This window comes from Streptomyces tuirus, assembly GCF_014701095.1.
Taxonomy (GTDB): domain Bacteria; phylum Actinomycetota; class Actinomycetes; order Streptomycetales; family Streptomycetaceae; genus Streptomyces; species Streptomyces tuirus.
On record NZ_AP023439.1, the window covers coordinates 6,963,488 to 7,019,822 of the forward strand.

General features: G+C 72.5%; 54 protein-coding genes (2 of these 54 cut by a window edge). 36 read left to right on the top strand and 18 right to left on the bottom strand.

All coding sequences use genetic code 11. From position 1 onward, the window contains the following. Positions 1-690: the 3' portion of a PP2C family protein-serine/threonine phosphatase gene (locus tag IGS69_RS31595; RefSeq protein WP_385863845.1), read on the top strand. Its footprint begins 429 nt before the window's first position; 690 of the gene's 1,119 nt are visible here — the last part of the coding sequence; the start codon falls outside the window, past its left edge; it ends in the stop codon at positions 688-690. 126 nt (positions 691-816) lie between these two features. Here the strand turns inward: IGS69_RS31595 and IGS69_RS31600 are convergent, their stop codons facing one another. After that, a complete protein-coding gene (locus tag IGS69_RS31600) occupies positions 817-1,917 on the bottom strand; it encodes an ABC transporter substrate-binding protein (RefSeq protein WP_232543689.1) in 1,101 nt (366 codons plus the stop codon). A 158-nt stretch (positions 1,918-2,075) separates the two neighbouring features. On the opposite strand from IGS69_RS31600, the gene IGS69_RS31605 reads away from it, so the two are divergent. Together IGS69_RS31605 and IGS69_RS31610 are read left to right on the top strand one after the other, a co-directional pair. Further along, entirely contained in the window at positions 2,076-2,723 is a 648-nt protein-coding gene (locus IGS69_RS31605) for a hypothetical protein (protein ID WP_190903873.1), read from the top strand. Next, positions 2,720-3,097 (top strand): peptidase inhibitor family I36 protein, encoded by a 378-nt coding sequence (locus IGS69_RS31610; protein WP_190903874.1) that lies wholly within the window; start codon positions 2,720-2,722, stop codon positions 3,095-3,097. Before IGS69_RS31605 ends, IGS69_RS31610 begins: the two co-directional genes overlap by 4 nt. Positions 3,098-3,359: 262 nt before the next feature. Here IGS69_RS31610 and IGS69_RS31615 read toward each other — a convergent pair whose 3' ends face one another. Then, positions 3,360-3,689, bottom strand: a complete 330-nt coding sequence (locus IGS69_RS31615; protein WP_190903875.1) for a helix-turn-helix transcriptional regulator — start codon at positions 3,687-3,689, stop codon at positions 3,360-3,362. A 107-nt stretch (positions 3,690-3,796) separates the two neighbouring features. Between IGS69_RS31615 and IGS69_RS31620 the strand changes: the two genes are divergently transcribed. The 4 genes from IGS69_RS31620 to IGS69_RS31635 all read left to right on the top strand — a co-directional run bounded on the left by IGS69_RS31620 (position 3,797) and on the right by IGS69_RS31635 (position 12,377). Continuing rightward, positions 3,797-4,201 (top strand): STAS domain-containing protein, encoded by a 405-nt coding sequence (locus tag IGS69_RS31620; RefSeq protein ID WP_190903876.1) that lies wholly within the window; start codon positions 3,797-3,799, stop codon positions 4,199-4,201. A gap of 285 nt (positions 4,202-4,486) precedes the next feature. After that, positions 4,487-8,758 carry a HAMP domain-containing protein gene (locus IGS69_RS31625; protein ID WP_190903877.1) on the top strand — a complete coding sequence of 1,424 codons (4,272 nt, stop codon included), beginning with the start codon at positions 4,487-4,489 and terminating at the stop codon, positions 8,756-8,758. 97 nt (positions 8,759-8,855) lie between these two features. Then, positions 8,856-11,402 (top strand): SpoIIE family protein phosphatase, encoded by a 2,547-nt coding sequence (locus IGS69_RS31630; RefSeq protein ID WP_385863851.1) that lies wholly within the window; start codon positions 8,856-8,858, stop codon positions 11,400-11,402. A gap of 237 nt (positions 11,403-11,639) precedes the next feature. Beyond that, positions 11,640-12,377: an SDR family oxidoreductase gene (locus IGS69_RS31635; RefSeq protein ID WP_190903878.1), complete on the top strand. Its 738-nt coding sequence runs from the start codon at positions 11,640-11,642 to the stop codon at positions 12,375-12,377. A gap of 9 nt (positions 12,378-12,386) precedes the next feature. Here IGS69_RS31635 and IGS69_RS31640 read toward each other — a convergent pair whose 3' ends face one another. Together IGS69_RS31640 and IGS69_RS31645 are read right to left on the bottom strand one after the other, a co-directional pair. Continuing rightward, positions 12,387-13,301: an RNA polymerase sigma-70 factor gene (locus IGS69_RS31640; protein ID WP_190903879.1), complete on the bottom strand. Its 915-nt coding sequence runs from the start codon at positions 13,299-13,301 to the stop codon at positions 12,387-12,389. 67 nt (positions 13,302-13,368) lie between these two features. After that, complete coding sequence (locus IGS69_RS31645; RefSeq protein ID WP_190903880.1) at positions 13,369-15,063, bottom strand: NAD-dependent malic enzyme; 1,695 nt, start codon at positions 15,061-15,063, stop codon at positions 13,369-13,371. Between the two features lie 227 nt (positions 15,064-15,290). Between IGS69_RS31645 and IGS69_RS31650 the strand changes: the two genes are divergently transcribed. The 9 genes from IGS69_RS31650 (at position 15,291) to hypA (ending at position 22,760) form a co-directional block, all read left to right on the top strand. Next, complete coding sequence (locus IGS69_RS31650; protein WP_190903881.1) at positions 15,291-15,749, top strand: DUF6069 family protein; 459 nt, start codon at positions 15,291-15,293, stop codon at positions 15,747-15,749. Between the two features lie 206 nt (positions 15,750-15,955). Beyond that, positions 15,956-17,836: a hypothetical protein gene (locus IGS69_RS34865; protein WP_232543690.1), complete on the top strand. Its 1,881-nt coding sequence runs from the start codon at positions 15,956-15,958 to the stop codon at positions 17,834-17,836. 1 nt (position 17,837) lies between these two features. Continuing rightward, entirely contained in the window at positions 17,838-18,929 is a 1,092-nt protein-coding gene (locus tag IGS69_RS31665) for an NADH-quinone oxidoreductase subunit B family protein (protein WP_190903882.1), read from the top strand. A gap of 61 nt (positions 18,930-18,990) precedes the next feature. Continuing rightward, positions 18,991-20,784: a nickel-dependent hydrogenase large subunit gene (locus IGS69_RS31670; RefSeq protein ID WP_190903883.1), complete on the top strand. Its 1,794-nt coding sequence runs from the start codon at positions 18,991-18,993 to the stop codon at positions 20,782-20,784. Continuing rightward, positions 20,777-21,328, top strand: a complete 552-nt coding sequence (locus IGS69_RS31675) for a NifU family protein (protein WP_190903884.1) — start codon at positions 20,777-20,779, stop codon at positions 21,326-21,328. Before IGS69_RS31670 ends, IGS69_RS31675 begins: the two co-directional genes overlap by 8 nt. Continuing rightward, positions 21,325-21,921: a DUF5947 family protein gene (locus tag IGS69_RS31680; RefSeq protein ID WP_190903885.1), complete on the top strand. Its 597-nt coding sequence runs from the start codon at positions 21,325-21,327 to the stop codon at positions 21,919-21,921. The genes IGS69_RS31675 and IGS69_RS31680 overlap by 4 nt, the downstream gene beginning before the upstream one ends. Positions 21,922-21,963: 42 nt before the next feature. Then, complete coding sequence (locus tag IGS69_RS31685; RefSeq protein ID WP_190903886.1) at positions 21,964-22,173, top strand: hypothetical protein; 210 nt, start codon at positions 21,964-21,966, stop codon at positions 22,171-22,173. Positions 22,174-22,207: 34 nt separating this feature from the next. Then, on the top strand, positions 22,208-22,402 hold the full coding sequence (locus tag IGS69_RS31690; protein ID WP_190904786.1) for a hypothetical protein: 195 nt from the start codon (positions 22,208-22,210) through the stop codon (positions 22,400-22,402). A gap of 7 nt (positions 22,403-22,409) precedes the next feature. Then, positions 22,410-22,760, top strand: a complete 351-nt coding sequence (gene hypA / locus IGS69_RS31695) for a hydrogenase maturation nickel metallochaperone HypA (protein WP_031111009.1) — start codon at positions 22,410-22,412, stop codon at positions 22,758-22,760. A gap of 55 nt (positions 22,761-22,815) precedes the next feature. On the opposite strand, the gene hypE is transcribed toward hypA, so the two are convergent. The 7 genes from hypE to IGS69_RS31730 are packed head-to-tail and all read right to left on the bottom strand — an operon-like array spanning position 22,816 to position 30,799. Next, complete coding sequence (gene hypE, locus IGS69_RS31700; protein WP_269783196.1) at positions 22,816-23,886, bottom strand: hydrogenase expression/formation protein HypE; 1,071 nt, start codon at positions 23,884-23,886, stop codon at positions 22,816-22,818. Beyond that, positions 23,879-25,021, bottom strand: coding sequence for a hydrogenase formation protein HypD (hypD, locus tag IGS69_RS31705; RefSeq protein ID WP_190903887.1), 1,143 nt, complete (start codon positions 25,019-25,021; stop codon positions 23,879-23,881). Before hypD ends, hypE begins: the two co-directional genes overlap by 8 nt. Next, on the bottom strand, positions 25,018-25,338 hold the full coding sequence (locus tag IGS69_RS31710) for a HypC/HybG/HupF family hydrogenase formation chaperone (RefSeq protein ID WP_190903888.1): 321 nt from the start codon (positions 25,336-25,338) through the stop codon (positions 25,018-25,020). The genes hypD and IGS69_RS31710 overlap by 4 nt, the downstream gene beginning before the upstream one ends. Before the next feature lie 3 nt (positions 25,339-25,341). Continuing rightward, positions 25,342-27,654: a carbamoyltransferase HypF gene (gene hypF, locus IGS69_RS31715; protein WP_190903889.1), complete on the bottom strand. Its 2,313-nt coding sequence runs from the start codon at positions 27,652-27,654 to the stop codon at positions 25,342-25,344. Then, a complete protein-coding gene (hypB, locus tag IGS69_RS31720; RefSeq protein WP_190903890.1) occupies positions 27,651-28,430 on the bottom strand; it encodes a hydrogenase nickel incorporation protein HypB in 780 nt (259 codons plus the stop codon). Before hypB ends, hypF begins: the two co-directional genes overlap by 4 nt. Before the next feature lie 39 nt (positions 28,431-28,469). Next, complete coding sequence (locus tag IGS69_RS31725; protein ID WP_190903891.1) at positions 28,470-29,057, bottom strand: hydrogenase maturation protease; 588 nt, start codon at positions 29,055-29,057, stop codon at positions 28,470-28,472. Continuing rightward, positions 29,054-30,799 (bottom strand): enoyl-CoA hydratase-related protein, encoded by a 1,746-nt coding sequence (locus IGS69_RS31730; RefSeq protein ID WP_190903892.1) that lies wholly within the window; start codon positions 30,797-30,799, stop codon positions 29,054-29,056. The genes IGS69_RS31725 and IGS69_RS31730 overlap by 4 nt, the downstream gene beginning before the upstream one ends. A gap of 416 nt (positions 30,800-31,215) precedes the next feature. Between IGS69_RS31730 and IGS69_RS31735 the strand changes: the two genes are divergently transcribed. Next, the gene (locus IGS69_RS31735; protein ID WP_190903893.1) at positions 31,216-31,974 is read left to right on the top strand and encodes an IclR family transcriptional regulator; all 759 of its coding nucleotides are present in this window, start codon (positions 31,216-31,218) and stop codon (positions 31,972-31,974) included. Positions 31,975-32,074: 100 nt separating this feature from the next. Beyond that, a complete protein-coding gene (locus IGS69_RS31740; RefSeq protein ID WP_190903894.1) occupies positions 32,075-33,298 on the top strand; it encodes a PP2C family protein-serine/threonine phosphatase in 1,224 nt (407 codons plus the stop codon). A 391-nt stretch (positions 33,299-33,689) separates the two neighbouring features. On the opposite strand, the gene paaK is transcribed toward IGS69_RS31740, so the two are convergent. Together paaK and paaI are read right to left on the bottom strand one after the other, a co-directional pair. Further along, positions 33,690-35,045 carry a phenylacetate--CoA ligase PaaK gene (gene paaK / locus IGS69_RS31745; RefSeq protein WP_190903895.1) on the bottom strand — a complete coding sequence of 452 codons (1,356 nt, stop codon included), beginning with the start codon at positions 35,043-35,045 and terminating at the stop codon, positions 33,690-33,692. Continuing rightward, positions 35,046-35,432, bottom strand: coding sequence for a hydroxyphenylacetyl-CoA thioesterase PaaI (paaI, locus tag IGS69_RS31750; protein WP_190904728.1), 387 nt, complete (start codon positions 35,430-35,432; stop codon positions 35,046-35,048). Positions 35,433-35,642: 210 nt separating this feature from the next. Here paaI and paaA point away from each other — a divergent pair, with 210 nt between their 5' ends. From paaA to paaE, 5 genes are read left to right on the top strand one after another with little or no spacing between them, the layout of a single operon-like run. After that, positions 35,643-36,629 (top strand): 1,2-phenylacetyl-CoA epoxidase subunit PaaA, encoded by a 987-nt coding sequence (gene paaA, locus IGS69_RS31755; protein WP_190903896.1) that lies wholly within the window; start codon positions 35,643-35,645, stop codon positions 36,627-36,629. Beyond that, positions 36,626-36,919, top strand: coding sequence for a 1,2-phenylacetyl-CoA epoxidase subunit PaaB (gene paaB, locus IGS69_RS31760; protein ID WP_030844556.1), 294 nt, complete (start codon positions 36,626-36,628; stop codon positions 36,917-36,919). Before paaA ends, paaB begins: the two co-directional genes overlap by 4 nt. Before the next feature lie 10 nt (positions 36,920-36,929). Beyond that, positions 36,930-37,757, top strand: a complete 828-nt coding sequence (gene paaC, locus IGS69_RS31765) for a 1,2-phenylacetyl-CoA epoxidase subunit PaaC (protein ID WP_190903897.1) — start codon at positions 36,930-36,932, stop codon at positions 37,755-37,757. Continuing rightward, positions 37,751-38,266 carry a 1,2-phenylacetyl-CoA epoxidase subunit PaaD gene (paaD, locus tag IGS69_RS31770; protein WP_189593846.1) on the top strand — a complete coding sequence of 172 codons (516 nt, stop codon included), beginning with the start codon at positions 37,751-37,753 and terminating at the stop codon, positions 38,264-38,266. The genes paaC and paaD overlap by 7 nt, the downstream gene beginning before the upstream one ends. After that, complete coding sequence (gene paaE / locus IGS69_RS31775) at positions 38,266-39,381, top strand: 1,2-phenylacetyl-CoA epoxidase subunit PaaE (RefSeq protein ID WP_232543691.1); 1,116 nt, start codon at positions 38,266-38,268, stop codon at positions 39,379-39,381. Before paaD ends, paaE begins: the two co-directional genes overlap by 1 nt. Here the strand turns inward: paaE and IGS69_RS31780 are convergent. The 4 genes from IGS69_RS31780 to IGS69_RS31795 form a co-directional block, all read right to left on the bottom strand. Further along, positions 39,318-40,562 (bottom strand): acyltransferase family protein, encoded by a 1,245-nt coding sequence (locus IGS69_RS31780; protein ID WP_232543692.1) that lies wholly within the window; start codon positions 40,560-40,562, stop codon positions 39,318-39,320. The two genes, paaE and IGS69_RS31780, sit on opposite strands and share 64 nt — an antisense overlap. Then, the gene (locus tag IGS69_RS31785) at positions 40,559-41,086 is read right to left on the bottom strand and encodes a hypothetical protein (protein ID WP_190903898.1); all 528 of its coding nucleotides are present in this window, start codon (positions 41,084-41,086) and stop codon (positions 40,559-40,561) included. Before IGS69_RS31785 ends, IGS69_RS31780 begins: the two co-directional genes overlap by 4 nt. Then, positions 41,083-41,688, bottom strand: a complete 606-nt coding sequence (locus IGS69_RS31790) for an RNA polymerase sigma factor (protein WP_190903899.1) — start codon at positions 41,686-41,688, stop codon at positions 41,083-41,085. Before IGS69_RS31790 ends, IGS69_RS31785 begins: the two co-directional genes overlap by 4 nt. Positions 41,689-41,752: 64 nt before the next feature. After that, positions 41,753-43,399 carry a PucR family transcriptional regulator gene (locus tag IGS69_RS31795; protein ID WP_190903900.1) on the bottom strand — a complete coding sequence of 549 codons (1,647 nt, stop codon included), beginning with the start codon at positions 43,397-43,399 and terminating at the stop codon, positions 41,753-41,755. A gap of 226 nt (positions 43,400-43,625) precedes the next feature. Between IGS69_RS31795 and IGS69_RS31800 the strand changes: the two genes are divergently transcribed. From IGS69_RS31800 to IGS69_RS31815, 4 genes are all read left to right on the top strand, one after another. Continuing rightward, a complete protein-coding gene (locus IGS69_RS31800) occupies positions 43,626-44,894 on the top strand; it encodes an aspartate aminotransferase family protein (protein ID WP_190903901.1) in 1,269 nt (422 codons plus the stop codon). Positions 44,895-45,038: 144 nt separating this feature from the next. Next, a complete protein-coding gene (locus IGS69_RS31805; RefSeq protein ID WP_190903902.1) occupies positions 45,039-46,478 on the top strand; it encodes an NAD-dependent succinate-semialdehyde dehydrogenase in 1,440 nt (479 codons plus the stop codon). Positions 46,479-46,565: 87 nt separating this feature from the next. Continuing rightward, a complete protein-coding gene (locus tag IGS69_RS31810) occupies positions 46,566-48,776 on the top strand; it encodes a heavy metal translocating P-type ATPase (RefSeq protein WP_232543693.1) in 2,211 nt (736 codons plus the stop codon). A gap of 353 nt (positions 48,777-49,129) precedes the next feature. Further along, a complete protein-coding gene (locus tag IGS69_RS31815; RefSeq protein WP_030844525.1) occupies positions 49,130-49,528 on the top strand; it encodes an SseB family protein in 399 nt (132 codons plus the stop codon). Here IGS69_RS31815 and IGS69_RS31820 read toward each other — a convergent pair. Beyond that, positions 49,525-49,950 carry a MarR family winged helix-turn-helix transcriptional regulator gene (locus IGS69_RS31820; protein WP_190903903.1) on the bottom strand — a complete coding sequence of 142 codons (426 nt, stop codon included), beginning with the start codon at positions 49,948-49,950 and terminating at the stop codon, positions 49,525-49,527. The two genes, IGS69_RS31815 and IGS69_RS31820, sit on opposite strands and share 4 nt — an antisense overlap. Before the next feature lie 359 nt (positions 49,951-50,309). Between IGS69_RS31820 and IGS69_RS31825 the strand changes: the two genes are divergently transcribed. The 9 genes from IGS69_RS31825 to IGS69_RS31865 form a co-directional block, all read left to right on the top strand. Further along, positions 50,310-50,567, top strand: coding sequence for an ArsR/SmtB family transcription factor (locus IGS69_RS31825; protein ID WP_190903904.1), 258 nt, complete (start codon positions 50,310-50,312; stop codon positions 50,565-50,567). 48 nt (positions 50,568-50,615) lie between these two features. Then, complete coding sequence (locus IGS69_RS31830; RefSeq protein WP_190903905.1) at positions 50,616-51,575, top strand: SMP-30/gluconolactonase/LRE family protein; 960 nt, start codon at positions 50,616-50,618, stop codon at positions 51,573-51,575. Between the two features lie 194 nt (positions 51,576-51,769). Continuing rightward, on the top strand, positions 51,770-52,225 hold the full coding sequence (gene crcB, locus IGS69_RS31835) for a fluoride efflux transporter CrcB (RefSeq protein ID WP_190903906.1): 456 nt from the start codon (positions 51,770-51,772) through the stop codon (positions 52,223-52,225). Continuing rightward, complete coding sequence (locus tag IGS69_RS31840; RefSeq protein ID WP_190903907.1) at positions 52,222-52,602, top strand: DUF190 domain-containing protein; 381 nt, start codon at positions 52,222-52,224, stop codon at positions 52,600-52,602. The genes crcB (IGS69_RS31835) and IGS69_RS31840 overlap by 4 nt, the downstream gene beginning before the upstream one ends. Beyond that, positions 52,599-52,946 carry a fluoride efflux transporter CrcB gene (crcB, locus tag IGS69_RS31845; RefSeq protein WP_190903908.1) on the top strand — a complete coding sequence of 116 codons (348 nt, stop codon included), beginning with the start codon at positions 52,599-52,601 and terminating at the stop codon, positions 52,944-52,946. The genes IGS69_RS31840 and crcB (IGS69_RS31845) overlap by 4 nt, the downstream gene beginning before the upstream one ends. 137 nt (positions 52,947-53,083) lie before the next feature. Then, positions 53,084-53,920, top strand: a complete 837-nt coding sequence (locus tag IGS69_RS31850; RefSeq protein ID WP_190903909.1) for an undecaprenyl-diphosphate phosphatase — start codon at positions 53,084-53,086, stop codon at positions 53,918-53,920. Between the two features lie 174 nt (positions 53,921-54,094). Next, positions 54,095-54,772 (top strand): FadR/GntR family transcriptional regulator, encoded by a 678-nt coding sequence (locus IGS69_RS31855; RefSeq protein ID WP_190904732.1) that lies wholly within the window; start codon positions 54,095-54,097, stop codon positions 54,770-54,772. Beyond that, a complete protein-coding gene (locus IGS69_RS31860; RefSeq protein WP_190903910.1) occupies positions 54,769-56,211 on the top strand; it encodes an amino acid permease in 1,443 nt (480 codons plus the stop codon). The genes IGS69_RS31855 and IGS69_RS31860 overlap by 4 nt, the downstream gene beginning before the upstream one ends. Positions 56,212-56,243: 32 nt before the next feature. Continuing rightward, positions 56,244-56,335 carry the beginning of an asparaginase gene (locus IGS69_RS31865; RefSeq protein ID WP_190904733.1) on the top strand. It continues 925 nt past the right edge of the window, so only the first 92 of its 1,017 coding nucleotides appear in the window; it begins with the start codon at positions 56,244-56,246; the stop codon falls past the right edge of the window.

A 56,335-nucleotide genomic window follows, 5' to 3' on the forward strand; every position in this document is an offset into this window, starting at 1 on the left:
GAGTCGCTGTATCTGGCCGCCCAGGAACAGGCCCGGATCGGTGGCGACTTCTACGAAGCGATCGGCACACCGCACGGGGTCCGGCTGCTCATGGGCGACGTACGGGGCAAGGGCCTGTCCGCGGTGGGGGTGGCCTCGGCGGTGATCAGCTGCTTCAGGGAGGCGGCCTACGACGAGCCCGACCTGCAGGGCATCGTCCACCGCCTGGAGACCACCGTGACGCGCCACAGCGCCGTGTTTCCCATCCAGGACCAGCCCGAGCACTTCGCCACCGCCCTCCTCGCCGAGATCCCGCACGACGGCGACCGCCTGCGCATTCTCAACTGCGGACATCCACCGCCGCTGATCGCGCACCGCGGGAAGGTCCGCGTGCTGGATCCCACCGTCCCCTCGCCGCCGCTCAACCTCGCGGCGCTCATCGGTGACCGCTACTGGGTCGACACGGTCGCCTTCGCCCCGGGCGACCGGTTGCTTCTCTACACGGACGGCGTATCGGAGGCCCGCGACCACGCCGGCCGGTTCTTTCCGCTGCCGGACTGGATGCAGCGGCAGGGCCTGCAGAAACCCCGCGTACTGCTCGACCGGCTGCACCGGGATCTGCTGCTCCACAGCGGCGGAATGCGCGACGACGACATCGCGGCCCTCGCGCTGAGGCGCTCCGACGTGGGGTTTTGGGAGTCGCCGACGTAGAAGGCGTAGAAACGCGCGCTAGTGACAGGTCCTTGAGTGCGTCCTCTAGCCTTCTGGGGAGCTCACGCCGAGGCCGCGACCCGCCCGAGCCGCCCGGACGCCCGGGAGGGCCAACCCCAGCGAGAGTCAGTCAGTGTGCAGGACCCGGAAGCGCCCGGGCTCCGACGGGTCCCGGTCCACGACCTGGATCGGCGCACCGGCCCACTGCCACACGCTGATGTCCGGCGTGTGCGAGAAGCGAATGCGCCCTCGGGTGCCGTCGACGGTGACGCGTGACCAGTCCACGGCCGGGCGCGCCCGGCCCGCACCCCCGGTCCGCAGCGCCTCGGCCAGGACCGCGACCGTGTCATAGCCCTCGAAGGCGACGAAGGAGGGCTCTTCGGCCAACCGCTCGCGCAGGGCCGCCCCGACGCGCACACCGAGGGGGCTGAGCCGCTCGGGCAGGTAGCGCAGGAACGGGATCGCGGCGCCCTCGTCGCCGAGCAGCGTCGCCCACTCGGCGAACTCCGGCTGCCCGGCCGGAGCGCCGATCATGACCTCGGCGAGGCGCCGGTCGCGGCGGACCGACCGGACGATCGGCACCGCCGGGTCCGGGTGGCCGACCAGGAGAAGGAGGGCCGTCGCGCGATGGCCCGCGAGTTCGTCGCACAGGGCCGCGGGGGCGAGAGCACGCGCGTCGAGTTCGACGACGGCGCCGCCGCGTGGAGCGACGTACTCCCGCAGAATCCGCGCCCCGGCCGCCCAGTAGACACTCGGTTCGGCCGCCACGGCGATCGGGCCCCGGCCCGCGCCGAGGAGGAAGTCCGCGTAGACCTGCCAGCCGCGGGTCTGCGGCGGCGAGAGACGCGCGACCCGGTCCGTCGGCTCCTCGGTGAGCGCGTCGAGGACCGCTGACGAGCAGAGGTAGGGCAGACCGAGCGCGTGCGCCCTGGCGGCGGCCGCGCGAGCGACCACGCTGTGATACTCGCCCGCCAGCGCCGCCACGCCCAGACCGGCCAGTTCCTCCACGGCCGCCTCGGCCCGCCGCGGATCGGCGGCGGTGTCCCGGACCACCAGCTCCACCGGCCTCCCGGCGACCCCGCCGGCGTCGTTGACCTCGCTGACGGCCAACTCCATCCCGGCGAGCAGGTGTTGGCCCGCCTGGGCCCAGCCGGGCCGGGTCAGCGGAGCGAGAGCGCCGATCAGGACGGATGCTCCTCCGGCCCGCTCCGCCGCGTACGCCGTCATGTCATCTCGCCGTGGGGGACCCGCCTGTTCGACCATGCAGGCCATTGCATCCATGCCCCCGCCGGCAGGCAACCGGATATCCGCACGCCGTGCCGTCTTCGTTCCTGGTCGAACGCCGTGTCCTGCGCAGGTTCTTGATCGTTCGGAGGGGCGTGGAGATGAGCGCTGCTTGGGCCCGCGTCGCGGGCGGGACGGTGGTGGCCGCCGTATTCACGGTGCTGCCGGCCGGAGGCTGTTCCGGGCCGCCGCGGCCGGTGCTTCCGGCGTCGGAGCCGGCGCGCAGCGAGCTGATCAAGGCCGCGCAACAGGTGCTGGTGGACCGGTGCATGACCGCCCGGGGCACCGCGGGGCAACCCGTCTCGCAGGAGGACGCGCTCTTCGGGACGGACCCGGCCGAACTGGAGGTCACCCTCGCCACCGGGTACACCGTCCGTACGCACACGGACGGTTGCCTGGCGCAGGCACACCGCCACCTCTACGGCGACCAGGCCCGCTGGTTCCGTGCCGAGGTCACCGTCAACAACCTGCGCCCTGAAGCGCGGGCCCGCCTCAGGGACGACCCGCGGTACCGGGCAGCGCTCGCGCGCCGGGCCGCCTGTCCCGACAAGGACACCTGCTGTGCGCGGGAGAGCGGACTGGACGACATGCGGGCCCGGCTGGAGCCCGCCCGGCTCGCCGAGGTCCGCGCCGCGCACCGTGAGGACATCGCCACGTACGACCAGTTGCGCGACCGCGCACTGCACCGCGCGGCCCGGCTGCTCGCCGGCCGGGCCACCCCCTCTCCGAAAGGTCCCGCCCCGTCATGACGAACAGCAGGCTGTTCCACGCCGTCGCAGCGGTGTTCCTCCTCTTCACCGGCGCTCTCACCACGGCCGGCACGGCAAGCGCCGCCGACTGCCCGAGCGGTGAGTTCTGCGTCTGGGAGAACGCCGACTTCTCCGGTCAGCGCGCCAACTGGTCCGGGGACGACGGCTGGTGGGAGGGCTGGATCGCGGACAAGGACTCCTCCTGGGCCAACCACGGGATCTCCGGGCCCGGAATCAAGGACCACGTCAAGGTCTACTCCAGTGCCGGGCAGGGCGGCCAGATGACGATCTGCCTCACCCCTGGCCAGGAGGTCGGCTACAACGGCGTGGCCCATGACCGGGGCGACTCCCACACCTGGGCCATGAGCTGCTGACACGCGGTACGCCCGAAGCCCCTGCCGGACGCACGGCCGGCAGGGGCTTCGCGGCTCGTCCGGGACCGACCGGCGCAGGCTGAGCGGTGCCTGACGCCCGGCTGCGCGGCGGGGGCGAGGGTCGGTTCCGTGACGGGGACGTCGCCGAGTGCCCGGTCCACCACCGCCGGCAGCGTCCGAACTGCCGAGGGCGCGGTACCGCATGCCTCGCCTCGCTTCCTCGCAGCGGGTCGTCAGCGGGCGGGCCCCGCCACCCCCTGCGTTACGGGGCGACGGGTTTCCTGGCGCGGTCGCTCTCGTCCTGGACGAGCAGGGAGAGCAGGGAGGCCACGGAGAGGCCGGCCTCGGCCGGGTGGCGCAGCACCTTGTCCGGCTCGATGCGGTACGTGTTCGTGCGCCCGTCCCGGGTGTGGGAGAGGTAACCGGCCTGCTCCAGATCGGAGATGATCCGCGAGACGGCACGTTCCGTCAGTCGGCAACGCGCGGCGATGTCGCGGATGCGGGCGTTCGGATTGTCGGCGATGGCCGCCAGTACACGCGCGTGGCTGGTGATGAACGTCCATCCGCTGTGGGACTCGGGCACTCCTACCATGCCCAGCATTTTAGGGGGCGCCATTGCCGGAACGTAGATACATGACATACTTTTCATGCAACAGATGACGTGCTCCCCTCGGGGAGAGCCAGAGAAGGAGCCCGAAGGTGCCCTGGGACAACGCCGGAGTGCCGGCGCTGACGCGTGACACCGGCGCCAAGCCGCTGCCGGAGCAGGCCACCGCGCACGCCCCCGAAGGGGCCGCGGTGCTGCAGTACGAATGGCTCGGGGCCTGGGTCGTCGTCGCCCGAGGCTCCTACGACATGGACTCGATCACGCCATTGTCGGACGCCCTGGGGGCCGCGGTCCGGACGTATCCGAAGGTGATCCTGGACGCCTCCGGCATCAAATTCGCGGACTCGACGCTGCTCAATCTGCTGATTCTCACGCACCAGGCGGGAACCCTGCGTGTGGTCGCGCCGTCGCTTCAGCTCCGGCGGCTGTGCGAGATCACCGGAGTCGACGGCATCCTGGAGACGCGGGCCTCGGTGGACGACGCCGCCGTCTCCTGAGCCGCCCTTCGCGGGGCAGGGCCGAAGCAGGGGCTTCACCGTCGAGCGGGGTGGTGTCACGGCCTGCCGGAAACGGCCGGTCAGGCGGCGTCCGCTGTTCGGCCGAGGATCACGGCTCCTGCTTTGTTCAGGGCTTGAAACGTGGGTTAACCTGCGGCGTATTTCCACATCGCATACACATCTGTGACCGTGGAAAAGCGTGCACGACAACCGGGCCGCACTTCGGCCCGGGGGGTTCCGAGTCCTCGGGTTTCGAGGGCTCTTGGGGAGCGGAACGAGGGTGCCATGACCAGCGACAGCACTGGGGTCGTCGATGCGGTGCCGGGCGACCAGGAATTGCGGCGGCTGCTGGCCGGCCTGACCGCCGTACGCGACGGGGACTTCGGTACCCGGCTGCCGGACGACGCCGACGGACTCATGGGCGACATCGCCACGGTCTTCAACGGCATGGTCGACCAGCTGTCCGTGTTCACCTCCGAAGTCACCCGGGTGGCCCGCGAGGTCGGTACCGAGGGCACGCTCGGCGGGCAGGCGGAGGTGCCGGGCGTCTCGGGCACCTGGGCCGATCTGACCGACTCGGTCAACGCCATGGCCGGCAACCTGACCACCCAGGTCCGCGACATCGCCCAGGTGGCCACGGCGGTTGCCAAGGGCGACCTCTCGCAGAAGATCGACGTGCCCGCCCGCGGCGAGATCCTCCAGCTGAAGGAGACCGTCAACACGATGGTCGACCAGCTGTCCGCGTTCGCCGACGAGGTCACCCGGGTCGCCCGCGAGGTCGGCAGTGAGGGACGGCTCGGCGGCCAGGCACAGGTGCCGGGCGTGGCCGGCGTCTGGCGCGATCTGACGGACTCCGTGAACCACATGGCGGGCAACCTCACCAGCCAGGTCCGCTCCATCGCCCAGGTGACCACGGCGGTCGCGGAGGGCGATCTCTCGCAGAAGATCACCGTGGACGCGCGGGGCGAGATCCTGGAGCTGAAGAGCACCATCAACACGATGGTCGACCAGCTCTCGGCGTTCGCCGACGAGGTCACCCGCGTCGCCCGCGAGGTCGGCACCGAAGGGCGCCTCGGCGGCCAGGCGGACGTCAAGGGCGTCAAGGGCACCTGGCGCGACCTCACCGACTCCGTGAACTTCATGGCCGGCAACCTCACCGGCCAGGTCCGCAACATCGCGCTGGTGGCCACGGCGGTTGCCAAGGGCGACCTGTCGCAGAAGATCACCGTGGACGCGCGGGGCGAGATCCTGGAGCTGAAGAGCACCATCAACACGATGGTCGACCAGCTCTCGGCGTTCGCCGACGAGGTCACCCGCGTCGCCCGCGAGGTCGGCACCGAGGGGCGCCTCGGCGGCCAGGCCCAGGTGCGCGGCGTGTCGGGCACCTGGAAGGACCTCACCGACAACGTCAACGTGATGGCCTCCAACCTCACCGGCCAGGTCCGCTCCATCGCCCAGGTCGCCACCGCGGTGGCGCGCGGCGACCTGTCGCAGCGGATCACCGTCGAGGCCGCCGGCGAGGTCGCCGCGCTGGCCGAGGTCATCAACACGATGGTCGACACGCTGTCGGCCTTCGCCGACGAGGTCACCCGTGTCGCCCGCGAGGTCGGCACCGAGGGACGCCTCGGCGGCCAGGCACACGTGCCGAACGTCGCCGGCACCTGGAAGGACCTCACCGACAACGTCAACTCCATGGCCAACAACCTCACCGGCCAGGTGCGCAACATCGCGCTGGTGACGACCGCGGTGGCCAGGGGCGACCTGTCGAAGAAGATCGACGTGGACGCCCGCGGCGAGATCCTCGAACTCAAGACGACGATCAACACGATGGTCGACCAGCTGTCCGCGTTCGCCGACGAGGTCACCCGGGTCGCCCGCGAGGTCGGCACCGAGGGACGCCTCGGCGGCCAGGCCGAGGTCGAGGGCGTCTCCGGCACCTGGAAGCGCCTGACGGAGAACGTCAACGAACTGGCGGGCAACCTGACCCGTCAGGTGAGGGCCATCGCCGAGGTCACCAGCGCCGTCGCCGAGGGCGACCTGACCCGGTCGATCAACGTGGAGGCGTCCGGCGAGGTCGCCGAGCTCAAGGACAACATCAACTCGATGGTGGAGTCCCTGCGCGAGACCACCCGGGCCAACCAGGAGCAGGACTGGCTCAAGACCAACCTCGCCCGGATCTCGAGCCTGATGCAGGGCCACCGCGACCTGCCCGTGGTCGCCGAGCTGATCATGGACGAACTCGTCCCGCTGGTGTCGGCCCAGTACGGGGCCTTCTACCTCGCCGAGGACGGCGACGACGGGCCCGAACTGCGGCTCGTCGGCTCCTACGGCTACCCCGAGGAGAGCAACCGTCCCTCCCGTATCGCCTTCGGCCGCACCCTGGTCGGCCAGGCCGCGCGCAGCCGGCGCACCATCGTCGTGGAAGAACTTCCGGACGGCTACGTCACCATCTCCTCGGGCCTCGGCCAGGTGGTGCCGACCGCGCTGGTGCTGCTGCCCATCGTCGTCGAGGGCCAGGTCCTCGGCGTCATCGAGCTGGCCTCGGTCACCCCCTTCACCCAGACCCACCGGGACTTCCTCGCCCAGCTGATGGAGACCATCGGCGTCAACGTCAACACCATCGTGGCCAATGCCCGCACCGACGAGCTGCTGGTCGAGTCCCAGCGCCTCACGGTCGAACTCCAGGCCCGCTCCACGGAGTTGCAGGTACAGCAGGAGGAACTGCAGCGCTCCAACGCGGAACTGGAGGAGAAGGCCTCGCTGCTGGTGGCGCAGAACCGGGACATCGAGGCGAAGAACCTGCAGATCGAGCAGGCCCGCCAGGAACTGGAGACCCGCGCCCAGCAGCTGTCGCTGGCCTCGAAGTACAAGTCGGAGTTCCTGGCCAACATGAGCCACGAACTGCGCACCCCGCTCAACAGCCTGCTCATCCTCGCCCAGTTGCTCGCGCAGAACCCGTCCCGCAACCTCACGCCCAAGCAGGTCGAGTACGCCCAGATCATCCACTCCGCCGGTTCGGACCTGCTGCAGCTCATCAACGACATCCTCGACCTGTCCAAGGTCGAGGCCGGAAAGATGGACGTCACGCCCGAGCGGGTGACGCTGCGCCAGCTCATCGAATACGTCGAGGCCACCTTCCGTCCCATGACGACGCAGAAGAGCCTGGAGTTCACGGTGACGACCGCCCCCGGCGCGCCCGCGGACGTGCTCACCGACGAGTCCCGGCTGCGCCAGGTGCTGCGCAACCTCCTGTCGAACGCCGTGAAGTTCACCGAGCAGGGCGGCGTGGAGCTGAGCATCGAACCCGCGGCGGACGACGAGGTGCCCGCTGGCGTGGTCCGGGGCGCCGCCGTGGTGGCCTTCCGCGTCAAGGACACCGGCATCGGCATCCCCGAGCAGCACCTGGAGACGATCTTCGGCGCGTTCCAGCAGGCGGACGGCACGACGAGCCGCAAGTACGGCGGAACGGGCCTCGGCCTGTCCATCACCCGTGAGATCGCCCAACTCCTCGGCGGCGCCGTGTCGGTGCACAGCACACCGGGCCAGGGCAGCACGTTCACGCTCTTCCTGCCCGTGGCCCGCCCCGACTTCGAGGAACTGCTCAGCCACGGCAGGCCCCTGGAGCGGGCCTCGGCCGAACCCGTGCCGCGGGGCCTGGCCGGTTCGGTGCCGGTGCCCCAGATCGGACCCGGCCCCCGGCCCCGGCGCCTGCTCGTCGTGGAGGAGCGCTCGCGCGGTCTGCTCACCCTCGTCGCGGAAAGCGTGGTCGCCGACCTGGCCCACGGCCGCGCCGACGGCGCTCAGCGGCCCGCGGTCGACATCATCACCGCCGTCGGCGCGCAGGAGGCGGCCGGCGCGCTGGCCTCCGAGCCGTGCCACTGCGTCGTCCTGGAACTGGGCATGCGCGACGACGAGGCGTCCCGCTTCCTGCGGGCCCTGGAAGGCGACTCGGCGCTGACGAGCGTGCCGGTGCTGGTGCACAGCAGCCACCCCGGGGACATGTCCCTGGACGAGACGCTGCGCTCCCGATCCGCCGAAGGCGCACTGGAGTTGCTGTCCAGCCTCGACGAACTGCGCGAGCGCATCGCCCTGCACCTGTCCGCCGAGGAACCCGGGGACGTGCTCTCCCTCGTGCGGACCGAAGGGCCGCAGCAGCTGACGCCGCCCTCCGTCGACGACGCGACGGCCGGCCGCACGGTCCTCGTCGTCGACGACGACGCGCGCAACCTCTTCGCGCTGAGCGGGATCCTGGAGATGCACGGCTTCCGTGTCCTGCACGCGGAGAACGGGCGCAGAGGCATCGAGACACTGATGAACAACCCGGACGTCGCCATCGTGCTGATGGACGTGATGATGCCCGAGATGGACGGCTACACCGCGACGGCCGAGATCCGCCGGATGCCGCAGTACGCCGACCTGCCCATCATCGCCGTCACGGCCAAGGCGATGCCGGGCGACCGGGACAAGAGCCTCGCCTCAGGGGCCAGCGACTACGTCACCAAGCCCGTCGACACACGCGACCTCATGGCCTGCGTCCGCCGCTGGCTGCCCGCATGAGGACACCGGCGCCCCGCCCCCGCACCAGTGGGCCGGGCGCCCCGCAGCGTCCGCCGTCCCGCGCCCCAGGGCACCCCAGCCGAGGAGCCTCCCCATCGTGAGCATGTCCGAGCAGCCGCGCGAACCGGGCCGCGGCGGTGAACCGCAGCACGACTCGGCCGCCGGTCCCCAGTCCGCTCCGCCGTCGGTGACCGCCGACGCGCCGCCCCTGAGCGCCGAAGGGGAACCGAAGACCACCGATGAGGACGGGCCGGCTTCCGAGGAGCCGTCGGAGTCCGAGGACGCCCCGCCCGCCGACCTCGAGAAGCTCTCCACCGCATCCCCGGTGGGCCGGCTCGCCGCCACCGTGGAGCGGCTCAGCCGGGAGGTGCGGGCCGCCCAGGCGGAGGCCGAGGGGCGGGCCCTGATCGAGCTCGCCAAGGGTGTCCTGGTCGAGCGGCTGAAGTGCGGACCCGCCCAGGCCGCCCGGCAGCTCGCCCAGCTGGCCGAGCAGGCCCAGGTCACCCCCCTGGAGTTCGCCGTCGACGTCATCAACCAGGCCGCCCGGGACCGCATGTCCGAGGTCACGGAGGCCTTCCTCGCCGCCACCCGGGCCGCCGACGAGGCGGAGACCGAGTCGGCCGCCGTACGCCTGCGCGCGGCGGAGAGCGGCGTACTGGCGGCGGACGACGCCCAGGCCGTCGCCGACGCCCTGCTGGAGCAGGCGCTGCGCCCTCTCGGCGCGGTGGCCGTGGCCATATGGGCGGCGGGCGCCGACGGTTCGCTCACCCTCGCGGGCAGCGCCGGTTTCTCACCGGCCGAGGCCGCGCGCTGGCGTTACGTCCCGCCGGACGTCGTGACCGTGGCGCGGCGGGGCCTCATCGAGCGCGAGGGGCATTGGATCAGCACCCTCGGCGCGACCGGGCTGCCCACCATCGGACTGCACCACCATCCGGACGGCGGCCGGGCCGCCCTGCCCGCCGGCACCGGAGGCCGCATCCACGGCGTACTGGAGATCGCCTGGCCGGAGCCCCTCGCCCCGCAGCCCCCGCAGATCGTCCGCCAGGTGGAGGCGCTGGCCGAACTGTGCGCCCACACACTGGAGATGCACACCCCGCTCCAGGGAGCGGCCCAGGACCCCCGCGTCCTGCCGGACGCCGCCGAGCTGATGGACCTGGCCGACGGACTGCACGACCCCGCCCTCGTCCTCGTGCCGCACCTCGACGGCGACGGGCAGCTGGCCGACTTCCGCATCCAGCACGTCAACAGCCGCTTCCTCGACCCGGCGGGCCGGCCGCGGGCGGTCGTGAACGGCGCCCTGCTCCTGGAGGCCTACCCCATGGCCGCCGGGGACAGCGAGCTGTTCCAGCGCGTCGAGCGGGTCTACGCCACCGGCGAGCCTTTCCGGGCCCGCCGGATGAACCTCACCGCCCTCGTCGACCAGGTACCCCTCTCGGCGGTCGCGGACATCAGCATCAGCCGCCACGGCATGTCCGTCCTCCTCATCTGGCGCATCGAGGACGAGACGGCGCGGCTGGCCAGCCTGCTCCAGCACGCCCAGCGGCTCGGCCGCATCGGCGGGTTCGAGGAGAACGTGCTCACCGGCGAGATCACCTGGAACGGGCAGCTCTTCGACCTCTACGGGCGCCCGCAGACGAGTACGCCAGTGCCCCTGGAGGAGCTGCCGGCCCATGCCCACCCGGACGACGGCGTCTCCATCCGCCGCTTCCTGCGCACGCTGCTGCACCACCAGCGGCCGGCTGCCGCCGCCTTCCGGCTCCAGCGGCCGGACGGGGTGACCCGGCACATCCGTATCGTCGCCGAACCGGTGCTGGACACCGACGACCGGCTGCTCCTGGTCCGCGGCGCCTGCCAGGACATCTCGGCCCAGCACTGGACCGAGGTGGCGCTCGCGGCCACCCGCGACCAGCTGGCGCACACCGAGCAGCAGGCCACCGAACGCAACCGGCTGACCCTGCAGTTGCAGCACGCCATCATGCCTCCCACTCAGGCACCGTTGCAGGTGTCCGGCCTCCAGGTCGCCGTCCGCTACCGGCCCGCGGAGACCGAGCAGCTGGTGGGCGGCGACTGGTACGACGCCGTCGTCCTGCCGTCCCGGAAGGTGCTGCTGTGCGTCGGGGACGTGGCCGGGCACGGCATCGAGGCCGCCACCAGCATGGTCGTCCTGCGCAACGCGCTGCGCGGCCTGGCCGTGACCGGCGCCGGGCCGGGCCAGCTGCTGTCCTGGCTCAACATCGTGGCGCACCATCTGACCGGCGCCGTCACCGCGACCGCGGTGTGCGGACTGTACGACCCGACCACGCGGACGTTGCGCTGGGCCCGGGCCGGGCACCTCCCGCCCGTCCTCGTCCGGGACACCGAAGCCGACCCCCTGCCCCTGGTCAAGGGCCTGCTGCTGGGAGCCGTCCCCGAGGTCGTCTACGAGGAGACCGAGCTGCAACTGGCCGCCGGCGACACCTTGTTGATGTACACGGACGGCCTGGTCGAACGCCGGGACCGGCCCGTGGAGGAGTCCCTGACCCACCTCCTGACCACCGCCCGTACGGCACCCAGCACGCTCGACCAGCAGCTGGACCGCCTGCTGACCTACAGCAAGTCGGACACGGACGACGACACGTGCATCGTGGGCATCCGGGTCGGGTGAGGGACGCCGCCGGCTCAGCCGCCCGTCATGGAGGTGTCATGGCAGCGCGGTCCGCCGCGGTCCAGCCGGGGGCGCCGGTCTCCGGCAGGGCGAGTGCGTCGAGAACGCTCACACCATCGACTGCACTCGGCCTGCCCGCGACCGTGCCGCAGGACTGAGCCCCCGGCCCGGCTGTCACAGATCCCGGCCCCGCCCTGTCTCTCTGGTGAGTCAGCAACTCAGCGAATGGAGACAGTGATGAAGATCGTGGTCATCGGCGGTACGGGCCTCATCGGCTCCCAGGTGTCCGCCCTCCTGCGCGAGGGCGGACACGAGGTGGTGCAGGCCGCCCCCTCCACGGGCGTCGACACCCTCACCGGCGAAGGACTGGAAGCCGCCCTCAAGGGCGCGGACGTGGTCGTGGACGTGTCGAACTCGCCGTCCTTCGACACCGAACCGGCCCTGGACTTCTTCACCCGCTCGGCCCGGAACCTGTTCGCCGCCGAGAAGGAGGCAGGCGTCCGCCACCACGTGGCGCTCTCGATCGTCGGCGTAGACGAGGTCCCGGGCTACGGGTACTACGAGGCCAAGGTCGCCCAGGAGAACGCCGTGCGCGGCAGCGGTGTGCCCTACAGCATCGTGCGCGCCGCCCAGTTCTTCGAGTTCCTCGCCCCCGTGCTGAACATGTCCACCGAGGGCACCGAGGTGCGGCTGCCGTCCACGCGTCTGCGCCCGATCGCCTCCGCCGACGTCGCCGCGGCCGTCGCCGAGGCCGCGCAGGGCGAGCCCTCGAACGGGATCCGCGGCATCGCGGGCCCCGAGGTGTACGGCCTCGACCGGCTCGGCGAGATCACCCTCGCGGTGCAGCCGGACGGCCGCACCGTCGTCACCGACGAGACCGCCGGGCTGTTCGCGGGCATGCCCGACGTGCTCACCGGCGACGAGAGCACCCACCTCGCGACCACCCGGTACGAGGAGTGGCTGAAGCGCAACTGATCCGGCGGGCTACGGGCGGCCGGTCACCCTGCGGGCCGACCGCTCGTACGCCCTCAGCTTCTCCGGAGCCAGCACCCAGTAGAGCCCGTCGATGCCGTCGGGGCCCACGGTGGCGCTCACCAGGGCGACGGCCGCCCCGTCCCGCACGAGCAGCAGGCTCGGCTGCCCGTTGGCCTCGACCACGCCGTACTCGGCGCCGGGGAAGAACTTGTGCGCGAAGGCGGTGACCCTGGCCACGCGCCCGGGCCCGACGAGCTCCAGCCGGGCCACGCCGCGCATGCCGTTGCCGTCGGCGTAGGCGACGACGTCGGCCGACAGGACACTCTCCAGCGCGGCGACGTCGCCTTCCCGCGCGGCGGCCACGAACGCGTCGAGCAGCCGCCGGTGCTGAGTCGTGTCGACCGGTTCCCGGCGCTCGGCGGACAGCCGCTTGCGCGCCCGGCTGACGATCTGCCGTGTGTTGGCCTGGCTCAGCTCCAGCATGCCCGCGATCTCGTCGTACGCGTAGTCGAACGCCTCGCGCAGCACGTACGCCGCCCGCTCCACCGGGTTCAGCCGCTCCAGGACCAGCAGCACGGCCAGCTCCAGCGCTTCGCCCCGCTCGGCGCCGACCTGCGGATCGACGGTGGTGTCCACGGGTTCCGGCAGCCACGGCCCCACATAGGCCTCGCGGCGCACCCGCGCCGACTGCGCCACGTTGATCGCCAGCCGGGTGGTGATCTTCGCCAGGAACGCGCCCTCGTCCAGCACGCTGCTCCGGTCGGTCCCCTGCCAGCGCACCCACACGTCCTGCACCACGTCCTCGGCCTCCGACACGCTGCCGAGGACGCGGTAGGCGATGCCGAACAGCCGCGGGCGCAGCCGCTCGAACGCGTCCGCCGCGGCGTTCAGCGCGTCGTCGGGGAGGGGCCGCTGCCGGTCCATGAGCCGATGCCTCCGAGGTGGACGGTCGTGTCGTTCGACAGTACGTCGCCCGAGCCCGGCACCGCTCCTAGCCCTCGTCCTCGTTCTCGTTCTCGTAGCGGGGCGTCCACTGCGCCCGGGCGACGGCCTCGCGCAACTCCTCCTCCGTGGCCTGCGGGGCCACCCCGTCCTCGACGGCGGCGAGGGCCGCGGCCAGGGCGATCTCGCGGGCGGACTCCCGCATCCCGGTCAGCGGCGGCAGCAGCGGCACGGGCACGTCGTCGCCGCCGGCCGCCCGGACCGCGCACCGGGCGACGGCCCGGGCGGCGGCCACCAGCATGCGGTCCGTGACCCGCGTGGCCCCGCTCGCGGTCACCGCGAGACCCATGGCCGGGAAGACGTACACGTTGTTCGACTGCGCCACCGGCACCTCGCGCCCGTCGACCGTCAGCGGCGGGAAGGGCGAGCCGGTGGCGATCAGCGCCCGCCCCTCGGTCCAGCGGGTGAGGTCGGCGGGCTCGGCCTCGGAGTGCGAGGTGGGGTTGGAGAGCGGGAAGACGACGGGCCGTTCGCAGGTCGACGCCATCTGCCGGACGATCTCCTCGGTGAACGCACCGTGCGCCGTCGACAGCCCGATGAGCGCCGTCGGCTCGACGCGGCGTACCACTTCGGCCAGGCCGGTGCCGTCCCAGTCGGCCACTTCCCTGTCGTCCCGCGCGAACGCCCGCTGCTGCGGCGTGAGTTCGGAACGCGAGGACACCAGCAGCCCGTCGATGTCGACGATCCAGAACCGGTCCGTAGCCTCGTCCTCCGTCAGGCCCTCGTCGACCATGGCGGTACGGATCATGTCGGCGACGCCGATCGCGGCCGACCCCGCGCCCAGGACCACCACGCGCTGCTCGGGCAGCGGGGTGCCGGCCACGTCCGCCGCGGTGGACAGGGCGCCGAGCGTGACGGCCGCGGTGCCCTGGATGTCGTCGTTGAACGTGAGCAGCCGGTCGCGGTAGCGGGCGAGGATCGGGTGGGCGTGCGCGGTGGCGAAGTCCTCCCACTGCAACAGCGTCCCGGGCAGTTCCGCCTCGACCGCGGAGACGAACGCCTCGATCATCTCGTCGTACTCGGCGCCGGTCAGCCGCCGGTCGCGCCGGCCCAGGTAGCGGGGGTTGTCGAGCAGGGTCTCGTTGTCGGTGCCGACGTCCAGCAGGATCGGCAGCGTGCGGGCGGGGTGGATGCCGCCGATCGCCGTGTAGAGGCTCAGCTTGCCGATGGGGATGCCCATGCCGCCGACGCCCTGGTCGCCCAGTCCGAGGATGCGCTGGCCGTCGGTGACGACGATGACGTCCACGTCGTGGTCCCGGTGCGGGCGGTTGCGCAGGATGTCCCGGAAGCGGTGCCGGTCCTCCCAGGTCAGGAACAGACCGCGCGGCCGCCGGTAGATCTCGCTGAACTTCTGGCAGGCCTCGCCCACCGTCGGCGTGTAGACGACGGGCAGCAGCTCCTCCAGGTACTCCGTGACCAGACGGTAGAAGAGGACCTCGTTGGTGTCCTGGAGCTGCCGCAGGTAGATGTGCCGGTTGAGGGGCTTGTCGTAGCCGTGGAACGCCTCGTAGGCACGGGCGACCTGCTCGTCCAGGGTCTCCACGGCGGGCGGCAGCAACCCGTCGATCCCCAGCTCCTCGCGTTCGCGCCGGCTGAAGGCGGTGCCCCGGTTGACCAGCGGGTCGGCCAGGGTCGTGACGGCGGGGCTGGTGGTGGGGCGGGGGTGATGCGTCGGCTGGTCCATGGGGTAACGCCTTCCCGTGACGCGCCGGTTCGTGCGGGTGACGTGTGCCATCCGGATGAACCACCGGCTCGGTGAACGATCCGGATGAACCACGGGCTCGGTGAACGATCCGCAATGCCACCGGCTCCGCGGAAACGTCCCCCGGGCACCGATGAGTTCCGTGCCGTCGTCCGGTCTACCTCTCCGTACACCCCACCGCGCCCCAACGCCCTTCAGGAGAGAGTGACATGAGTGTGACGACGCCTCAGACCCAGGCACAGCGGACCGAGTCCGGCCTTCTCTCCACACGCCCCGTGTGGCTGGTCGGCATTCTGGCCACCCTCGCAGGAGCCGTGGTGACGGAGGCGTTCGCGCTCGTCACGCGGGCGGCCGGTGTCCCGATGGAAGCGGCGAGTCCCGGGGCCACGGAAGCCGCGGAGATCCCGGTCGGCGGCTTCTTCGGCGGGGTGGTGTTCTGGTCGGTCGCCGGAATCGTCCTCGCGGTCGTCCTTGCCCGCTGGGCCAAGCGGCCCGCCCGCACCTTCACGGTGACCACCGTCGCGCTCACCGCGCTGTCCCTCGCCGGCCCGGCCGTCGCCCCGCACACCGCCACGTCCACCCAGATCGTCCTCGCCGCGTCCCATGTGGTGGCCGCCGCGGTCGTCGTCCCGCTGCTGGCGCGCAGGCTCTCCCACGTGCCGCGCTGAATCCGACCCTCCGCACCACCGACACGGGCCCGTCGCGCTTCGGCGCCGACGGGCCCGTCGCTGTGCCTGTCCGGTCGGGGCAGCCCGGCCACGGACTCAGGCCAGACCCGAACGGCCCAACCCGCTGCGCCGGAGGAGGCGACCGTGGATGACCGGTGTGACCGTGGTGGAAGGAATGCGCGTGCACATGGTGACGAGGAGGCGCGATGGCGGAGGCACTGGCCGAAGGCGGCACGAAGGGCGCTGCCACGAGCGGCGGCGCGGGCCCGTCCCCGGGCGTCTTCGAGCACCTCGGCGCCGTCGCCGAGGCCGTCCTCTACGAGGGCTACCTCCTCTACCCCTACCGCCGTTCCTCCGCCAAGAACCGCGTCCGCTGGCAGTTCGGCGTGCTGTTCCCCCGGGACTGGGTGGAGGCGGACGGCCCCGTCACCCCCGGTGTCTCCGGCTCCGCCGACTCCTGGTACCAGCAGACCGAGTGCCTGCTGCGGGTTTGGCAGCCGGACAGCGTCCGCGTACGCGTGCGGGTCCGCTACCTCCAGATGCAGCGCAAGCAGGTGGAAGAAGCGGGCCGGCCCGTCGCGTCGCTGCACGGCGACGACGGCACGGTGCATCTGACCTTCGACGAGGCCCTGCCGCGCGAGTGCGAGATCGAGGCCCCGCTCGACGAACTCCTCCGGGGCGCACGCACCGTCGCGGTGAGCGCCCCGGCGGGGGAGGACGTCGAGCCGCTGCCCGACGACGCCGGGCGGGTGGTGCGCAGCCGCGAGGAGATCCGGGCCGAGACGACCGTCACCGCCGAGCGGCTCTCCGAGGGCCTGTGCCGGATCCGCGTACGGACCACGAACACCGCGCCCGCACCGCCGCCGCGCACTCCGCGGGACGAGGCACTGCGCCGGGCCCTCATCGCCACCCACACCCTCATCGGCGGGGACGGGGTGGAGTTCGTCTCGCTGATCGATCCGCCGGCGGACGTGGAAGCTCTCGTGCGCGCGTGCCGCAACGAGTTCACCTTCCCCGTGCTCGGCGGCGAGGCCGGTGACACCGCACCCGTGCTGCTGTCCGCACCGATCATCCTGCCCGACCACCCCCAGGTCGCCCCCGAGAGCCCGGGCGACCTGCACGACGCCGCGGAGATCGACGAAATCCTCACGCTGCGCACGATGCTGCTGACCGACGAGGAGAAGCGCGAGGCGCGGGCCACGGACCCGCGGGCGGCGGCGATCCTCGACCGGGTCGACACCATGCCGCAGGAGATCTTCGAACGACTCCACGGAGCCGTCCGCTCCCTGACACCGGCACCCCCGACGGCGCCCCCGACGCGGGTCCCCCCGGCGGCGTCCGCCGACCCTCTCCGGCCACCGGCGACCCCCGCCGGCCCCGTCCCGACATGGGTCACCCCGACGGCGTCCGCCGACCCCGCCCGGCCTACGGCGACCCCGGCGGCGTCCGCCGTCCCCGCCCCGCCCTGGGCCGCCCCGACGCCGTCCGCCGACCCCGCCTGGCCTCCAGCGACCGCCGCCGCACCCGCCGGCCCCGTCCCGACGTGGGTCACCCCGGCGCCGTCCGCCGACCCCGCCCGGCCACCGGCGCCCCCCGCGGCCCCCGCCGGCCCCGTCCCGACATGGGCCACCCCCGCGCCGTCCCCCGACCCCGCCCCGCCCTGGGCCACCCCCGTGGCGTCCGCCGGCCGCCCCGCCTGGTGGCAGGAGGGGGCCGACGACGGTCTGTCCCCGGCCACCGACACCGTGCTCGTCGACGGCGTCGCGCTCGGCGGTGGCAGCCGCGTGCGGCTGCGACCCCGGGGGCGCGGCGCCGACGCACAGGACATGTTCCTGACCGGGCGGACCGCCGAGGTCGCCGCCGTCTTCCACGACGTGGACGGCAGCGTGCACCTCGCGGTCACCCTCGACGACGACCCCGCCGCCGAACTGAACAACTGGTACGGCCGCTTCCACTACTTCCGGCCCGACGAGCTCGAACCCCTCGAGCCCGCCGGATCGCCGGACGAGCCGTCGGCACCGGCTCCCGCCGCAGCTCCCGCGCGGCACATGACCGACTCCGAGACCCCCGCAGCGGAGGCCGAGTGACATGACCACCCACAGCAGCACAGCCGAAGTCAGCAAGGAACCCGATCGGGCCGAGGACCGGAAGGGCATCGACGAGATCACCATCCTCTGGATCTCCGAGGGCATGAGCTGCGACGGCGACACCGTCTCGCTCACCGCGGCCGACCAGCCCTCCATCGAGGACCTGGTGCTCGGGCTGATCCCGGGCCTGCCCAAGGTGAACCTGGTCAACAAGGTGCTCTCGCCCAGCCTGGGCGGCGAGGACTTCCTCGCCCCCTACCGGGCGGCCGTACGCGGTGAACTGGGCAGCCCGTTCATCCTCGTCATCGAGGGCTCGATCCCCAATCAGAACGTCATCGAGGGCGACGGCTACTGGACGTCCTTCGGCAACGACCCGGAGACCGGCGAGCCGCAGACCCTCAACTGGTGGATCGACCAACTGGCCCCCAAGGCCTGGGCGGTGGTCGCCGCCGGCACCTGCGCCACCTTCGGCGGCATCCACGCCATGTCCGGCAACCCGACGGGCTGCATGGGCCTCGCCGACTACCTGGGCTGGGACTACACCTCCCAGGCCGGCCTGCCGATCGTCAACGTGCCCGGCTGCCCGATCCAGCCCGAGAACTTCATGGAGACCCTCGTCTGGGTCCTCTACCACGCGGCCGGCTCCGCGCCCCCGCCGCCGCTGGACCACATGCTGCGCCCGCAGTGGCTGTTCGGGAAGACGGTCCACGAAGGCTGCGACCGCGGCTCGTACTACGAGCAGGCCGACTTCGCCAAGGACTACAACTCGCCCAAGTGCCTGGTCAAGACGGGCTGCTGGGGCCCGGTCGTCAACTGCAACGTGCCCAAGCGCGGCTGGATGGCCGGCATCGGCGGCTGCCCCAACGTCGGCGGCATCTGCATCGGCTGCACGATGCCCGGCTTCCCCGACGCCTTCATGCCGTTCATGGACGAGCCCCCCGGCGGCACCCTGTCGTCGCTGGCCATCAAGCCGTACGGCGCCGTCATCCGCAGGCTGCGCGGCATGACCAACGAGCTGGTCAACCACGAACCCAAGTGGCGCCACAACAAGCGCAAGCTGACCACCGGTTACGACCCGCACTGGCGCCCCTGATGAAGCCCACCGGGCACACCCCCCACCCCCACACCACCGACAACGAGGGGCAGTACCGCAGATGACGACCACCGAGGCCCGTGCCACGGACCGCAAGCCGCCACAGCTCGTGGACATGTCCTGGGATCCGATCACCCGGATCATCGGGAACCTGGGCATCTACACGAAGATCGACTTCGCCAACCGGGAAGTCGTCGAATGCCACAGCACCTCGTCGCTGTTCCGCGGCTACTCGGTGTTCATGAAGGGCAAGGACCCGCGCGACGCGGGCTTCATCACGTCCCGGATCTGCGGCATCTGCGGCGACAACCACACCACCTGCTCCGACTACGCCCAGCAGATGGCCTACGGCGTCAAGCCGCCCCCGCTGGCCGACTACATCGTCAACCTCGGCGAAGCGGCGGAGTACATCTTCGACCACACGATCTTCCAGGACAACCTGGTCTTCGTGGACTTCTGCGAGGCGATGGTCAAGTCCACCAACCCCAGCCTCCTGTCCCGCGCCGAGCGCACCGACGCACCCCGCGGCGAGACCCACGGCTACCGCACCATCGCCGAGATCATGAAGGCCTTCAACCCCTTCGAGGGCGAGGTCTACAAGGAGGCCCTGAAGGTCAGCCGCATCACCCGCGAGATGTTCTGCCTGATGGAGGGGCGGCACGTCCACCCGTCGACGCTGTACCCGGGCGGTGTCGGCACGATGCCGCAGCCGACCGCCTTCACCGACTACCTCAGCCGGCTCATGCGGGTCATCGACTTCGTGAAGAAGGCCGTCGCCATGAACGACGACGTCTTCGACTTCTTCTACGAGGCGCTGCCCGGCTACGAGGAGGTCGGCCGCCGTCGCACCCTGCTGGGCTGCTGGGGCGCCTTCCAGGACCCCAAGACCGTCGACTACCGCTACGAGACGATGAACACCTGGGGCAAGGAGATGTACGTCACCCCGGGCATCATCGTCGACGGCGAACTCGTCACCAACAACCTCGTCGACATCAACCTCGGCCTGCGCATCCTACTGGGCAGCTCCTACTACGAGGACTGGGTCAACGAGCAGCCGTTCGTCACCCACGACCCGCTGGGCAACCCCATCGACATGCGGCACCCGTGGAACCAGACCACCGTCCCGGTGCCGCAGAAGCGCGACTTCGACGACAAGTACAGCTGGGTGATGAGCCCCCGCTGGCTCGACCCGCGCACCGGGGACCACCTCGCCCTGGACACCGGCGGCGGCCCGCTCGCCCGGCTGTGGTCGACCGCCCTGAGCGGCATCGTCGACACCCCGTACGTCAAGGCCACCGGCCACAGCGTGCGCATCTCCCTGCCCAAGGGCGAGTCGCTCCCGGAGACGACCCTGGAGTGGCGCATCCCGAAGTGGAGCAACACGATCGAACGCGACCGCGCGAGGCCGTACTTCGTGGCCTACGCGGCCGCGATGGCCCTCCAGTTCCTGGAGGAGGCCATGGGGCTCGTGCGCGCGGGCGAGACCAAGGTGTTCGAGAACTACGAGGTGCCCGACGAGGCGATCGGCTGCGGCTTCCACGAGGCCGTGCGCGGTGTCCTCTCCCACCACCTGGTGATCAAGGACAAGAAGATCGCCAACTACCACCCGTACCCGCCCACCCCGTGGAACGCCAGCCCCCGCGACATGTACGGCACCCCGGGCCCGTACGAGGACGCCGTCCAGGGCCAGCCCATCTTCGAGGAGAACGGGCCGGACGACTTCAAGGGCGTCGACATCATGCGCACGGTCCGCAGCTTCGACCCGTGTCTGCCGTGCGGTGTGCACATGTACGTCGGCAAGGGCAAGACGCTGACCACCCTGCACTCGCCGACGTACGGGGCGAACCATGGCTGAGACCGCCACGGCACGGCTGGCGGACCCGGACGTCGAGGCCCGGCTCGTCCGGCTCGACCGGGCGCTGGACAGCCTGGAGTCCTCGCCCGGCCCCACGACCCGCACCGCGACCGAGGCGGTGGCCCTGCTGACCGAGGTCTACGGCGAGGCCCTGGCCCGTGTCCTGGACCGGGCGGACGACCAACTCGCCGAACGCCTGGCCGAGGACGAGCTCCTGGGGCACCTGCTGGTGCTGCACGACATCCACCCCGAGCCCGCCGAACGCCGGGCGGCCCGCGCGGTCGAACGGCTGCGGCCCGCCGTGCGGGAACGCGGCGGCGACGTGGAGTGGGCCGGGGTGGAGGGCCAGGTCGCCCGGGTGCGTCTGACCAAGGGCGGCGGCGGATGCGGGTCCGGGTGCGGCGGCGGAGGTGACGAGGTCACCGACGCGGTCCGCGCCGCGGTGCTCGCAGCGGCGCCGGAGCTGACGGCGGTGGAGCCCCTGACCGAGACGGCCCCCGCCTTCGTCCCGCTGACCACGCTGACGCACCGGAGCGCCCCGTGACCACCGACGGGGCCCTGGCCCGCATCATCCGCTCCTCCGCCGACCGCACGGCGGCGGCCGAGCGGGAGGTGTGCGACCTGTGCGCCGCACCGGTCGCCGACGAGCACGCCCACCTGTACGACACCGGCAAGCAGGAGGTGCGCTGCGCCTGCGGCCCCTGCTCCGTGCTGTTCGCCGACGCGGCGGCGCGGGACGGCCAGTACCGGCTCGTGCCCCGGCGCCGGCTCCGGCTGCCCAAGCTCGACACGGCCGTGCTGGGCGTCCCCGTCGGCCTGGTCTTCTTCGTGCCCCGGACGGACGGCACCGTGACCGCCGAGGGCCCGAGCCCCGCGGGGGCCATGCGGTGGGAGGTGGACGCGGCGGCCTGGCAGGAGCTGGCCGGGACGTGTCCGCAGCTCGCGACCGTGGAACCCGAGGTGGAGGCGCTGCTGGTGAACACCGTCCACGGCCTCGACGAGCACTGGATCGTGCCGATCGACGACTGCTACCGGATGATCGCCGTCGTACGCCGGGAGTGGCGCGGCATGTCCGGCGGCGGCCGGATCTGGCCGGCCGTCGAGCAGTTCTTCGAGGACCTCACCGAGCGGTCATAGCCACGCACTCCGCTGGTCGGAGGCGAGGAAGGAGAGCACCCCATGGGCACCATCAGAGTGGGCCGGCCCCAGGCGAAGCCCGACACGCCCGGGCACGTCGCCGGCATGCACGAGGGCAACAAGGGACCGCGCGAGCGGCAGAAGGGCCACCACGAGGACGGCACCGCCGACGCGCGCCGCTCCACCGGGATCCACTGGAAGCGGCATGACGTCCTCCTCGCGGAGGCCATGCCGAACATCCCGCCGGGATGAACGCCGTGATGAGGACGAGCAGGGAGTCGCCGCAATGAAACGAACACGTCGCAGACCCGTCGCGCGCAGGCGGGGCGGGATGAGCGGGGAGCGGGTGCTGAAGGCCGAGGCCGCCCTGGTGGGCGGTGTGGTCCTGGCCCTGCTCGCCTGGGAGTGGCCGAGCCTCAGGCGGGAGGTGCGGATCTGGCGGATGGCCGGCGGATTCCGCGCCGGCCACCGCTACCCGTGAGCCGGCCGTGCACGAACTGTCGATCGCGACCGCGATCATCGAGCGGGCCGACGAGCTGGCCCGGGCGGACGGGACGGACGCCGTCTCGAAGGTGACCGTCCGGGTCGGCGAGCTGGCGGGTGTCGTCCCCGACGCCCTCGGCTTCGCCTTCGAGGTGGCCCGCGACGGCACCGCCCTCGCCGGGGCGCACCTCGTCGTCGAGCAGATCCCCGCGCAGGCCTGGTGCGGCCCGTGCGCCGAGGAGTTCCCGGTGGGCATGCCCCCGTTCTTCTGGTGCCCGCGCTGCGACCAGCCCTCCAGCGACCTGCGCAGCGGCCGTGAGCTGGAGATCGCCGGGATCGAGCCGGTACCGGCCTAGGGCAGGAGCAGGGCCCCGCCGAGCCGTCGGCGGGGCCCTTCGTCCTGTCCGGTGGTCAGCAGATGCGCGGCAGCTGCTCCCCGAGGGGCAGGTCCACCACCCGCGTCCCGCCGAGTCCGGTGGCGACCACCACCATTCCCGGGTGCTCGGCGACGCACTCGCCGATCAGAGTCGCCCCGGTGCCCTGCGGATGGGCCCGCATGGCGGCCAGCACCTCCTCCGCCTCCGACGGCGGCACGATGGCGACCAGCCGCCCCTCGTTGGCGACGTACAGCGGATCGAGTCCGAGGAACCCGCAGGCGTTCGCCACCGCGTCCGGCACCGGGATCGCCCGCTCCTGAAGCCGGACACCGGTCCCGGAGGCACGGGCGATCTCGTTGAGCGACGCGCCCAGGCCGCCCCGGGTGGGGTCGCGCAGCACATGGATGTCCGCGGTGACGGCCAGCATCGCCGCCACCAGGCTCGCCAGCGGCGCGGTGTCGCTGGCGACCTCCACCCCGAACTCCAGCCCTTCCCGCACGCTCATGATGGCCACGCCGTGCAGTCCGATCGGGCCGCTGACGATGACCGCGTCCCCGGGCCGGGCACGCTGGGGCCGGATGTCCACCCCGCCGGGCACGAGTCCCACCCCGGCGGTGGTGACGTACACCCCGTCGCCGTGCCCGGACTCCACCACCTTGGTGTCACCCGTGGCGATCGTGACCCCGGCGGCCTCGGCGGCCGCCCCCATCGAGCGGGCGATCCGTTCGACGACCGTCAGCTCCACGCCCTCTTCGAGGACGAACGCCGCGGAGAGGTAGGCGGGGCGCGCGCCGCTCATCGCGAGATCGTTGACGGTGCCGTTGACCGCGAGGTCACCCAGGCAGCCGCCGGGGAAGAACAGCGGCCGGACCACGTAGGAGTCGGTGGAGAACGCCAGCCGCGCGCCGCCCAGTTCGAGGACGGCGGAGTCGGCGAGGCCGGCCAGGGTGGCGTTGCCGTAGGCAGGGGTGAAGATCTGCTCCATCAGCTCCGCCGACAGCGCACCCCCGCCGCCGTGTCCCATGACCACCACCCCCTGGTCGCGCAGCGGGGCGGGGCAGGTCCAGTCGGCCGGGTCGACCACGTCGGCGACTCGCTCAGGCAACGGGGGTCACCTCCTGCGGCGCGGTGCCGCCGGCCTGCGGCGCCAGGGCGTTCATCCGGCGGTAGAGGTAGTAGGCCGCGCAGGCGCCCTCGCTGGAGACCATGGTGGCGCCGAGCGGGGTGCGCGGTGTGCAGGTGGTGCCGAACGCGGCACACTCGGTCGGCTTGATCAGGCCCTGGAGCACCTCACCGGCCCGGCACTCGGCGGGCTCCTCGGTACGGATCCCGCTCACGTCGAAGCGGTGCTCCGCGTCGTAGGCGCGGAAGGCGTCGGTGAGCCGCCAGCCGCTGGCCGGGATCCGCCCGATGCCGCGCCAGGAGCGGTCGGTGACCTCGAAGACCTCCTCGATCATGCGCACCGCGGCCGGGTTGCCCTCCTCCCGCACGGCACGCGGGTAGGCGTTCTCCACCCGGTGCTCACCGCGCTCCAGCTGACGGACCGCCCGGCGGATGCCCTCCAGGATGTCCAGCGGCTCGAAGCCCGTCACCACCATCGGCACGCGGAACCGCTCGGCCAGCTCCGGATACTCGGCCATCCCCATCACGCTGCACACGTGCCCGGCGGCCAGGAAGCCCTGCACCCGGCACTCGGGCGCCGTCATGATCGCCTCGACGGCCGGGGGGACCCGCACATGCGACACCAGCAGACTGAAGTTGGACAGGCCCAGCCGGCGCGCCTGGTGCACGGCCATCGCGTTGGCCGGGGCGGTGGTCTCGAAGCCGATCGCGAAGAACACCACCTCCCGGTCCGGGTTGCGGCGGGCCAGCTCCAGGGCGTCGAGCGGCGAGTACACCACCCGTACGTCACCGCCCTCGCCCTTGACCCGGAACAGGTCGCGGTCGGTGCCCGGCACCCGGAGCATGTCGCCGAAGGAGCAGAAGATCACCCCGGGCCGGGCGGCGATCTCCAGCGCCTTGTCGATGACCTCCAGCGGCGTGACACAGACCGGGCAGCCGGGTCCGTGGATCAACTCGACCTGCTCGGGGAGCAGTTGGTCGATGCCGTGCCGGATGATCGAGTGGGTCTGCCCGCCGCACACCTCCATCAGGGCCCAGGGCCGGGTGGCGGTGGCGCGGATCTCGTCCAGCAGCCGCCGCGCCAGCTGGGGGTCGTTGAACTCGTCGATGTACTTCACCGGGCCTCACTCCCGCTGTTCTCGGGCTCCGCCGCCGCGGTACCGCCCGCCTCCCTGGCCGCCTGCTCCCAGGCGTCCCCGAACTCCTCCTCCAGCAGCCCCAGTTCCTCGAACAGCTTCAGGGAGGCCAGGGCCGACTCCTCGTCCAGACGCTGGAGCGCGAAGCCGACGTGCACGATGACGTACTCACCCACCTTCACGTCGGACACGTACTCCAGGCACGCCTTCTTCTGCACACCGCCGAAGTCGATCAGCCCGGTGAGCGGTTCGGCACTGTCGTCGATGGCGACGACCTTGCCGGGCACTGCCAAACACATGGGTCACTCCTCCTGTCGTAGGTGCGCCGCGACCACCAGCTGGCCGAGGGCCAGCCCGCCGTCGTTCGGCGGCACTTCGCTGTGCCGCAGCACCGCGAAGCCGTCCTCGGCCAGCAGTCGCGCGCACTGCTCCTCCAGCAGCGCGTTGGCGAACACCCCGCCGCTGAGGGCGACGGTGGCCAGGCCGGTGTCCTGACGCGCGCGCCGGCAGATCCCCGCCACCGCCCGCGCCACGGAACGGTGGAAACGGGCCGCGAGCACGGCGGCGGGGGTGCCGCGCCGCAGATCGGCGACCAGCGCGCTCAGCACGGGCGCCGGGTCGAACCCGTCGGCGAAGGTGTACGCGGACCTGTCGGCGCCCCACGCGGACGCGGCCGCCGCCTCCAGCTCCAGCGCGGCCTGCGCCTCGTACCCCGCGCGATGGCACACGCCCACGAGCGACGACACGGCGTCGAAGAGCCGGCCCATGCTGGAGGTCGGCACACAGGCCAGGCCGCCGGTCAACTGCCGCTGGAGCACCGCCCGTTCCTGCGGCGCGCAGGCGGTCACGCACGGCAGGTCCGCGTCCCACGGCAGTCCCGCCGCCCACAGCCGGGCCAGGGCCAGGCGGCACGGGTTGGCGACGCCCGCGTCGCCTCCGGGCAGCGGGGCGGGGGAGAGGCGGGCGTAGCGCCGGAAGCCGGTGTAGTCGGCGAGGAGGATCTCGCCGCCCCAGACGGTGCCGTCGTCGCCGTAGCCCGTGCCGTCGAACGCGACGCCGATCACCGGCGTGGTGCCGTCCAGGCCGTGCTCGGCCATCGCGGAGGCGATGTGCGCGTGGTGGTGCTGGACTGTCACCGGGGCGTGCCCGGCCAGGCGGGCGGCCCACCGTGTCGAGTGGTACCCGGGGTGCCGGTCGGCGGCGACCACTTCGGGACGCACGCCGGTCAGCCCCCGCAGGTGCGCGTCCGCCCGCCGGGCCGCCTCCAGCGTCGTCAGATCGCCCATGTCGCCGATGTGCGGGCCGAACCAGGCCTGGTCGCCCGCGCCGAGGCACAGGGCGTTCTTCAGGTCGCCGCCCACGGCGAGAGCGGGCCGCACCCGGACCGGCAGCCGCAGCGGCCGGGGCACATACCCCCGGGATCGGCGCAGCACCTGCTCGGTGCCGTCGGGACGCACCCGCAGCAGGGAGTCGTCGCAGGGCGAGGAGATGGGCCGGTCGTGGGCGAGCCAGGCGTCGGCCAGCCCGGCGAGCCGGGTCAGCGCCTCGTCGTCGTCCGTGACGATCGGCTCCCCGGAGCGGTTGCCGCTCGTCATGACCAGCACCCGCGGGCCGGGCGGGTCACCGGGCAGTCCGAACAGCAGGGTGTGCACGGGCGTGTAGGGCAGCATCACGCCGAGGTGCGGGCTGCCGGGGCAGACGCCCGGCGCGAGTCCGTCCGTCTCCGTGCGTCGGCGCAGCAGCACGATGGGGCGCCGGGAGCCGGTGAGGGCGGCCCGTTCGGGCGCGGAGAGTTCCGCGATCCGCCGTACGTCGTCGAGGTCCGCGCACATCACCGCGAACGGCTTGCCGCCGCGTGCCTTGCGGGTGAGCAGGGTGTCGACGGCCCGGGCGTCGGTGGCGTCGCAGGCCAGGTGATAGCCCCCGAGGCCCTTGACGGCGACGATCCGCCCGGCGGCCAGCAACGCCCGGGCCGACGCCAGGGCTTCGGCATCCCGGGCCGGGCGGACCGCGCTCCCGGCCCCCGGCACCAGACGCAGCCGGGGGCCGCAGTCGGGGCAGGCCACGGGCTGGGCGTGGAAGCGGCGGTCGAGGGGATCGCCGTACTCCCGGGCGCACGCGGCGCACATCGGGAAGCCGGCCATGGTCGTGACCGCCCGGTCGTACGGCATCCCCGTGGCGATGGTGAAGCGGGGGCCGCAGTGGGTGCAGGTGACGAACGGGTGCCGGTGCCGCCGGTCGGCCGGATCGCGCAGCTCCCGCAGGCAGTCCGGGCAGGTCGCCGTGTCGGGCGGGAGGAGGGTGCTGCCGGGGGAGCGGTCGGTGGAGCGGATGCCGAAGGTGCTCTCGGCGCCGGTGGCGGGCAGGTCCTCGAAGCCGACGCCGGTGACGGCGGCCAGCGGCGGCGGCTCCTGGGCGAGCCGGTCGCAGAAGTCGGCGACGCCGTCCAGCGGGCCCTCCACCTCGATGAGCACACCGCTCGCCGTGTTGCTCACGAAACCCGCGAGTGCCAGGTCGGTGGCGAGGCGGTGCACGAACGGGCGGAAGCCCACGCCCTGCACGGTGCCGCGCACGGTGACGCGCCGGCGCACCGCCCGGGTGGCGGGTGCGGTCACGGGACGAGGCCGGCTTCGGCGCCCTCGTGCGTGTGCGTGTGCGTGTCCGTGTGGACGTGAGTGTGGGTGTGGCTGTGGGTGTGCGGGCGGGGTGCCAGGGGCGGCCGGTGGACGGGGGCCCCGTCCCGGACGGCCAGCACCCGCTCCAGGAGAACGTCGACGCCGGCGCCGGTGCGGGCACAGGACCGCACCACCTCCACCCCCGGGTTGACCCGCTGGACGTTCGTCTCGAAGGCCGTCTCGTCGAACCCCGCCGGCCCGGCCAGATCGGTCTTCGTCAGCACCACCAGATGGGCCGACCCGAAGGCCGTGGGGTACTTCAGCGGCTTGTCCTCGCCCTCGGTCACGGCCATGAGCACGATCCGCAGACTCTCGCCGAGGTCGTAGGAGGCGGGGCAGACGAGATTGCCCACGTTCTCCACGAACAGCAGTGACGTGCCCGCGGGGAGCCAGCTCTCCACGTGCCCGCGCAGCTGCCTCGCCTCCAGATGACACAACCCGTCCGTCAGCAGCTGCTTCACCGGGGCTCCCGACCGGGCCAGCCGGTCGGCGTCGTTCTCGGTCGCCAGGTCGGCGGTGAGGGCGGCCACCGGAAGGCTCCGCTCCACCGCACTGGCCAGCACTCGCCCGAGCAGTTCCGTCTTGCCGCTGCCCGGGCTGGACAGCAGGTTGACCACGCACACCCCGCGCCGGGTCAGTTGCTCACGCAGGTCCGCGGCCAGACCGTCGTTCTTCGCCAGGACGGCCTGGGTGACCTCGTCCACGGAATCGCACATGGGCGCCGCTCCTCGCGGGTCGGTAGGGAAATCGTTCCGCTACCGATCCTCCGCGCCATCGCCCACCGTGCCCGGCAGCCCGGCCGGGGACAGGGGGGCGGATTCGTCCGGGCGGCTCAACGGGGGCGTGGCCGCCGGGTCGGCGAGCAGCACCGGCACCAGGGTGTGCAGCGCCGCGACGGCCCGCCCGACCGCCTCGCGCACCGTCGCGCTGATTCCCGGGGCGATGTCCTCGTCCGCCGGTGCCCGCAGCTCGGGCTCGCAGGCCAGCACCAGGACGCGGGGGAGCGGCTCGTCGCCCAGGTGGGCGGCCAGGGCGAGCACCTTCGCCGGGTCCATGCCGTGCGCCTCGGGCGGGGCGCCCGCCGCGGAGCCGCCGGGCAGTTCCGGCTCGATCAGCGACAGTGTGCCCGGCTCGTGCCCTCGCACGGCGGCGTCGACCAGGACGGCCGTGTCGTAGCCGTCGAGCAGCTCGTAGGCGAGGTCCATGCCGCGGATGCCGAAGTCCCGCACCCGTACCTCCGGGGGCAGCGGGTCCCGGTCCAGGGCGCGGATCACCTCGGGCCCGAAGGCGTCGTCGGCGAGGAAGATGTTGCCGACGCCCGCCACGAGGAGCCGCGCGCTCATCGGGCGCCCCCGGTGGTCAGCGGCCGGGCGGAGCCGTTCGGGAGCTTGCGGACGAAGGCGGAGCGCAGCGCGTGGTAGGGAGCCTCCGGGTCGAAGAAGACGGCGCGCATACGGGCGAGTTCGGCCCGCCGGTATTCGGCGAGGGGCCGTGCGAGCTCATCCGCGTGGCGGGCCGTGGCCTTGGCGGTGATCCGGCGCGGCAGATCCGGGTCGGCGGCCAGCTCGGCGGCCAGACGCTCGATCTCGGGGGCGAACTCCTGGGCCGCGACGGGCACCAGACGGTCCACCAGCCCGATGCGCTCGGCTGTCGCGGAGCTCACCGGCAACGCCTCTTCCGTGAGCCGCTCGGCCGTTTCGGCGCCCACCCGGCGGGGCAGCGAGTACGTCCAGTACTCCGACCCGTACAGGCCCATGTTCCGGTAGTGCGGGTTGAGGACGCTGCCCCTGCGGCACCAGACTTCGTCGGCGGCCAGGGCGAGCATGACGCCGCCCGCCGCCGCGTTGCCGCCGAGGGCCGACACCACCAGCCGGTCGGTGGTGCGCAGCACCGCCTCGACCAGGTCGTCCATGGCGTTCAGATTGGACCAGGACTCGCCCGCCGGGTCGCCCGCCGCCTCGATGACGTTGAGGTGGATGCCGTTGGAGAAGAAGTCGCGGGCGCCACCGAGCACCAGCACCGAGGTGGGGCGGGTCAGGGCGTACCGCCAGGCGGCGAGCAGCCGGCGGCAGTGGGTGGTGCTCATGGCCCCGCCGGGGAACGAGAACGTCAGGAACCCGACGGGACCGCTCTGCCGGTAGCGGATGTCCGTCCAGGTGGTGCGGTCCGGCGGCAGTTCGAGCGGGGCGGCGATCTCGGGCAGCCAGTACGGGCGGTCGTACGCACCCGGCATGCCCGGACCGCTGCCGGGCGGGGCCGGGAAGCCCGCGAGCACCGAGGCCGCCGGGCGACGGAACGGCGCGGGGTCGCCGGAGCTCTTGCGGGGACGCAGTTCCGGGATCCACACCGCGCCGTCCCGGGTGGCCCGGCAGAGCGCGCCGGCCCGCGTCGCGAGCAGTTCCCCGGGCTCCCCGCGCAGCCGGTCCTCGGGGTGACCGCCGTGCAGGAACACCTCCTGGCCGCAGATCTCGTCCCGGACGCCGGGCTGCGAGTCGGCCCCGCGCAGCTTGCGCAGCACCGTGGCCGTGCTGTCGTTCTCCCAGTCGATCCGCCGCTGTTCCTGGCGGAAGTAGTCCCGCCACATCACGTGGGTCCCGGGTTCGCTCTGCGGGCGGGGTTTGTACGACCCCTCGGCGTAGCGCCGCACGGCCAGCAGCACGGCGGCCGTGGCGGCGTCCGCCACCTCGTTGCGGTACATGTCGCTCTTGCCCGCCGGCGGCACGGTGAAGGTGCCGTCGGCCCACACGTCGCCCGCGTCCATGGCCGCCTCGGCCTGGAGCACCGTCACGCCCCACTCGGACGCCTCCTCGGCGATCGCCCAGTCCAGCGACGACGGGCCCCGGTCCCCGGGTGGCCCCGGATGCACGATCAGGCAGGTGTGCTCGCGCCACACCTCTTCCGGCAGGGCCGACTTGAGCATCGGGGCGACGATCAGCTCCGGGCCCACCTCGCGCACGGCGGCCCGGACGGCATCGGGGCCGTGCGAGGCGAGCACGACCTCCACGTGGTGCCCCTCGTCCGACAGTTCGGCGAACACACGCTGGGACAGGCTGTTGAACGCGCTGGCGACGAGCAAGATGTCCATGACATCGCATGGTCGCCCGTAGGGGGAGGGCCGTGAAGGACCACGGCGGCGTTTCGCGGTGCTAAACCGCGTCCGGCCGAACGGGTACGCGCCGGTTTCACCGGAGTGCCGGGCTCGCCGGGGGCGCGTCCATGCGTACGTCGGCCGGGAGCGGGAGGCGCCTGAGCGGCCCGCACGGCTGCCTCGACCGGGCCCTCCTTGGGGCCCGGGGTGTCCGGCCGCCGCCGGCAGGAGGCCGGTGATCCAGCACGCGGCCGAGGACCGGCGGCATGCCCGTCGTGCGCGCGTCCACGGCACCGCCGCCCCGGGGCGCAGGCACGCCCGCCCCCGGCCGAGGCAGAACACGCGGTCCGGTCCACGCTGATCCACCGGCCTGCCCCTTGCCTGGCGCACGGGGCCTGGCGCACGCTGTTCGTATGGGTGCGGAAGACGGCCCTACGCTCATCAACTCCGTCCAGCGGGCCATGCGACTGCTGGAGGCGGTGAGCGCGCACGTGAACGGCGCGCCGGCCAAGCAGCTGGCGCGCGAGACGAGTCTGCCCCTGGCCACCACCTACCACCTGCTGCGGACCCTGGTGCACGACGGGTACCTGCGGAAGCTGGACGACGGCGGCTTCGTCCTCGGCGACAAGCTCCAGACGCTGCAGACCACGGGGCGTGCGCAGGCGCTGCTCAGCCGGGTGCGGCCCACCCTCGCCGCGCTGCGCGACGAGCTGGCGACGGCCGCCTACCTCACCTTCTACGAGGACGGGGAGATCCGGGTCGCCGAGATCGTCGACGGCCCCGGAACCCCCCGCGTCGATCTCTGGGTCGGCTTCGAGGACGCGGGGCACGCCACCGCCCTGGGCAAGTCCGTCCTGCGGGAGCTGGACGAAGAGGCCCGCCAGGACTACCTCTCCCGTCACCACCTCGCCGACCTCACCCCGCGGACGATCACCAGCCTCCCGGTGCTCCTCCAGCGACTGGAGACCTCGCCCCTGGCCCCGGCCATCACGGACCTGGAGGAGTACTCCCTCGGCACGGTCTGCGTCGCCGTCCCGGTCTACAGCGGGGACACGCTCGGTTCCCTCGGTGTCTCGCTGCCGTCGAACCGGCTCTCCCGGCTGCCGGAGATCCGCGAGCGGCTGCTCCCGACGGCGAGCCGCGTGACCAGGAGCCTCTCGCTCACTATCTGAAAAAGCACTTCTTGCCGGAGACATCCGTACCCCGTTTTCTGGATAAGTCAGACATTTCCGGAACGTGCCCCGCGCACAGGTGAGGACTGCGGACACCGACATGAGCCAAGCCCGCAATCATGGCGTCCACCACCGGCCGGTACGGTCGTTCGGCGACCGAGCGGCCGCTGCCGGGGCTTCGGCCCGCAGGCGCGTCGTCGCGCGGCTGGGCGCCGGCGCACCCGTGCTGCCGGTCGTGGTCGTCGCCGCCGTCGTGTCGGCCGACCTCGTGGGCGGGGCGGGGATGATCTGGCTGCCCCTGCTCGCGGCCGGGCCGGCCCTGGCGGCCACGACCAACGGACCGCGCGGGGTCCTCTGTGTCGGCGTCCTCACCGTCGCGGTCGGTGCGACCCTCGGCATCCGGGACGGAGTGCCGGGCCGGGAACTGGCCGCCATGCTGTCGGCCCTGGTCGCCGTCACGCTCGCGAGCGGCCTGGCCAGCGCCCTGCGCGGACGCCGGGAACGGGTGCTCGCCGCTGTCCGCTCGGTCGCGGAGACGGCCCAGCACGCGCTGCTCAGGCCGGTGCCCTCGACCGTGGGTCCGTTCCAGGTGGCCGTCCGCTACAGCGCCGCGGCGGCCGAGGCCCGTATCGGCGGTGACCTCTACGCCCTGATACCCACCCCGCACGGGGTGCGGCTGATCGTCGGTGACGTGCGCGGCAAGGGGCTGCCCGCCGTCGGGACCGCCGCGCTGGTGCTCGGTGTCTTCCGCGAGGCCGCCCACGACGAGCCCGACCTCCTGGCCGTGGTCGACCGCATCGAGCGGAGCCTCGCGCGCAACCTCGGCCGGGACGACTTCGTGACCGCGGTGGTCGCCGGCTACCCGCGGGAAGGGCAACTGGAAGTGGTGAACTGCGGACACGCGCCGCCGCTCCTGGTGAGCGCCTCCGGGGCCGTCACCCCGGTGGACCCCGTGTACCCGGCGCCGCCCCTCGGGCTGCGCGACCTCGCCGGACACGCCCCGGGACTCCACACGCTCGCCTTCGCCGACGGCGACCAGCTGCTGCTCTACACCGACGGGGTCACCGAGGCCCGCGACGCAGAGCGCGCCTTCTACCCCCTGGCCGAGGGCCTGGAGCGGCATGTCTCCCAGGAGCCGGCCCACACCCTCGGCGCGCTGCACGACGAACTGCTGACCCACGTGGGCGGCAGGCTGCACGACGACGCGGCCCTGCTCCTCATCCGCAAGCCGGCCGCACACGGATCGGCGGCGGAGGCTCCCGCGGTGACCGATACCGGCCCGGCCACTCCCGCCCCGGTGTCCGGGGCGAAGTGCTGCTTCTGACAGTCTCGGGGTCCGCGCGGGTCCGGCTCGCTCCTGCTCGGGCCGGGCGGGGGTGCTGCTCTTGACAGCTGCGGCAGTGCCGCCGGCAGGGAAGCTCCCGCCGCGGTGTCCGGGGCGAAGTGTGCTTCTGACATTCTCCCGGTCCGCGCGGGTCTGGCTCGCTCCTGCTCGGGCCGGGCGGGGCTGCTGCTTCTGACCGTCGCGGCGGTGCCGCCGGCCGGGACGCTCGCGCCGCGGTGTCCGGAGCGAAGTGCTGCTTCTGGCAGCTTCGGTGTCGCGCGGGTCGGACTCGCTCCTGCTCGCGTGCCCGTCGGGAGTGCTGCTCTTGACAGCTGCGGCGGTGCCGCCGGGCGGGAGCGCTGCCCGTGTGGGCAGCCGCAGCCGCTCCGGTTCACGCCTCGCGCAGGTCCTTGACCCGGCGGAGCTTGCCGAGGGAGCGCTCCAGGGTCTCCGGTTCGACGATCGTCACCTCGGCGGTGACGCCGATGCCGTCCTTGACGGCCTGCGCGATCGTCCCGGCCGCGGCGTCGCGCTGCTCGGGGCCGGTGCCGGGCCGGGTCTCGACGCGGACGGTCATGTGGTCCATGCGGCCGCGCCGGGTCAGCTGGATCTGGAAGTGCGGGGCGACGCCGGGCGTGCGCAGCACGATCTCCTCGATCTGGCTGGGGAAGACGTTCACCCCACGCAAGATGATCATGTCGTCGCAGCGGCCGGTGATCTTCTCGATGCGGCGGAACGCGGGCCGGGCCGTGCCGGGCAGCAGCCGGGTCAGATCGCGGGTGCGGTAGCGGACGACCGGCAGGGCCTCCTTGGTCAGCGACGTGAAGACCAGCTCGCCCTCCTCGCCCTCGGGCAGCACCTCACCCGTGATCGGGTCGACGACCTCCGGATAGAAGTGGTCCTCCCACACGTGCAGTCCGTCCTTGGTCTCCACGCACTCCTGGGCGACACCCGGCCCGATCACCTCGGACAGGCCGTATATGTCGACGGCGTGGATGTCCATCCGCTCCTCGATCTCGCGGCGCATCTCCTCCGTCCACGGCTCGGCACCGAAGATGCCGACCCGCAGACTGCTCGCGCGCGGGTCGAGGCCCTGGCGCTCGAACTCGTCGAGCAGGGTGAGCATGTAGGACGGGGTGACCATGATGATCTCGGGCCGGAAGTCCTGGATGATCTGCACCTGGCGCGCGGTCATGCCTCCGGAGGCCGGGATCACCAGACAGCCGGCGCGCTCCGCGCCGTAGTGCGCGCCGAGGCCGCCGGTGAACAGGCCGTACCCGTAGGAGATGTGCACCTTGTGGCCCGGGCGCCCGCCGGCGGCGCGGATCGAGCGGGCGACGAGGTCGGCCCACATCGACAGGTCGTTCTCCGTGTAGCCGACCACCGTGGGGCGGCCGGTGGTGCCGCTGGAGGCGTGCACGCGCCGCACCCGGTCCATGGGGACGGCGAACATCCCGAAGGGGTAGGTGTCCCGGAGGTCGGCCTTCGTGGTGAAGGGGAACCGGGCGAGGTCCTCCAGCGAGCGGCAGTCGTCGGGGGAGACCCCGGCCGCGTCGAACTTCTTCCGGTACGTCTCCACGTTCTCGTAGGCATGCCGCAGGGTCCGGCGCAGGCGGTCGAGCTGGAGCTCCCGCAGCTGCTCGCGCGTCAGGCGCTCCGTGTCGTCGAGCAGATCGTGGGGGAGGGGCTCACCGCGCCGCTGTGGCACGGGTGCCGTGGCCCCGGAGGCCGTCGTCTCGCTGGTCATCTAGGACTCCTCCGGCCTCGTGCTCCTGATGCTCCGGCTGCGGCCCCGGAACTCCGCGATCACCTCGTCGCCCCGCCGGACCGTCACGTCGTAGAGGCCGCTGCGCCCGTAGCGGGTGCGCTCCTCGGCCCGGGCGACCAGTTCGTCGCCCTCGTGGGCGGGGGCCACGAAGGTGATGTCGGCGCCCGCCGCGACGGTCACCGGGCCGTGGCTGTTACAGGCGCAGGCGAAGGCGCTGTCGGCGAGCAGGAAGACATAGCCGCCGTGGACGATCCCATGGCCGTTCACCATCGCCGCCGTCACGGTCATCCGCAGCGTGGCGGTCCCCTCGCCCTGCTCCCACAGCTCGATCCCGAGCCCGCGGGAGGCCTCGTCCGCGGCGAACATCGCCTCCGCGGGCGGCGTCGCGTCAGCGGTATGGGTCACTTCTCGCACCACCTCATATACCGACCGAACATTCGGTTAGCTGGCGCTGTCATGTAATCCAGCCCCGTCGGTGCCTGTCAAGGGTCCAGGACTTCCCCGAGGGGTCTTACCAAGGCGCGCCGACGTGTCCTACGATGGACCGAACGAATGGTCGGTTGGGAAGTGGGACGGATGGATACGACACGCTCCAGCCCCGGGGGGACGGACGGCCCCGAGCCGGATCTCCAGCAGCACTTCGACGCGACGATCGCGCGGGACCAGCGAATCGAGCCGCGCGACTGGATGCCGGAGGGCTACCGGAAGACACTGATCCGCCAGATCGCGCAGCACGCGCACTCGGAGATCATCGGCATGCAGCCGGAGGGCGAGTGGATCACCCGCGCGCCGTCGCTGCGCCGCAAGGCCATTCTGTTCGCCAAGGTCCAGGACGAGGCTGGGCACGGGCTGTACCTGTACTCGGCGGCGGAGACGCTGGGCGCCGACCGCGCGGACCTCACCGAGCGGCTGATCGAGGGCCGCCAGAAGTACTCGTCGATCTTCAACTACCCGACGCTGAGCTTCGCGGACGTCGGCGTGATCGGCTGGTTCGTGGACGGCGCCGCGATCTGCAACCAGGTGCCGCTGTGCCGCTCCTCCTACGGGCCGTACGCGCGCGCCATGGTGCGGATCTGCAAGGAGGAGTCGTTCCACCAGCGGCAGGGCTACGAGCTGCTGATGACGATGATGCGCGGCACCCCGGAGCAGCGCGAGATGGTGCAGGACGCCGTGAACCGCTGGTGGTGGCCGTCGCTGATGATGTTCGGCCCGCCCGACGACGCCTCGCCCAACTCCGCGCAGTCCATGGCCTGGAAGATCAAGCGGCACAGCAACGACGAACTGCGCCAGCGCTTCGTCGACATGACCGTGCCCCAGGCCGGCAAGCTCGGCGTGACGCTCCCGGACCCGGAGCTGCGCTGGAACGAGGACCGGGGCCACCACGACTTCGGCACGCCCGACTGGGACGAGCTGATGCGGGTCATCAAGGGCGACGGCCCGTGCAACGACCAGCGGATGGAACGACGCCGCACGGCCCACGAGGAGGGCACCTGGGTGCGCGAGGCGGCCACCGCCCACGCCGCCAAGCAGGCGGCCCGCGAGCGGAAGGGAGCGGTGGCATGACCGCCGACAAGCAGGACTGGCCGCTGTACGAGGTGTTCGTACGCGGCAAGCGCGGCCTGAACCACGTCCACGTGGGATCGCTGCACGCCGCCGACGACCGCATGGCCCTCACCCACGCCCGCGACCTGTACACCCGGCGCAACGAGGGCGTCTCGATCTGGGTCGTGCGCTCGGAGCACATCGCCGCCTCCACCCGCGACGAGAAGGACCCCTTCTTCGAGCCCAGCGCCGACAAGGTCTACCGGCACCCGACCTTCTACGACATCCCCGAAGACGTCCCGCACATCTGAAGGAGAGGGCATGAGCGACGACCACGTCTACATGACCCTCGCCGAGGGACACGACGACGACACCCGCTGGGCCTACGGCACCGGCTTCGAGGACCCCCTGCACGGCGTCGACACCGCCGTGCCCGACGACGTGGACGCCGGTGAACTGGCGGCCCTGTGCGTCACCCTGGCCGACGACGCCCTGGTCTCGGCCCAGCGGCTCGCCGAGTGGACCACCCGCGCCCCCGAGCTGGAGGAGGAGGTCGCGCTGGCCAACATCGGGCTCGACCTGCTCGGCCAGGCCCGGCTGCTCTACTCCCGCGCGGGCCAGGCCGACGGCACCGGCCGCGACGAGGACGCCTTCGCCTACTTCCGCGACGCCGGCGACTTCCGCAACGTACGCCTGGCCGAACTGCCGTGCGGCGACTTCGCGTTCTCGATCGTGCGGCTGCTGGTGTTCGCCAGCTGGCGCCTCGCGCACTTCGAGCGGCTCACCGCACACCGCGACCCGGTACTCGCGGCCATCGCCGCCAAGGGCGTGAAGGAGCTGGCCTACCACCGCCAGTACGCGGCCGAGTGGGCCGTGCGCCTGGGCGACGGCACCGATGAGTCGCACCGCCGGATGCGCAGGGCACAGGAGCAGGTCGCGCCCTACCTGGGCGAGCTGTTCACGGCGTACGACGTCCGGGACGAGGTCGTCGCCGTGCTGCGCCAGGTCACCGAGGCGGCAGGGCTGCCCATGCCCGTCTACCGCCCGCTGCCCGGCTCGGGCCGCACCGGGGAGCACACCGGGCATCTCGCCCCGCTGCTCGCAGAGTTGCAGGGCATCGCCCGCGCCCACCCGGAGGCGACATGGTGACGGCACTCCTGGACGAGCGAAGGGCCCGGCGTATCGCCGAGCAGGTGCCGGACCCCGAACTGCCCATGCTCACCCTGGCCGACCTCGGGGTGCTGCGCGAGGTGAGCCTGGCTCCGGACGGCACGGTGGTCGCGAGCCTCACCCCGACCTACTCGGGCTGCCCGGCGATGGCGGAGATGCGCGCCGGCGTGGCCGCCCGGCTGCGCGAGGCCGGGTACGAGCGCGTGGAGATCCGCACGGTCCTCGACCCGCCGTGGAGCAGCGACTGGATCACGGCGGACGGCCGGCGCAAGCTCGCCGAGCACGGCATCGCCCCGCCCGGCGCCGCGCCCGCGCGTGCCGCCGGCCCCGTCCCGCTCGTGCTGTCGCCGACCCGCCGCTCCGTGCCCTGCCCCCGCTGCGGTCACCCCGACACCGAGGAGACCTCCCGCTTCGGCGCCACGTCCTGCAAGTCCCTGTGGCGCTGCCTCGCCTGCCGCGAGCCGTTCGAGTACGTCAAGGAGATCTGATGGAGGACCTGATGGAGCCGGCCCCCGCCCCGGCGGCACGCGCGCGTGCCCGCCGACGTCCGGTCTTCCACTCCCTGCGGGTCGCCGCCGTGGACCCGCTGTGCGAGGACGCGGCAGCCGTCAGCTTCGACATCCCGGCCGACCTGGCCGAGGAGTTCGCCTTCATGCCCGGCCAGTCCCTCACCCTGCGCCGCGACATCGACGGCCGGGACGAGCGCCGCTCCTACTCGATCTGCGCCCCCGCCGGCACCACCCCGCGCATCGGCGTCCGCGTGGTGCCGGGCGGCCTGTTCTCCTCCTGGCTCGTGCGGGACGTACGCCCCGGTGACACCGTCGAGGTGATGGCACCCACCGGCGCCTTCACCCCCGACCTCACCACCCACGGCCACCACGTCCTGATCGCCGCAGGCTCCGGCATCACACCCATGGTCTCCATCGCCGAGTCCGTCCTGGCCTCCGACTCCCGCTCGCGCGTCACCCTCCTCTACGGCAACCGCCGTACCGGCACGGTGATGTTCGCCGACGACCTCGCCGACCTGAAGGACCTCTACCCGACGCGGTTCCAGCTCGCCCACGTCCTGTCCCGCGAGCCCCGCGAGGCCGAGGTGCTCTCCGGCCGCCTCGACGCCCAGCGGCTCTCCGCCCTCGTCGACGCCCTGGTCGACGTGGAGTCCGCCGACCACTGGTGGCTGTGCGGCCCGCACGGCATGGTCCGCGCCGCCCAGGAGGTCCTCGCCGGCCTCGACGTGCCCGCCGACCGCGTCCACCAGGAGCTCTTCTACGCCGACGACGAGCCCGTCCGCGAGGTCCATCACGCCGAGACCGGCCCCACCGGCCCCGTCAGCCAGGTCACCGTCACCCTCGACGGCCGCTCCACCACCTCGGCCCTGCCCCGCGAACGGACCATCCTCGAAGGCGCCCAGCAGACCCGCCCCGACCTGCCCTTCGCCTGCAAGGGCGGCGTCTGCGGCACCTGCCGCGCCCTGGTCACCGACGGCAAGGCCGACATGCGCCGCAACTTCGCCCTCGAACCGTCCGAGGTCGACGCCGGCTACGTCCTCACCTGCCAGTCGTTCCCGGTGTCCGAGGAGCTGACGGTGGACTTCGACACCTGAGCCCGCGGACGGCGGGCAAGCCGGCGGCCACAGGCCTGACCAGGCATCTCGACATACCGGTGGGTCAGTACGCACAAGGGCAACAGGAGGGCGAAGAAGGCCACTTCGAGCCCGGCGTGGTCGTCGTGCCTGCGTCCGGCGGTGCCGTCGATCACCGCGAGCAGCACCGGATGCACCAGGTAGACCGAGTAGCTGACCGCTCCCAGGCCGGTCAGCGGTCGCGGTACGCGCCGGTCGCGCCACGCCCATCCCGCCGCGAAGGTGAGCACGGCCAGCAGGAACGCCGTGATCCAGCCGCGCCGTGTGAAGTGGTGGCCGTCGCCGTACCGGTAGGCACTTCCCACGGCACAGGCGACCACCACTACGGCGGTGCCTCCCGCGCGGCGCCAGGTGCCAAGCCCTCGCTCGGCACGATGGACCGCGGTGCCGAGGAACATGACGGCGAGGATCACCAGGCCCTCCCACAACGGGACCGTGCCGTTGAACGCGACGAGCACGAGCCCCAGCGCCCCGCCCAGCACACCCCCGAACACCCGCGGCCCGGGTGAGCCCGAGCTCGCACAGCACAGGGCCGCCCCCATGGCGGCCGCCGCGAAGGCGATCAGCGGGCCGGTGCCGACCAGGCCGGACAGCGCGGAAACCGGCAGTACGGCACCCGCCGTCGCGCTCACTCCCGCGAGGACCGCCAAGGCGATCGCGACCGCCGACGACCGCTGGTGCAGCCGCACCGTGAAGAGCGCGACGACCAGCAGGTAGAAGCACATCTCGTACGAGAGCGTCCAGAGGACGAGCAGGGCATTGGGCGTCCCCAGGAGCTCCTGGAGCATGGTGACGTGCGCGACGGCCACGGCGACCGGACTCTGCGAACCGAAGTCCCGCACCGTGGAGAGCCCCAGGAGGTCGACGGCAACCAGGACCGTGACGACGGCCGCCCACAGCGGGTACACCCGGAAGACGCGGCCGATCCAGAACGTCCGTACACAGCCCCGGCGTTCCAGCGATGCCGGGATGATGTATCCGCTGACCAGGAAGAACACCATGATGCCGTAGCGGCTGGTGTTGAACTGCGGCATCAGCTCCGCCCGGAAATCCGGCATGAAGGTGTGCGACGAGTGGTCGAACACCACGACGAGCGCGGCCAGTCCACGCAACGCGTCGAGCCAGCCCAGCCGCGCGCTCACCGTGTGCAGGGCCGCACCTCGTAGTACTCGATCTCGTCCCTGGGCACCGGCTCGCCCCAGGAGTTCTCGATCACCAGCGTGCTGCCCCGGCGCAGGGTGACGGGCCAGGCGCGGATGGGGTCGCCCTCGGCGGTGAGAACCATGACCCGGGGGATGTCCCACGAGCTGCACGCGTCCTGGGGAGCGACCACGTCCACGTGGATGCCCCACGGGCGCACGCGTTCCGCGAGTTCCAGTTGGTCGTCGATGCCGAAGCCCTGCTTGACGGTGAGTTCGATACTGCCGTTGTCGTGGCGCTCCACCGCGAACGCGCTGGACTCGGCGGGCGAGCCGGGCACCACCACCGCGGCGGCCCACGCCGCGGCACAGGCCGCCACCACCACGGCGATCCGGCGCGGGGCGAACCAGCGACGCACCGCATCCGTCACCCTGCCCGGGTCCGCCCCGGCCCCGGCCCCGGCCCCGCGCAGCTCGATCTCCCTCTTCAGCTCACCGAGCAGCCGGTCCTCGAACCTCGTCGTCATGCTTCCCCCCTCGCCACGTACACCAGCGATCCCTCCGCCGACCGAGCGGTCCGGCGGTCCGTCTCCTCGCGCAGCGCCTTGCGCGCCCGGTGCAGCCGGACCCGGGCCGTGACCTGGCGGATGCCCAGCGCGGCCGCGGCCTCGGTGACCGTGAGCTGGTCGACCGCGATCAGTTCCATGACGGCCCGCTCGCCCTCGGGCAACCTCGACAGCGCGTCCAGGACGCGCCGCCCGGGGCTCTCCGCGTCGAGCTTGTCCTCGATGCGGGCGATGTCGTCGGGCTCCAGCAACCGCCGCCCCGAGATGCGCAGATCGCGTGCGGTCTCCCGGGCGACCCGGCGACGCTCCGACGACACCACGTTGCGGGCGATGCCGTACAGCCATGCGGTCTCGCTGCCGAGGCGCGGCCGGTACGTGCCGGCCGAGTCGAGGACGGCGAGGAATATCTCGGCCGTCAGGTCGGCCGCCGTGTGCGGGTCGTCCACCCGGCGGGCCACGAAACGCAGCACCGCGTCGACATGGCGCCGGTAGAACTCCTCGAAGAGCCGCGGGTCACCGACCGTCGCAGCGGGCCCACTCCGTAACCGTTCCGCGTCGTCCACACGTGTCTCCCCTTCTCGTCGACAGGTGCCTGTCACTTGTTCTTGGAACGGAACGCGAAAAGCGTTACAGGGGGCGGGCTCCCCGGCCGGCGCGCAGCACCCGCAACGCCGTGAGCGCCACGTGGAGTTCCGTGCGGCGGTCACCGGATTCGAGGTCGGTGTCGAGGAGACGCTCGATGGTGCGCAGGCGCTGGTACATGGTCTCCCTGGACAGGCCGCCGCGACGGGCCGCCGTGGTCTTGTTGCCGGCGGCGTCGAGGTAGTGGCCCAGGGTCGCCAGCAGATCGGTGCCGTGCCGGGTGTCGTGGTCGACGAGCCGGCTCAGCCGCCGCTCCGTGTAGTCCTGGATCCGGGTGTCCTCGCGCAGCGCGTACAGCAGCCGGCGCAGGTCGATGTCCGGCAGCTCGTGGAAGGAGCGGTCCGCGGGCAGGGCCTGGCCGGGCGGGGTGGCCTCTATGACCCGGGCCGCCTCCCGGAAGGAACGTGCGGTGTCGGCGAGGTCCGCCACCTCCGAGCCGGCGCCGATGATCGCCTCCGGGGCCAGCGCCAGCGCGGTGCGGCTCAGCCGTTCGGCCACGGGCCGCCAGGGCCGGTCGGGGCGCAGGGCCAGCAGGACGCCGAGACGGCCGGGGGAGAGCTCGCCGACCAGGGCCGGGACCCCGGTCGACCTCAGCTCCCGGTGCAGCCGGGCTTCCGGCTCCGCGTCCTCCCCGCCGGGACCCGGATCCACGAGGACCGCCACGAAGACGGCCTCCGTGGGCAGCCCCAGCGCGGCGCAGCGGGCGCGGACGTCCTCGGCGGAGTGGTGGCGCTGCTCCGCCAGCTCCCGCAGGACGGTGCGGTGGGCCGTGTGCTCCCACGGCGTGGAGTGGATGAGCCGGGCCACGGTCAGGGCCATCGCCGTCCGCTCCAGGACGGTGACGTGCTCCGGACCGAAGGGCGCCCCGGCGGCGGGCAGCATCGCCAGACGCCCCCAGCGTTCCCCCTGGTAGGAGACGGGCGCGGTGAGCCACCCCTCCGGGCCGCCCACCTCCGTGCGGTCGCCGGGCTCGGCCGCCCGGGAGCGCCGCTCCCAGTCCCCGAGCGCCTCCTCCACCGTGCTCCCCGACGGCTCGCAGATCAGTGCCTGGTGCACCAGGTTCTCCAGCACGACCGTCCGGCCGCTCATCTCCGCCGCCGCGCGCACCACCTCCTGCGGCCCCGCCCCACGCAGCGTCAGGGCTGTGAACGCCTCGTGGATCCGCTGCGTCCGCCGCATCGCGTCGGCCTGGTTGCCGAGGATCAGCGCGTGCACGACCTGGGTGACCTCCAGGAAGTTGACGTCCCGGGCGAGGGTGACCAGGGGGAGTCCCCGGGCCCGGCAGGCCTGCACGAGGGCGTCGGGCGGCCGGTGGTAGCGCCGTACGAGTTCGATGACCAGGGCGGCCGCTCCCACTTCGGTGAGTTCGTCGACGTACCGGCGGACGCCCGCTGCGTCCTCGGGCAGCGGCATGCCGGTGGTCAGGACCAGCTCGCCGCCCTTGAGGAAGGAGGCCGGGTCCGTCAGCTCGGTGATGTGCACCCAGCGCACCGGCTGGTCCAACTGAGCCAGTCCCGTGACGACTTGGGGCTGTCCGGCGGCCAGGACCGGCAGGGCCAGGACGTCGGCGAGGGTGGGTGCGCGACCGGCGGGGGCGGGATCAGGGCCGGCCGTCGGGGGGTGCTGGTTCACGGTGCCTCCCTGCGTGCCCGGTCACTCTGACAAGCGGGGCTGACCTGCGCAAGAGCGGTTCACGGGTGGGACAGGGGGTGCCCGGGGGGTCCGGCGGTTGACACAACGTCCGAACAACGGGTTCCGGCCGGACACATCACGCGTTGTCGGGCGCCGCCGCGGCTTGGATGCTCGGCACCGGAGCTGAGCCACGCAACCACACCTCGTCGTACGGCCGGGAGACACCATGACCGCACTGTCGCCGCACCTTCGCCAGGCCACGCCCGTCGTGGCGGCCCGGGGCGAGGGCGTCCACCTCTACGGTGAGGACGGCCGCCGCTACCTCGACTTCACCGCCGGCATCGGCGTCACCAGCACCGGGCACTGTCACCCCAAGGTCGTGGCGGCGGCGCAGGAGCAGGTGGGCACGCTGATCCACGGCCAGTACACGACCGTGATGCACCAGCCGCTGCGCCGCCTCGTCGACAAGCTGGGCGAGGTGCTGCCGGCCGGCCTGGACAGTCTGTTCTTCACCAACTCCGGCAGCGAGGCCGTCGAGTCGGCACTGCGGCTGGCCCGCCAGGCGACCGGCCGGCCGAACGTCGTCGTCTGCCACGGCGGCTTCCACGGCCGTACGGTCGCCGCCGCCTCCATGACCACCTCCGGCATCCGCTTCCGCTCCGGGTTCTCCCCGCTGATGAGCGGCGTGGTCGTCACCCCCTTCCCGACCGCCTACCGCTACGGCTGGGACGAGGAGACGGCGACGCGCTTCGCCCTCAAGGAGCTCGACTACACCCTCCAGACGATCTCCTCGCCCGCCGACACGGCGGCGATCATCGTCGAGCCGGTGCTCGGCGAGGGCGGCTACGTCCCCGCGAACCGCGCCTTCCTGGAAGGCCTGCGCGAGCGGGCGGACCGGCACGGCTTCCTCCTGATCCTCGACGAGGTGCAGACCGGCGTCGGCCGCACCGGCCGCTTCTGGGGCCACGACCACTTCGGCGTCACCCCCGACATCCTCGTCACCGCCAAGGGCCTGGCCAGCGGCTTCCCCCTCTCCGGCATCGCCGCCTCCGAGGAACTGATGGCCAGGGCATGGCCCGGCTCGCAGGGCGGCACGTACGGCGCCAACGCCGTCGCCTGCGCCGCAGCCTGCGCGACGCTGGACGTCGTACGCGACGAGAAGCTCGTGGAGAACGCCGAGGCGATGGGCAAGAGGCTCCGCCAGGGACTGGAAGCCGTCGCCGACCGAACCCCGGGCATCGGCGACGTCCGCGGCCTCGGTCTCATGCTCGCCACCGAGTTCGTCACCGAGGACGGCGACCCCGACCCGGAGACCGCCGCCCGCGTCCAGCGCGCCGCCGTCGACGAGGGCCTGCTCCTGCTGCTGTGCGGCGCCTGGAACCAGGTCGTCCGCATGATCCCGGCACTCGTGATCGACGAGACGGGCGTCGACGAGGGTCTCCAGGCCTGGACGAACGCGGTCGAGGCAGGCACGTCGGGATCCGGGGCCCGATGACCACCGCCACCCGCGACCTGGCCGGTCTCATGGCCCGTGCCGCCGAGTTCGCGCCCGGTCCGCGGGTGGAGACCGGCCCGGGGGCCACCGGCCCCTACGCCTACGACGCCTCCGCTACCCCGCCGATCAACCAGGAGAGACGACATGACCGAGGTACTGACTCAGTTGTTCATCGGCGGAGCCTGGGTGGACGCCGCGGACGGTGCCACCATGCCCGTCGACGACCCCGCCACCGGTGAGATCCTCTGCCACGTCGCCGACGCCGGCCCCAAGGACGCCCGGCTCGCGGAGGAGGCGGCCGTCCAGGCCCAGGCGGACTGGGCCCGCACCGCGCCCCGGGCACGTAGTGAAATCCTGCGCCGCGCACACGAGATCATCCTGGACCGCACCGACGAGCTGGCCCATCTGATGACCTCCGAGATGGGCAAGCCGCTCGCCGAGGCCCGGGGCGAGGTGGCCTACGCGGCCGAGTTCTTCCGCTGGTTCTCCGAGGAGGCCGTGCGGATCGACGGCGGCTGCGGTCTGCTGCCCGACGGCCGCAACCGCATGCTGCTCTCCCGTCGCCCGGTCGGCCCGTGCCTGCTGGTCACCCCGTGGAACTTCCCGCTGGCCATGGGCACCCGCAAGATCGGCCCGGCCATCGCGGCGGGCTGCACGATGATCCTCAAGCCCGCCCCGCAGACCCCGCTGTCCAGCCTCGCGCTGGCCGGGATCCTCCAGGAGACGGGCCTGCCGGACGGGGTGCTGAACGTCGTCACCACCTCCCGCGCCGGCGAGGTGTGCGAGCCGCTGCTGCGCGGCGGCCGGATCCGCAAGCTGTCCTTCACCGGCTCCACCGCCGTGGGCCGCATCCTGCTGGCCCAGTGTGCCGACACCGTCGTACGCACCTCGATGGAGCTGGGCGGCAACGCCCCCTTCATCGTCTTCGACGACGCCGACCTCGACGCGGCCGTGGACGGTGCGATGGTCGCCAAGATGCGCAACATGGGCGAGGCCTGCACGGCCGCGAACCGCTTCTTCGTGCACCGGTCGGTGGCCGAGGAGTTCGGGCGGCGGCTCGCCGAGCGGATGGGCGCGCTCGTGGTGGGGCCCGGCACCCGCGACGGCGTGGACGTCGGCCCGCTGATCGACGCCACCGGACGCGCCAAGGTGGAGGAGCTCGTCGCCGACGCGGTGGAGCGCGGCGCCGAGGTGCTCGTGGGAGGTCGAAGGCCGGAAGGGCCGGGCAACTTCTATCCGCCGACCGTGCTGGCCGGTGTCGATCCCGGGAGCCGTCTGATGGACACGGAGATCTTCGGCCCGGTCGCCGCGATCCTCACCTTCGACGACGAGGAAGAGGTCCTGCGCCGGGCCAACGACACCCCCTGGGGGCTCGTCGGTTACGTCTTCACCCAGGGGCTCGATCGCGGCCTGCGCGTCAGCGAACGCCTGGAAGTGGGCATGGTCGGCCTCAACACCGGCCTCGTCTCCAACCCGGCGGCCCCCTTCGGCGGGGTCAAGCAGTCCGGACTCGGGCGTGAGGGCGGCCGGGTCGGGATCGAGGAGTTCCTGGAGTACCAGTACGTGGCCGTGCCCGTGCGATGAAGCGGGGCCCTCATATGAAGGCATGAATGAGTCTTCATGTGTTCCTGTATGGTGAGGGCGGAACGCGCCCCCGCCTGAAGGACCCTCATGACCTCCACGCTCACGCCTCGGCCGGTCGAACGGCGGCAGCCCGAGCGTCCCGGGACCTTGCCCCGGCGGCGTACCCGTGTCCTCGCCCTCCCCGAGGCGCGCTGGGCCGCCGCGGCCACCGTCCTCTTCCTGCTCGCGCTGCCCTTGCAGCTGACCGGCGCCCCGGCCTGGACATGGGGACCGCTGTACGCCCTGTCGTACGTCACGGGGGGATGGGAGCCGGGGTGGGACGGGCTCAAGGCGCTCAAGGACCGCACGCTCGACGTCGACCTGCTGATGGTCGTCGCCGCGCTGGGTGCCGCCGCGATCGGGCAGGTCATGGACGGCGCGCTGCTCATCGTCATCTTCGCCACCTCGGGAGCGCTGGAGGCACTGGCCACGGCCCGCACCGCCGACTCCGTCCGGGGGCTGCTCGACCTGGCCCCCGCGACGGCCACCCGCCTGAGCCCCGACGGCGGTGAACAGACTGTCGCGGTGGAGGAGTTGACGGTCGGGGACATCGTCCTCGTACGCCCCGGGGAGCGCGTGGGCGCCGACGGCCGGGTGCTGGACGGGGCGAGCGAGATGGACCAGGCGACCATCACCGGCGAGCCGCTGCCGGTGCCGAAGGAGCGGGGCGACGAGGTCTTCGCGGGCACCCTCAACGGCACCGGCTCGCTGCGCGTCCGGGTCCAGCGAGACGCCTCCGACTCGGTGATCGCCCGCATCGTCCGCATGGTGCAGGAGGCGTCCGAGACCAAGGCACCCACGCAGCTGTTCATCGAGAAGGTCGAACAGCGCTACTCGCTGGGCATGGTGGCCGCGACCCTGGCCGTCTTCCTGGTGCCGCTGGCCTTCGGCGCGCAGCTCACCGACGCGCTGCTGCGCGCCATGACGTTCATGATCGTCGCCTCCCCGTGCGCGGTCGTGCTGGCCACCATGCCGCCCCTGCTGTCGGCCATCGCCAACGCCGGGCGGCACGGCGTGCTGGTGAAGTCGGCCGTGGTGATGGAGCGGATCGGCCAGGTGGACGCGGTCGCCCTGGACAAGACCGGCACGCTCACCGAGGGCAGCCCGCGCGTCACCGACGTGCGGCCGCTGCCCGGATCCGGCCTGGACGAACGGGAGTTGCTGACACTGGCGGCCGCCGCCGAGCGGCCCAGTGAGCACCCGCTGGCCCGGGCGGTGGCGGACGCGGCCCGCGAACGCGGACTCGACCTGCCCGAGGCGCGGGACTTCACGTCCGCACCGGGCGTGGGAGTCACCGCCGTCGTCGACGGCCGCACGGTCGCGGTGGGCGCGCCCGCCCGGCTGCTGGACGCCCGCGACGGCATGGCCGCGGAGCCGGATGCCGCAGTCGGCATGGCCGCGGAATCGGACGACGCCGCAGTCGGCACGGCCGCGGAATCGGACGCCGCAGTCGGCATGGCCGCGGAATCGGACGCCGCAGTTGGCATGCCCACGGAATCGGACGCCGCAGTCGGCATGGCCGCGGAATCGGACGCCGCGGTCGGCGCGGCCGCGGAAACGGAGGAGTCCCACCGCACGGCCGCGTACCTGGACGAGTCCCACCGCATGGTCGGGGAACTGGAGGAGTCCGGCCGTACCGCCGTCCTGGTCGTCGTCGACGGCATCCCCGCCGGACTGCTCGGCATCGCCGACCGGCTGCGCCCGGACGCCGCCGCCACGGTCGCCTCCCTCGCCCGGCTCACCGGCAGCGCCCCCGTGCTCCTCACCGGCGACAACCCCCGGGCCGCCGCACATCTCGCCGCCGAGGCGGGCATCGACGACGTGCGCGCCGGGCTGCTGCCGCAGGACAAGCTGGACGCCGTCCGGGAGATGGAGAGCACGGGCCGCAAGGTGCTGGTCGTCGGGGACGGCGTCAACGACGCGCCCGCCCTGGCCGCCGCGCACACCGGGATCGCCATGGGCCGGGCCGGCTCCGACCTGGCCCTGGAGACCGCGGACGCCGTCGTCGTGCGCGACGAACTCGCCGCGGTCCCCGCCACCGTCGCCCTGTCCCGCCGCGCACGCACGCTGGTCGTGCAGAACCTCGTGATCGCCGGGGTGTTCATCGCCGGACTGGTCGTCTGGGACCTGGCCGGTGAGCTGCCGCTGCCGCTGGGCGTCGCGGGCCACGAGGGCTCCACGGTCCTGGTCGGCCTGAACGGGCTGCGGCTGCTGAGGGAGGGGGCCTGGCAGCGGGCCGCCGCCGGGGGAAGCAGCTGACGCACGCCCCTCGGAGCACCGGTGCGGGCCGCTGCCGGCCCGCGTCACCAGGTCCCTGGGCACGAGAGTGGCGGTCGTGTGGGCGAGGGCGAGGAGGTGCTCGGTGGCCTTGCGGGCACCGGTGCGGGAGTCGCCCTCAACATCCCGCGGCACCTCGGGGGCACAGGGGACACCCCGGGCACACCGGGACGCCCGGGGGACACCCCGGCCCCACACGATCTCCCCGGTGCTCCCACCAACCCCGAAGATCCACCAGGGTTGCCCCGTTCCCGTTCGGGTACGCGAGCAGGACCGCATCCGGGCCGGATCATGCCCGGGCGGGCCGCACGACCGCCGCTACCAGGGAATCTGCCATGGAGACACCCGCAAACGACCCCACGCCCACGCCCGCCCAGCGGGCTCTGGACGTCCTCGCCGAGAACACCGAGGACACGGCGGCTCTGGACGCGCTCGCCAACAGCGACGTGCTCATCCCCGTGCCCGACGACGCCAACGACTCCGACGCCGCCAATCCCTCGGCGGTGGCGCTGCCGGTGCTGGAGCAGCCGGGCGGCGAACCGGTGGTGCCCGTGTTCACCTCGGAGGTGGAGATGGCCGGGCTGCTGCCGTTCGTTTCCCGCTACCGCCTGGTGCCGCTCGGCGCCCTCGCCGCACAGTGGCCGGCCGACGACCTGTCGCTCACCATCGACGGCAGCTCCGAGCACCGCCTGACGCTGACCTCGGAGGGAGTCCGCACCCTGCTGGCCCGCTAGCGGGGCGGCCGACCCGATCCGGGCCTGGGCGGCTCCCCGCCCAGCGTCCGGGACAGGGCTGCCCGCTGCAACGGCAGCACCTCGGCGTGCAGATCACGGCCCTTGGACGTCAGAGAGACCCACACTCCCCGCCGGTCCTCCGCGCAGACGGACCGCGTCACCAGCCCGTCCTTCTCCAGCCGGGCGATCAGCCGTGACAGCGCGCTCTGACTGAGGTGGACCCGCCCCACGAGGTTCTGCACCCGGCACTGCTCGCCCTCCTCGGGCGCCGCGGTCGCGAGCATGTCCAGCACCTCGAAGTCGGAGGCGCCGAGACCGTGCGGATGCAGCGCCCGGTCGATCTCGCACATCGTGCGCGCGTGCGCCGACAGGATGTCCCGCCACCGGTCCTCGAGCCGCCCACCAGCCGTTTTCGACGCCATAGGGGAACGGTAACACCGGTGCAGGGTTCAATGACCGTGCATCGACTACGGGCTCCGAGAGCCCCCGGGCCACCGTCTCGCGGCTCCCGCTCCCGAGCCCTACGCCGACCTCCCAGGTCCGCACGCCCTGCGCCATGAGGCCGGACCAGGCGCTCGCGTCGACGTCCTGGTTCCGGCACCGCTGAGTACACGGGGGCGGGGCCGGCCCCGCCTCCTCGTCGCTCATCCGTCCGAACTCCGCTCCCCGGCAGGGCAGTTCGGTATCGGTCAACGATGCCGAAGCCCGGACGCGGCGGCTTCGGCTGCGAGACAGTGGGAAGACCCGGTGAGAGGGCGAAGCCGCGAGGCAGGGGCACGACATGCTGAGGACACCCACGGACGAGACGCGGCTGCGCATCCTGGCCTGGCTGAAGGAACCCGGTCCCGCGGCGGACGGTGTCACCGCGGACGCCGTCGCCGAGCGGTTCTCGCTGCCGCGCCCGGTCGCCGTCAGCCATCTGCGGCTGCTGGAGGCCACCGGCATGCTGCGCACCAGCAGGTCCGCGGGCCGGGTGCGCTACCACCGCGACGACATGCGGATCGCCGAAGTCGCCCGGATGTTCGAGAAGGGCTGGTAGGCGATCCGGTACACCGGTATCGCCCAGAGGTTGGAGGACACGCGCGCAATGGACCGTCCCACGGCACTCGTACCCCGCCACTACGTCGCGGTGGGCCCCGGCCCCGAGGACGTGGTCGCCGACCCGCGCGGCCGCGTCCTCACCGGCGTCGCCGACGGCCGCATCCTGCGGCTCGACGCCCTCGGCGACCCGGTCGAGGCCCGCGCCGAGGTGGTCGCCGAGACCGGCGGCAGGCCGCTCGGACTCGAACTCCTCCCGGACGGCGACCTGCTGGTGTGCGACGCCGAGCGCGGACTCCTGAGGGTCGACACCGGCGACGGCACGGTCCGGATCCTCGCCGACTCGGTGGCCGGGGAGCCGCTGCGCTTCTGCAGCAACGCCGTGGCCCTCTCCGACGGCAGCGTGTACTTCACCGTCTCCAGCCGCCGCTACCCGCTGGAGCAGTGGATCGGCGACATCGTCGAACACACCGGTACGGGACGGCTGTTGCGGCTCGCCCCCGGCGCCGACGCGCCCGAAGTGGTGCTGGACGGGCTGCAGTTCGCCAACGGCATCGCCGTCGGCGCGGACGAGTCCTTCCTCGTCGTCGCCGAGACCGGTGCCTGCCGGCTGCTGCGCGTCCCGCTCACCGGGCCGACGGCCGGGCGGAGCGAGCCGTTCGCCGAGAACCTCCCCGGCATGCCCGACAACCTCTGGCGCGGCGCGCCCGACGGCCCGATCTGGGTCGCGCTCGCCGGACCCCGCGTCCCGGCCCTCGACCGGTTCCACCGCAGCGCCCCCGGCGTTCGGGCCGCCGCCGCGCGCGTCGCCGTACGCGCCCCGTTCCGGCCCACCGGCACGATCGCCGTCCAGGCCTTCGACGACGAGGGCCGCGTCGTGCACCATCTCGCCCGCAGCCGCTCCGGCTACCGCATGCCCACCAGCGTCTGCGAAGCGGGCGGGCACCTCATCCTCGGCAGCATCTGGGAACGGGGCGTGGCGGTCTGCGAGGCGCCCGCGGCGAAGTGACCCGCACCGTCCCGTCTCGGAGTGACCCCGCCCCGCCCCGGGGTTAACCTGAACTCCGGCCGTGACGGGCGTCGCGGCGCGGCGGTGGGGCCCGCCGTACCCGAACCGCGGCAAGGACGCCGCCAACGGTCCCTACTTGCGACGGCACGTGCCCGTACGACCCGGGCCCCGGCGAGTAGGAGACGGACGACCCCATGACATCCCCCGAAGGCCTCCGCGTCGCGGCGACAGCCCCCCACCCGTCTCCCTGGCGTGCCCAGGCGCCCGTCGTCGCGGTCGTCTCGCTCGGCGGGGGAGTGGGCGCGACCGCCCGGTACGCGGCCTCCCTCTGGTGGCCCACGCCCCCGGGCGGTTTCCCCTGGACGACCCTCGGGATCAACATCGTGGGCTGCGCGGTGATCGGCGTGTTCATGGTGGTCATCACCGAGATCCGGACCGCCCACCCCCTGGTCCGGCCCTTCTTCGGCACCGGCGTCCTCGGCGGCTTCACCACCTTCTCGACGTACGCCGTCGACATCCAGAGACTCATCGACGGCGGCCGTCCCGGCACCGGGCTGGCCTACCTCGCCGCGACCCCGCTCGCGGCGCTCACGGCGGTGTGGCTCGCGGCCGGCACGACCCGCCGCGTCCTGAAAGGCAGGCGACGATGACGAGGCTGACCGGCAGGGCCCTGCGCCTGACCGTCTTCGTCGGCGAGCGCGACACCTGGCACCACAAGCCCCTCTACTCGGAGATCGTGCACCGCGCCCACGCGGCGGGACTCGCGGGTGCCAGCGTCTTCCGCGGCATCGAGGGCTTCGGCGCCTCCTCCCTCATCCACACCTCGCGGCTGCTGTCCCTGAGCGAGGACCTGCCGGTCGCCGTGGTGATCGTCGACACCGAGCCACGGGTCCGCGCCTTCCTGCCGCAGCTCGACGAACTGGTCACCGAGGGGCTGGTGACACTCGACGCCTGCGAGGTCATCCGTTACACGGGCCGGGACGACACGCCCGGCACGACGGACGCGGAGGGTAATAACTCGTTGTGAACTGGCTGCTGGTCGTCGGCGGCGCGCTGGTCGGCGCCCCGCTGCGCTACCTCACCGACCGGGCGGTCCAGGCGCGGCACGACTCGGTCTTCCCCTGGGGCACCTTCACGGTGAACGTCACCGGCTCCCTGATCCTCGGCCTGCTCACCGGAGCCGCCACCCACCTCCAGCTGCTGCTCGGCACGGGCCTGTGCGGGGCCATGACGACATACTCGACGTTCTCCTACGAGACGCTGCGGCTGGCGGAGACCGGGGCGCGGCTGCAGGCCGCCCTCAACGTCGCGGTCAGTGTGACGGCCGGTATCGCCGCGGCCTTCGCGGGGGCGGCACTGGCGCGTCTGTGAGGTGCTGTGAGAGGTGCTGTGACGCGCGGTGAGAGGTGCTGTGGAGCGCTGTGAGGCGCGTTCATGAGATCCGTTCTCGTCCGGGTGTAGTAAGACGGTCCCCTCCGCTCCCGCCCCCCCGAGCAGAACTGGATCCCATGAGCGTCATCAGCGTCGGTCAGGCCGTCGTCCTCGGAGCCGTCGAGGGGGTGACCGAGTTCCTGCCCGTCTCCTCCACCGGGCATCTGAAGATCGTCGAGGGACTGATGGGCATCCCCGTCGACGACCACGCCGTGGTCGGGTTCTCGGCCGTCATCCAGGTCGGCGCGATCGCCGCGGTCCTCGTGTACTTCTTCAAGGACATCGTGCGGATCGTGTCCGCCTGGGGAAGAGGCCTGCGCGACCGTGAGGAGCGGTACCACCACGACTACAAGTTCGCCTGGTGGGTCATCTGCGCGACCATCCCGATCGTCGTCGTCGGACTCGCGGCCAAGCCGCTCATCGAGGGCCCGCTGGCCTCGCTGTGGGTGGTCGCCGGCTCGCTGATCGCCGGCAGCGGTGTGATGTGGGCGGCCGACCGGGTGGGCCGGCACAAGCGCGGCGAGGACGACACCTCGTTCAAGGACGCGATGCTGGTCGGCAGCTCTCAGATCCTCGCCCTGCTCTTCCCCGGCTTCTCCCGCTCCGGCGCCACCATGTCCACCGCGCTCATCCTGGACCTGGACCGCGTCGCCGCCACCCGCCTCTCCTTCTTCCTCGGCATCCCCGCCCTGACCGGCGCCGGCCTCTACGAGCTCAAGGACGCCCTGGGCACGGGGGTCGGCGCCGCGCCGCTCGCCGCCGGCACGCTCGTGTCGTTCGTGGTGGCGTACGCCTCGATCGCCTGGCTGCTGAAGTTCGTCGTCAAGCACTCCTTCAACGCGTTCGTGATCTACCGGGTCGTGGTGGGTGTGCTGCTGTTCGGGCTGCTCGGGGCCGGGGTGCTGCACAGTTGAGTGGTCTGCCGGGAGGCGCCGTCGGCCGGCTGCGGCGCCATCGTGGCTCGTCGCGCAGTTCCCCGCGCCCCTTTGGGGCGGCCCTTGACAGCAGCTTCCGCCGACCGGAGTATCTCTCCCGTGAACCTGTCAGACAGCCGGACAGCCGGACAGCCCGTGCGACGCGTCAGTGCCATGGAAGCGGTGCTGGCGTACCTGCGCGACGCCATCGAGCGGGGCGAGTACGCCATCGGCGACAAGCTCCCCTCCGAGGCGGAACTGTGCCGCACCCTCGAGGTCTCCCGGCCGGTGCTGCGCGAGGCGCTGCGGGCGCTGCAGACCATGGGTCTGACTGTGTCCAGGACCGGTAAGGGCACCTTCGTCGTCGCCGGCACCGTCGAGGACCCCACCTTCGGCGACTACGCGGCCAGCGACCTGCTGGAGGTGCGGCGCCACGTCGAGATCCCGGTCGCCGGGTACGCGGCCCGGCGCCGCACGCCGGAGAACCTCGACCATCTGTCCCACATCCTGGACCGGATGGAGCGGGAGACGGACACCACCGCCTGGGTCGCCATGGACACGCTGTTCCACCTCGCCGTGGCCGAGGCCGCCCAGAACCCGGTCTTCCGCCGGGTCATCGAGGAGATCCGGGACGCACTGGCCCGCCAGTCCGCCTTCCTCAACGAGCTGGGCGGCCGCCGCGAGCAGTCCAACCGCGAGCACCGGGCGATCGTCGAGGCGCTGATCGACGGTTCCGAGAACGACGCGGTGGAGGCCATGGCCCACCATCTGGACCGCGTCGAGACCACCCTCACCGACATCGTGCGCTCGTCGCGCACGGAGACCCCCACGGAAGGCGGACCCGAGGCGTGAGTGAGCAGTCCCTGCAGAACGAGGTGCAGAAACGTTCCGTCCATGTCGATGCCGGAGACGCGGGCTACAGCAAGTCCCTGAAGTCCCGGCACGTCAACATGATCGCCATCGGCGGAGCCATCGGCACCGGTCTCTTCCTCGGCGCCGGCGGCCGCCTCGCCGACGCCGGGCCCTCCCTCTTCATCGCCTACGCCGTCTGCGGCCTCTTCGCCTTCCTCGTCGTACGCGCTCTCGGCGAACTCGTGCTGTACCGGCCCTCCTCCGGCGCCTTCGTCTCCTACGCACGCGAGTTCATGGGGGAGAAGGGCGCCTACACCGCCGGCTGGATGTACTTCCTGAACTGGGCGACCACCGGCATCGCCGACATCACCGCCGTCGCCACCTACACCCACTACTGGGGCATGTTCTCCGACATACCGCAGTGGGTGATCGCGCTGATCGCGCTGGCGGTCGTCCTCACCGTCAACCTGATCTCGGTGAAGATCTTCGGCGAGCTGGAGTTCTGGTTCGCGATCGTCAAGGTCGGCGCACTGGTCGTCTTCATGTGCATCGGCATCTTCCTGCTGGTCACCCAGCACCCCGTCGACGGCCACACCCCGGGCCCGTCCCTGATCGGCGACAGCGGCGGCGTCTTCCCGCACGGCCTGCTGCCCATGCTGCTGATCATCCAGGGCGTCGTCTTCGCCTACGCCTCCGTCGAGCTGGTCGGCGTCGCCGCCGGTGAGACCGAGAGCCCCGAGAAGATCATGCCGAAGGCGATCAACTCGATCATGTGGCGCGTCGGCGTGTTCTACGTCGGCTCGGTCGTGCTGCTGTCGATGCTGCTGCCCTGGAACAAGTACACCGCCGGGGAGAGCCCCTTCGTGACGGTGCTGTCCAACATCGGGGTCCCGGCGGCGGGCGGCGTGATGAACCTCGTCGTCCTCACGGCCGCCATGTCCTCCCTCAACTCCGGCCTCTACTCCACCGGCCGCATCCTGCGCTCCATGGCCATGGCCGGATCCGCGCCGAAGTTCACCTCCGTGATGAGCCGCAGCCAGGTCCCCTACGGCGGCATCCTGCTCACCAGCGGCATCTGCGTCCTGGGCGTCGGCCTCAACTTCGTCGTGCCCGCCGAGGCGTTCGAGATCGTGCTGAACTTCGCCGCGATCGGCATCCTCGCCACCTGGGGCATGATCATGATCTGTCACCTCCTCTTCTGGCAGAAGACCCAGAGGGGCGAGCTGACCCGCCCGGGCTACCGGCTTCCGGGCTCCCCCTGGACCGAGATCGTGACGCTGGCCTTCCTCGCCTCCGTCCTGGTCCTCATGTACGCCGACGGCGGCGCGGGACGCACCACCGTGCTGTGCCTGCCGCTGATCGTCGGGGCACTGGTCGCCGGATGGTTCGGCATCCGCGGCCGTACCGCGCGCAAGTCCACCACCGGAGCCGACGCGTGACGAACGCGCCGCTCCAGGAGAAGCAGGCAGTGATGTTCAGCAGTTCACCCGCGGACGCACCCCTTGTCCGTGAACCCGTCCACGCCCCCGTCGCCCACCTCATCCGTGGCGGAATCGTCGAAGG

Excerpts from the sequence above, each read along its gene's own strand:
- IGS69_RS31685 (WP_190903886.1), top strand. The coding sequence starts at position 21,964 with ATGGGCACCATCAGAGTGGGCCGGCCCCAGGCGAAGCCCGACACGCCC.
- IGS69_RS31625 (WP_190903877.1), top strand. The coding sequence starts at position 4,487 with ATGACCAGCGACAGCACTGGGGTCGTCGATGCGGTGCCGGGCGACCAG.
- IGS69_RS31785 (WP_190903898.1), bottom strand. The coding sequence starts at position 41,086 with ATGACGACGAGGTTCGAGGACCGGCTGCTCGGTGAGCTGAAGAGGGAG.
- IGS69_RS31635 (WP_190903878.1), top strand. The coding sequence starts at position 11,640 with ATGAAGATCGTGGTCATCGGCGGTACGGGCCTCATCGGCTCCCAGGTG.
- IGS69_RS31710 (WP_190903888.1), bottom strand. The coding sequence starts at position 25,338 with ATGTGTTTGGCAGTGCCCGGCAAGGTCGTCGCCATCGACGACAGTGCC.
- IGS69_RS31670 (WP_190903883.1), top strand. The coding sequence starts at position 18,991 with ATGACGACCACCGAGGCCCGTGCCACGGACCGCAAGCCGCCACAGCTC.
- IGS69_RS31830 (WP_190903905.1), top strand. The coding sequence starts at position 50,616 with ATGGACCGTCCCACGGCACTCGTACCCCGCCACTACGTCGCGGTGGGC.
- IGS69_RS31640 (WP_190903879.1), bottom strand. The coding sequence starts at position 13,301 with ATGGACCGGCAGCGGCCCCTCCCCGACGACGCGCTGAACGCCGCGGCG.
- IGS69_RS31820 (WP_190903903.1), bottom strand. The coding sequence starts at position 49,950 with ATGGCGTCGAAAACGGCTGGTGGGCGGCTCGAGGACCGGTGGCGGGAC.
- IGS69_RS31735 (WP_190903893.1), top strand. The coding sequence starts at position 31,216 with ATGGGTGCGGAAGACGGCCCTACGCTCATCAACTCCGTCCAGCGGGCC.
- IGS69_RS31800 (WP_190903901.1), top strand. The coding sequence starts at position 43,626 with ATGACCGCACTGTCGCCGCACCTTCGCCAGGCCACGCCCGTCGTGGCG.
- IGS69_RS31645 (WP_190903880.1), bottom strand. The coding sequence starts at position 15,063 with ATGGACCAGCCGACGCATCACCCCCGCCCCACCACCAGCCCCGCCGTC.
- IGS69_RS31605 (WP_190903873.1), top strand. The coding sequence starts at position 2,076 with ATGAGCGCTGCTTGGGCCCGCGTCGCGGGCGGGACGGTGGTGGCCGCC.
- IGS69_RS34865 (WP_232543690.1), top strand. The coding sequence starts at position 15,956 with ATGGCGGAGGCACTGGCCGAAGGCGGCACGAAGGGCGCTGCCACGAGC.
- IGS69_RS31805 (WP_190903902.1), top strand. The coding sequence starts at position 45,039 with ATGACCGAGGTACTGACTCAGTTGTTCATCGGCGGAGCCTGGGTGGAC.
- IGS69_RS31730 (WP_190903892.1), bottom strand. The coding sequence starts at position 30,799 with ATGGACATCTTGCTCGTCGCCAGCGCGTTCAACAGCCTGTCCCAGCGT.
- IGS69_RS31675 (WP_190903884.1), top strand. The coding sequence starts at position 20,777 with ATGGCTGAGACCGCCACGGCACGGCTGGCGGACCCGGACGTCGAGGCC.
- paaC (WP_190903897.1), top strand. The coding sequence starts at position 36,930 with ATGAGCGACGACCACGTCTACATGACCCTCGCCGAGGGACACGACGAC.
- IGS69_RS31850 (WP_190903909.1), top strand. The coding sequence starts at position 53,084 with ATGAGCGTCATCAGCGTCGGTCAGGCCGTCGTCCTCGGAGCCGTCGAG.
- IGS69_RS31650 (WP_190903881.1), top strand. The coding sequence starts at position 15,291 with ATGAGTGTGACGACGCCTCAGACCCAGGCACAGCGGACCGAGTCCGGC.
- paaA (WP_190903896.1), top strand. The coding sequence starts at position 35,643 with ATGGATACGACACGCTCCAGCCCCGGGGGGACGGACGGCCCCGAGCCG.
- hypB (WP_190903890.1), bottom strand. The coding sequence starts at position 28,430 with ATGTGCGATTCCGTGGACGAGGTCACCCAGGCCGTCCTGGCGAAGAAC.
- paaK (WP_190903895.1), bottom strand. The coding sequence starts at position 35,045 with ATGACCAGCGAGACGACGGCCTCCGGGGCCACGGCACCCGTGCCACAG.
- IGS69_RS31690 (WP_190904786.1), top strand. The coding sequence starts at position 22,208 with ATGAAACGAACACGTCGCAGACCCGTCGCGCGCAGGCGGGGCGGGATG.
- IGS69_RS31815 (WP_030844525.1), top strand. The coding sequence starts at position 49,130 with ATGGAGACACCCGCAAACGACCCCACGCCCACGCCCGCCCAGCGGGCT.
- crcB (WP_190903906.1), top strand. The coding sequence starts at position 51,770 with ATGACATCCCCCGAAGGCCTCCGCGTCGCGGCGACAGCCCCCCACCCG.
- paaI (WP_190904728.1), bottom strand. The coding sequence starts at position 35,432 with ATGTTCGCCGCGGACGAGGCCTCCCGCGGGCTCGGGATCGAGCTGTGG.
- IGS69_RS31740 (WP_190903894.1), top strand. The coding sequence starts at position 32,075 with ATGAGCCAAGCCCGCAATCATGGCGTCCACCACCGGCCGGTACGGTCG.
- IGS69_RS31615 (WP_190903875.1), bottom strand. The coding sequence starts at position 3,689 with ATGGTAGGAGTGCCCGAGTCCCACAGCGGATGGACGTTCATCACCAGC.
- paaD (WP_189593846.1), top strand. The coding sequence starts at position 37,751 with ATGGTGACGGCACTCCTGGACGAGCGAAGGGCCCGGCGTATCGCCGAG.
- IGS69_RS31665 (WP_190903882.1), top strand. The coding sequence starts at position 17,838 with ATGACCACCCACAGCAGCACAGCCGAAGTCAGCAAGGAACCCGATCGG.
- IGS69_RS31725 (WP_190903891.1), bottom strand. The coding sequence starts at position 29,057 with ATGAGCGCGCGGCTCCTCGTGGCGGGCGTCGGCAACATCTTCCTCGCC.
- IGS69_RS31825 (WP_190903904.1), top strand. The coding sequence starts at position 50,310 with ATGCTGAGGACACCCACGGACGAGACGCGGCTGCGCATCCTGGCCTGG.
- paaB (WP_030844556.1), top strand. The coding sequence starts at position 36,626 with ATGACCGCCGACAAGCAGGACTGGCCGCTGTACGAGGTGTTCGTACGC.
- IGS69_RS31810 (WP_232543693.1), top strand. The coding sequence starts at position 46,566 with ATGACCTCCACGCTCACGCCTCGGCCGGTCGAACGGCGGCAGCCCGAG.
- IGS69_RS31840 (WP_190903907.1), top strand. The coding sequence starts at position 52,222 with ATGACGAGGCTGACCGGCAGGGCCCTGCGCCTGACCGTCTTCGTCGGC.
- IGS69_RS31855 (WP_190904732.1), top strand. The coding sequence starts at position 54,095 with ATGGAAGCGGTGCTGGCGTACCTGCGCGACGCCATCGAGCGGGGCGAG.
- paaE (WP_232543691.1), top strand. The coding sequence starts at position 38,266 with ATGGAGGACCTGATGGAGCCGGCCCCCGCCCCGGCGGCACGCGCGCGT.
- IGS69_RS31610 (WP_190903874.1), top strand. The coding sequence starts at position 2,720 with ATGACGAACAGCAGGCTGTTCCACGCCGTCGCAGCGGTGTTCCTCCTC.
- IGS69_RS31600 (WP_232543689.1), bottom strand. The coding sequence starts at position 1,917 with ATGACGGCGTACGCGGCGGAGCGGGCCGGAGGAGCATCCGTCCTGATC.